The organism is Roseibium sp. MMSF_3544, from assembly GCF_030732845.1.
In the GTDB taxonomy this organism is placed as follows: domain Bacteria; phylum Pseudomonadota; class Alphaproteobacteria; order Rhizobiales; family Stappiaceae; genus Roseibium.
In genome coordinates, this window is record NZ_JASHKA010000006.1 from 57,672 (window position 1) to 113,894 (window position 56,223).

General features: G+C 57.9%; 54 protein-coding genes (2 of these 54 running past the window's edge). 37 read left to right on the top strand and 17 right to left on the bottom strand.

The window, feature by feature from the left end; translation table 11 throughout:
- Positions 1-468, top strand: the 3' end of a protein-coding gene (locus tag RBB47_RS10430; protein WP_305985728.1) for an FAD-dependent oxidoreductase. The gene continues 1,947 nt to the left of window position 1, outside the view; 468 of the gene's 2,415 nt are visible here — the last part of the coding sequence; the start codon falls outside the window, past its left edge; its stop codon occupies positions 466-468.
- A 12-nt stretch (positions 469-480) separates the two neighbouring features.
- Here RBB47_RS10430 and RBB47_RS10435 read toward each other — a convergent pair whose 3' ends face one another.
- Positions 481-1,407 (bottom strand): LysR family transcriptional regulator, encoded by a 927-nt coding sequence (locus RBB47_RS10435; RefSeq protein ID WP_305985729.1) that lies wholly within the window; start codon positions 1,405-1,407, stop codon positions 481-483.
- A 102-nt stretch (positions 1,408-1,509) separates the two neighbouring features.
- Between RBB47_RS10435 and RBB47_RS10440 the strand changes: the two genes are divergently transcribed.
- The 15 genes from RBB47_RS10440 (at position 1,510) to RBB47_RS10510 (ending at position 16,418) form a co-directional block, all read left to right on the top strand.
- Positions 1,510-2,886, top strand: a complete 1,377-nt coding sequence (locus RBB47_RS10440; RefSeq protein ID WP_305985730.1) for an aminotransferase — start codon at positions 1,510-1,512, stop codon at positions 2,884-2,886.
- Between the two features lie 21 nt (positions 2,887-2,907).
- Positions 2,908-3,702 carry a putative hydro-lyase gene (locus RBB47_RS10445; RefSeq protein WP_305985731.1) on the top strand — a complete coding sequence of 265 codons (795 nt, stop codon included), beginning with the start codon at positions 2,908-2,910 and terminating at the stop codon, positions 3,700-3,702.
- On the top strand, positions 3,699-4,643 hold the full coding sequence (locus RBB47_RS10450; protein WP_305985732.1) for a LysR family transcriptional regulator: 945 nt from the start codon (positions 3,699-3,701) through the stop codon (positions 4,641-4,643). Before RBB47_RS10445 ends, RBB47_RS10450 begins: the two co-directional genes overlap by 4 nt.
- 45 nt (positions 4,644-4,688) lie before the next feature.
- The gene (locus RBB47_RS10455) at positions 4,689-5,729 is read left to right on the top strand and encodes a TRAP transporter substrate-binding protein (RefSeq protein ID WP_305985733.1); all 1,041 of its coding nucleotides are present in this window, start codon (positions 4,689-4,691) and stop codon (positions 5,727-5,729) included.
- 82 nt (positions 5,730-5,811) lie between these two features.
- A complete protein-coding gene (locus RBB47_RS10460; RefSeq protein ID WP_305985734.1) occupies positions 5,812-6,381 on the top strand; it encodes a TRAP transporter small permease subunit in 570 nt (189 codons plus the stop codon).
- Positions 6,382-6,384: 3 nt separating this feature from the next.
- A complete protein-coding gene (locus RBB47_RS10465; RefSeq protein WP_305985735.1) occupies positions 6,385-7,671 on the top strand; it encodes a TRAP transporter large permease in 1,287 nt (428 codons plus the stop codon).
- Positions 7,672-7,693: 22 nt separating this feature from the next.
- A complete protein-coding gene (locus RBB47_RS10470) occupies positions 7,694-8,581 on the top strand; it encodes an NAD(P)-dependent oxidoreductase (protein ID WP_305985736.1) in 888 nt (295 codons plus the stop codon).
- 2 nt (positions 8,582-8,583) lie between these two features.
- On the top strand, positions 8,584-10,071 hold the full coding sequence (locus RBB47_RS10475; protein WP_305985737.1) for an aldehyde dehydrogenase family protein: 1,488 nt from the start codon (positions 8,584-8,586) through the stop codon (positions 10,069-10,071).
- Positions 10,068-11,330: an aminotransferase class I/II-fold pyridoxal phosphate-dependent enzyme gene (locus RBB47_RS10480; RefSeq protein WP_305985738.1), complete on the top strand. Its 1,263-nt coding sequence runs from the start codon at positions 10,068-10,070 to the stop codon at positions 11,328-11,330. The genes RBB47_RS10475 and RBB47_RS10480 overlap by 4 nt, the downstream gene beginning before the upstream one ends.
- On the top strand, positions 11,331-12,344 hold the full coding sequence (locus RBB47_RS10485; protein WP_305985739.1) for a glutamate cyclase domain-containing protein: 1,014 nt from the start codon (positions 11,331-11,333) through the stop codon (positions 12,342-12,344).
- Positions 12,345-12,362: 18 nt separating this feature from the next.
- Positions 12,363-13,628, top strand: coding sequence for an aminotransferase class V-fold PLP-dependent enzyme (locus RBB47_RS10490; protein ID WP_305985740.1), 1,266 nt, complete (start codon positions 12,363-12,365; stop codon positions 13,626-13,628).
- A 200-nt stretch (positions 13,629-13,828) separates the two neighbouring features.
- Entirely contained in the window at positions 13,829-14,386 is a 558-nt protein-coding gene (locus tag RBB47_RS10495; protein ID WP_305985741.1) for a GNAT family N-acetyltransferase, read from the top strand.
- A gap of 30 nt (positions 14,387-14,416) precedes the next feature.
- Positions 14,417-14,905 carry a GNAT family N-acetyltransferase gene (locus tag RBB47_RS10500; RefSeq protein WP_305985742.1) on the top strand — a complete coding sequence of 163 codons (489 nt, stop codon included), beginning with the start codon at positions 14,417-14,419 and terminating at the stop codon, positions 14,903-14,905.
- A 6-nt stretch (positions 14,906-14,911) separates the two neighbouring features.
- A complete protein-coding gene (locus RBB47_RS10505) occupies positions 14,912-15,706 on the top strand; it encodes a class I SAM-dependent methyltransferase (protein WP_305985743.1) in 795 nt (264 codons plus the stop codon).
- A 13-nt stretch (positions 15,707-15,719) separates the two neighbouring features.
- Positions 15,720-16,418 carry a DUF4336 domain-containing protein gene (locus RBB47_RS10510; RefSeq protein WP_305985744.1) on the top strand — a complete coding sequence of 233 codons (699 nt, stop codon included), beginning with the start codon at positions 15,720-15,722 and terminating at the stop codon, positions 16,416-16,418.
- A gap of 17 nt (positions 16,419-16,435) precedes the next feature.
- On the opposite strand, the gene RBB47_RS10515 is transcribed toward RBB47_RS10510, so the two are convergent.
- Positions 16,436-17,647: a winged helix-turn-helix domain-containing protein gene (locus RBB47_RS10515; RefSeq protein WP_305985745.1), complete on the bottom strand. Its 1,212-nt coding sequence runs from the start codon at positions 17,645-17,647 to the stop codon at positions 16,436-16,438.
- 275 nt (positions 17,648-17,922) lie between these two features.
- Between RBB47_RS10515 and RBB47_RS10520 the strand changes: the two genes are divergently transcribed.
- The 4 genes from RBB47_RS10520 (at position 17,923) to RBB47_RS10535 (ending at position 22,799) form a co-directional block, all read left to right on the top strand.
- Positions 17,923-18,582: a peroxiredoxin gene (locus RBB47_RS10520; RefSeq protein ID WP_305985746.1), complete on the top strand. Its 660-nt coding sequence runs from the start codon at positions 17,923-17,925 to the stop codon at positions 18,580-18,582.
- A 24-nt stretch (positions 18,583-18,606) separates the two neighbouring features.
- Positions 18,607-19,518: a sulfurtransferase gene (locus tag RBB47_RS10525; protein WP_305985747.1), complete on the top strand. Its 912-nt coding sequence runs from the start codon at positions 18,607-18,609 to the stop codon at positions 19,516-19,518.
- A gap of 125 nt (positions 19,519-19,643) precedes the next feature.
- A complete protein-coding gene (locus RBB47_RS10530) occupies positions 19,644-20,474 on the top strand; it encodes a nitroreductase family protein (protein ID WP_305985748.1) in 831 nt (276 codons plus the stop codon).
- A 444-nt stretch (positions 20,475-20,918) separates the two neighbouring features.
- The gene (locus RBB47_RS10535) at positions 20,919-22,799 is read left to right on the top strand and encodes an EAL domain-containing protein (protein ID WP_305985749.1); all 1,881 of its coding nucleotides are present in this window, start codon (positions 20,919-20,921) and stop codon (positions 22,797-22,799) included.
- A gap of 222 nt (positions 22,800-23,021) precedes the next feature.
- Here the strand turns inward: RBB47_RS10535 and RBB47_RS10540 are convergent, their stop codons facing one another.
- The gene (locus RBB47_RS10540; RefSeq protein ID WP_305985750.1) at positions 23,022-24,479 is read right to left on the bottom strand and encodes an NAD-dependent succinate-semialdehyde dehydrogenase; all 1,458 of its coding nucleotides are present in this window, start codon (positions 24,477-24,479) and stop codon (positions 23,022-23,024) included.
- 4 nt (positions 24,480-24,483) lie between these two features.
- Complete coding sequence (gene gabT, locus RBB47_RS10545; protein WP_305985751.1) at positions 24,484-25,773, bottom strand: 4-aminobutyrate--2-oxoglutarate transaminase; 1,290 nt, start codon at positions 25,771-25,773, stop codon at positions 24,484-24,486.
- Between the two features lie 117 nt (positions 25,774-25,890).
- Between gabT and RBB47_RS10550 the strand changes: the two genes are divergently transcribed.
- Entirely contained in the window at positions 25,891-26,838 is a 948-nt protein-coding gene (locus RBB47_RS10550; protein WP_305985752.1) for a LysR substrate-binding domain-containing protein, read from the top strand.
- A 147-nt stretch (positions 26,839-26,985) separates the two neighbouring features.
- On the opposite strand, the gene RBB47_RS10555 is transcribed toward RBB47_RS10550, so the two are convergent.
- The 9 genes from RBB47_RS10555 to torT are packed head-to-tail and all read right to left on the bottom strand — an operon-like array spanning position 26,986 to position 35,519.
- Complete coding sequence (locus tag RBB47_RS10555) at positions 26,986-27,579, bottom strand: biotin transporter BioY (protein ID WP_305985753.1); 594 nt, start codon at positions 27,577-27,579, stop codon at positions 26,986-26,988.
- 19 nt (positions 27,580-27,598) lie between these two features.
- Positions 27,599-28,573, bottom strand: coding sequence for a biotin-dependent carboxyltransferase family protein (locus RBB47_RS10560; protein WP_305985754.1), 975 nt, complete (start codon positions 28,571-28,573; stop codon positions 27,599-27,601).
- On the bottom strand, positions 28,563-29,438 hold the full coding sequence (locus tag RBB47_RS10565; protein WP_305985755.1) for an allophanate hydrolase subunit 1: 876 nt from the start codon (positions 29,436-29,438) through the stop codon (positions 28,563-28,565). Before RBB47_RS10565 ends, RBB47_RS10560 begins: the two co-directional genes overlap by 11 nt.
- Before the next feature lie 10 nt (positions 29,439-29,448).
- Positions 29,449-30,819 (bottom strand): acetyl-CoA carboxylase biotin carboxylase subunit, encoded by a 1,371-nt coding sequence (locus RBB47_RS10570; RefSeq protein WP_305985756.1) that lies wholly within the window; start codon positions 30,817-30,819, stop codon positions 29,449-29,451.
- An 11-nt stretch (positions 30,820-30,830) separates the two neighbouring features.
- Positions 30,831-31,073, bottom strand: a complete 243-nt coding sequence (locus RBB47_RS10575; RefSeq protein ID WP_305985757.1) for an acetyl-CoA carboxylase — start codon at positions 31,071-31,073, stop codon at positions 30,831-30,833.
- 39 nt (positions 31,074-31,112) lie between these two features.
- Entirely contained in the window at positions 31,113-31,844 is a 732-nt protein-coding gene (locus tag RBB47_RS10580) for a LamB/YcsF family protein (RefSeq protein WP_305985758.1), read from the bottom strand.
- A 10-nt stretch (positions 31,845-31,854) separates the two neighbouring features.
- Positions 31,855-32,883 carry an ABC transporter permease gene (locus RBB47_RS10585; protein ID WP_305985759.1) on the bottom strand — a complete coding sequence of 343 codons (1,029 nt, stop codon included), beginning with the start codon at positions 32,881-32,883 and terminating at the stop codon, positions 31,855-31,857.
- Positions 32,884-34,443 carry a sugar ABC transporter ATP-binding protein gene (locus RBB47_RS10590; protein ID WP_305985760.1) on the bottom strand — a complete coding sequence of 520 codons (1,560 nt, stop codon included), beginning with the start codon at positions 34,441-34,443 and terminating at the stop codon, positions 32,884-32,886.
- 2 nt (positions 34,444-34,445) lie between these two features.
- Entirely contained in the window at positions 34,446-35,519 is a 1,074-nt protein-coding gene (gene torT, locus RBB47_RS10595) for a TMAO reductase system periplasmic protein TorT (RefSeq protein WP_305985761.1), read from the bottom strand.
- A 342-nt stretch (positions 35,520-35,861) separates the two neighbouring features.
- On the opposite strand from torT, the gene RBB47_RS10600 reads away from it, so the two are divergent.
- Positions 35,862-36,809: a LysR family transcriptional regulator gene (locus RBB47_RS10600; protein WP_305985762.1), complete on the top strand. Its 948-nt coding sequence runs from the start codon at positions 35,862-35,864 to the stop codon at positions 36,807-36,809.
- Between the two features lie 15 nt (positions 36,810-36,824).
- Positions 36,825-37,553 carry a hypothetical protein gene (locus tag RBB47_RS10605; RefSeq protein WP_305985763.1) on the top strand — a complete coding sequence of 243 codons (729 nt, stop codon included), beginning with the start codon at positions 36,825-36,827 and terminating at the stop codon, positions 37,551-37,553.
- A gap of 61 nt (positions 37,554-37,614) precedes the next feature.
- Here RBB47_RS10605 and RBB47_RS10610 read toward each other — a convergent pair whose 3' ends face one another.
- Positions 37,615-38,781 carry a Xaa-Pro peptidase family protein gene (locus RBB47_RS10610; protein WP_305985764.1) on the bottom strand — a complete coding sequence of 389 codons (1,167 nt, stop codon included), beginning with the start codon at positions 38,779-38,781 and terminating at the stop codon, positions 37,615-37,617.
- Positions 38,778-39,929, bottom strand: coding sequence for an amidohydrolase (locus tag RBB47_RS10615; protein ID WP_305985765.1), 1,152 nt, complete (start codon positions 39,927-39,929; stop codon positions 38,778-38,780). The genes RBB47_RS10610 and RBB47_RS10615 overlap by 4 nt, the downstream gene beginning before the upstream one ends.
- A gap of 121 nt (positions 39,930-40,050) precedes the next feature.
- Between RBB47_RS10615 and RBB47_RS10620 the strand changes: the two genes are divergently transcribed.
- The 14 genes from RBB47_RS10620 (at position 40,051) to RBB47_RS10685 (ending at position 55,158) form a co-directional block, all read left to right on the top strand.
- Positions 40,051-40,500 (top strand): Lrp/AsnC family transcriptional regulator, encoded by a 450-nt coding sequence (locus tag RBB47_RS10620; RefSeq protein WP_305985766.1) that lies wholly within the window; start codon positions 40,051-40,053, stop codon positions 40,498-40,500.
- A 279-nt stretch (positions 40,501-40,779) separates the two neighbouring features.
- Positions 40,780-41,829: a pyridoxal-phosphate dependent enzyme gene (locus tag RBB47_RS10625; RefSeq protein WP_305985767.1), complete on the top strand. Its 1,050-nt coding sequence runs from the start codon at positions 40,780-40,782 to the stop codon at positions 41,827-41,829.
- Positions 41,830-42,114: 285 nt separating this feature from the next.
- On the top strand, positions 42,115-43,881 hold the full coding sequence (locus RBB47_RS10630) for a substrate-binding domain-containing protein (RefSeq protein WP_305985768.1): 1,767 nt from the start codon (positions 42,115-42,117) through the stop codon (positions 43,879-43,881).
- Between the two features lie 27 nt (positions 43,882-43,908).
- Positions 43,909-45,123: an ABC transporter substrate-binding protein gene (locus RBB47_RS10635; protein WP_305985769.1), complete on the top strand. Its 1,215-nt coding sequence runs from the start codon at positions 43,909-43,911 to the stop codon at positions 45,121-45,123.
- A 74-nt stretch (positions 45,124-45,197) separates the two neighbouring features.
- On the top strand, positions 45,198-46,085 hold the full coding sequence (locus tag RBB47_RS10640; protein WP_305985770.1) for a carbohydrate ABC transporter permease: 888 nt from the start codon (positions 45,198-45,200) through the stop codon (positions 46,083-46,085).
- Positions 46,082-46,909 carry a carbohydrate ABC transporter permease gene (locus RBB47_RS10645; protein ID WP_305985771.1) on the top strand — a complete coding sequence of 276 codons (828 nt, stop codon included), beginning with the start codon at positions 46,082-46,084 and terminating at the stop codon, positions 46,907-46,909. The genes RBB47_RS10640 and RBB47_RS10645 overlap by 4 nt, the downstream gene beginning before the upstream one ends.
- Positions 46,910-46,973: 64 nt before the next feature.
- The gene (locus RBB47_RS10650) at positions 46,974-47,753 is read left to right on the top strand and encodes an enoyl-CoA hydratase/isomerase family protein (protein WP_305985772.1); all 780 of its coding nucleotides are present in this window, start codon (positions 46,974-46,976) and stop codon (positions 47,751-47,753) included.
- A gap of 3 nt (positions 47,754-47,756) precedes the next feature.
- Entirely contained in the window at positions 47,757-48,515 is a 759-nt protein-coding gene (locus RBB47_RS10655; protein ID WP_305985773.1) for an SDR family NAD(P)-dependent oxidoreductase, read from the top strand.
- Positions 48,515-49,618 (top strand): hypothetical protein, encoded by a 1,104-nt coding sequence (locus tag RBB47_RS10660; protein WP_305985774.1) that lies wholly within the window; start codon positions 48,515-48,517, stop codon positions 49,616-49,618. Before RBB47_RS10655 ends, RBB47_RS10660 begins: the two co-directional genes overlap by 1 nt.
- A complete protein-coding gene (locus RBB47_RS10665) occupies positions 49,605-50,651 on the top strand; it encodes an ABC transporter ATP-binding protein (RefSeq protein WP_305985775.1) in 1,047 nt (348 codons plus the stop codon). Before RBB47_RS10660 ends, RBB47_RS10665 begins: the two co-directional genes overlap by 14 nt.
- Before the next feature lie 2 nt (positions 50,652-50,653).
- Positions 50,654-51,535 carry an SMP-30/gluconolactonase/LRE family protein gene (locus tag RBB47_RS10670; protein WP_305985776.1) on the top strand — a complete coding sequence of 294 codons (882 nt, stop codon included), beginning with the start codon at positions 50,654-50,656 and terminating at the stop codon, positions 51,533-51,535.
- On the top strand, positions 51,532-52,686 hold the full coding sequence (locus RBB47_RS10675; protein ID WP_305985777.1) for an extracellular solute-binding protein: 1,155 nt from the start codon (positions 51,532-51,534) through the stop codon (positions 52,684-52,686). Before RBB47_RS10670 ends, RBB47_RS10675 begins: the two co-directional genes overlap by 4 nt.
- Complete coding sequence (locus RBB47_RS10680) at positions 52,683-53,885, top strand: CaiB/BaiF CoA-transferase family protein (protein WP_305985778.1); 1,203 nt, start codon at positions 52,683-52,685, stop codon at positions 53,883-53,885. Before RBB47_RS10675 ends, RBB47_RS10680 begins: the two co-directional genes overlap by 4 nt.
- Before the next feature lie 394 nt (positions 53,886-54,279).
- Positions 54,280-55,158 carry a LysR family transcriptional regulator gene (locus RBB47_RS10685; RefSeq protein ID WP_305985779.1) on the top strand — a complete coding sequence of 293 codons (879 nt, stop codon included), beginning with the start codon at positions 54,280-54,282 and terminating at the stop codon, positions 55,156-55,158.
- Between the two features lie 82 nt (positions 55,159-55,240).
- Here the strand turns inward: RBB47_RS10685 and RBB47_RS10690 are convergent, their stop codons facing one another.
- Entirely contained in the window at positions 55,241-55,873 is a 633-nt protein-coding gene (locus tag RBB47_RS10690) for a LysE family translocator (RefSeq protein WP_305985780.1), read from the bottom strand.
- Positions 55,874-55,906: 33 nt separating this feature from the next.
- On the bottom strand, positions 55,907-56,223 hold the 3' portion of the coding sequence (locus RBB47_RS10695) for a RidA family protein (RefSeq protein ID WP_305985781.1). The gene runs 118 nt beyond the window's last position; 317 of the gene's 435 nt are visible here — the last part of the coding sequence; its start codon lies off the right edge, out of view; its stop codon occupies positions 55,907-55,909.

The following is a 56,223-nucleotide window of genomic DNA, read 5'->3' on the forward strand; positions in this document are numbered from 1 at the left end:
GCCCCGAGGCTGTGTGGCGGCATGGCGGTCGACTCCTGCAGGATCGAAAAAGGCTTTCGGCATTGGGGACACGATGTTGGTCCCTCTGACAGTCCGGTAGATGCCGGGCTGACCTTTGCCTGCAATTTTCAAACGGATTTTGTTGGCAAGGAAGCGATCCTGGAGAGGCGAGAAGCTGGCCCGGACACCCGGCTGTTGTTGTTCCGGCTTGCTGACCCGAACGCGCTGGTCTTCGGCAAGGAACCGATCCTGAGAGATGGTGAAATCGTTGGCCGCCTGACGTCCGCAAGCTACGGCTGGTCAACAGGCACCGCGATAGGCATGGGCTACGTGACCTGGCCCGAGGGTGTTTCGCTGAAGCAACTGGCAGACGCTGAATATCAAGTCACGGTGGCGGGACGCCCGGTCGAAGCATTCGCAAGTGTGCGCGGACTTTATGATCCGTCCAACTCCAGAATGCGCGACTGAGACCCAGTACCGTTATCTTACGTGGAACCCTGCATCCGGCTCCCGGCACCAGTCGGCCAGAAGTTTGGCAACGGAGTGGATGGGATCGTCTTCGTCCATGTCTTCCGTGCGCAAGACCGCGCACCAGGGTAGGGTCACACCTTCCTCGGTGACGCGTGCACCGACAATGCGCCCTTCATCGAGTGCGGTCTGAAGCGCCCAGCTCGAAAGCACGCTTGTTCCAAGGTCAGAGGCGACCAATTCGACAATGGCTTCGGGCAGTTCGACTGTCGCTGCCCATTGAGGATAGCTGTCGGTGGGACGGAACAGACGCGCAAACTCCCGGTCGGGTTCGGGCACCTTCGTGTAGGTGATGAAGGGTTCCCCAACAATATCGTATCCCTCGACGAAGGCCCGGTCTGCGAGCCTGTGGGTCGGTGACATAATATAGAGAAGCGGGTCTTCAAAGAGCGGTATCGTGGACAGTCCGGCCTGGGCAACGTTGCCGGAGACAACCGCAATGTCGATATGCCGGTTCTGCACCCCGGCAAGCGGATTGCTCCTTGCGCCGGCCATGATCTGAAGATCGATCCCATCGGTTCGTGCCTTGAGATACCGGATGAAGGAGGGCAGCCAGCGATAGTTGCTGTAGGCTTCAACCGACAGGCGCACGACGTGCTGGATGCCGGCATTCATGCGCCTGACGTCCTGTTCGGCACGGCTGAGATCGCTCAGGATCCGTTCGGCAACGACGGCCATGTGTTCGGCCGCTGGCGTCTTGCGCAGGCGTTTGTGCATCCGCGTGAACAGCGGCACGTCCAGCCGGCGTTCCGCCTCGCGCAAGCGGTGCGACAGCGCCGACGGGGTCACTCCGAGTTTTTCTGCTGCATCGGTTATACGCCCGGTTTCGATGATGGCTTGGATCAGTTGGAGATGTCGCAGATCGAGCAGTGGTTTCATTGTGTAGCCTGAAATTGATTCACAAAAGTGAGAAAACTTCGAGATTGGATTTCAGTCAAGGTGGGTGCGAAATCGAAGCGGTGAATTCGATTGGAGCCCGACATGAACGCCGACGCCAAGCACTCGATCAAAGCGGACATCGCCCACCACGTGCACCCTCAGTCGAATCTGCGCCAGCATGCAGAACACGGTCCGACCATGATCACGCATGGCAAAGGCGTTTTCATCTACGACAGCGAGGGACGGGAGATCATCGACGGGTTTTCCGGTCTCGGTTGCGTCAGCCTCGGCTATCACAACGAGCGGCTGGCCGATGCAGCAATGCGCCAAATGAACACGCTGCCTTTCGCACCGACCTTCTACAACAGGTCTCATCCACGGGTGGCGGAGCTGGGCGAGCGTCTCATCGGATTGGCTCCGGGCGGCATGAACCGCGTCATGTTCCAGTGCTCGGGCTCTGAGGCGAACGACACGGCAATCAAGCTGCTCTGGTACACCAACACTGCCAACGGCATGCCGAACCGGCGGAAGATCATTGGACGGGTGCGCGGGTACCACGGCAATACCGTTGCGACGGTGTCGCTGTCCGGACAGCCGCATATGCATGCCAAGTTCGGGCTTCCGCTGCCGGAGTTCAAACACACCGAGCTGCCGAATTACTACCGCTTCCACATCGACGGCGAAAGTGAAGAGGAGTTCTCGGCGCGCATGGCGGCACGGTTCGAGGATCTGATCTTGTCCGAAGGCCCGGAAACCGTTGCGGCCTTCTTTGCAGAGCCTGCCATCTCGGGCGGCGGCGCGCTGATGCCGCCGGAAGGATACTGGAACGCCATGCAGGCGGTTTTGCGCAAATACGACATCAAGTTCGTTGCCGATGAAGTGGTTTGCGGATTTGGCCGCACCGGCAACCTGTGGGGTTCGCAGACCTGGGGGCTTGAGCCTGACATGGTGTCTTGTGCAAAGGCGCTTTCAGCGGCGTTTTTTCCAATCTCGGCCCTGATGTTCAAGGACGGGATGTACAGCGACATGATGAAGAATTCCGACGAGGTCGGCGTTTTCGGACATGGTTATACCTATGCCGGTCATCCAGTAGGCGCCGCCGTCGCCCTGGAAGCGCTCGACATCTATGATGAAATCGACCTGGTCGGCCACGTGCGCAAGGTGAGCGAAACCTTCCTGGCCCGGTGTCACGCGCTTTCTGATCACCCGCTGGTTGGCGAGGTGCGCGGCGTCGGCCTGTTCTGCGGCTTCGAGCTGATTAGGGATGCCAGAACGCGCGAACCGTTTGACCCGTCCTGGAAAGTCGGTGAGCTGGTTCAGAATTTCGCGCACGATCGGGGGCTTTACCTCAGAGCCATCGGTGACCGAATGAGTTTCATGCCGCCGCTGATCATCAAGGAAGACGAAATCGAGATCGCCGCAGACCGTTTCCAGGCCGCACTTGATGATGCCTGGGCCGTTGTACGGGGCAGGGTCTGATCCAAGGGCAGGGGGTCGGCAATGGACAGTTTGCAGCTGGATCTCAAAGCACTGAGAGCCGAAATCAGGGCTGGTCGGTTTCAACAATCGACGGCCGGGTGCGCGCCCGGTCGCATGCAGGCAAACATCGTCATCTTGCCACGAGAGCATTCCGCCGATTTTCGAACCTTCTGCGAGCTAAATCCCAAACCATGTCCGTTGCTCGCTGTTTCAGAGCCAGGCAGCTCGCGACTTCCGGTGCTTGGCAGCGAAATCGATGTAAGGAGCGACTTACCGGGTTACCGTATCTGGCGCGACGGAACACCGTTGGAGGAAGCACAAGACATTTTTTCTTTCTGGAGAGATGACCTTGTGACCTTTGCAATCGGATGTTCGTACGGTTTCGAGGCTTCCCTGATTGCCGCTGGCATATCGCTGCCCCATGTGGACGCAGGTCGCAAGGTTGCGATGTACGATACCAATTTGCCATTGCTTCAATCGGGTCCTTTTGGCGGCAACATGGTTGTCTCAATGCGGCGCATACCCGAGCATCGTCTTGAAGATGTGGTCGAGATTTCGGGCAATTTCCCACAGTGTCACGGGACACCTGTTCATATCGGCGACCCTGGCGAGATCGGCATCGAAGCGCTCCACCAACCCGACTACGGCGATCCTCCAGGCGACGCTGGCGTGCCGGTGTTCTGGGCTTGTGGTGTGACGCCGCAAGCCGTGCTGCGACGCGCTTGTTTAGCCTTTGCGATAACTCACAGCCCAGGAAAAATGCTTGTCTGTGACGTGCCTGACACCTGGAACCAACTCTTGAATTCAGTGTCATGAAGCGGGTTACGCTGGAAACGTTTATCGCTCTTGCGCATTTGCGCCACTTTGGAAAAGTTGCCCGTCAACTCAACACCACGCAGTCTACGGTTTCCGCGCGTATCGCAGGATTAGAACGGGACTTGGGGGCATCCCTTTTCATTCGGGCGCCGAATTCTGTTTCCCTGACACCAAAGGGGCGCGCGTTGCTCGATCATGCCGCCGAAATCGTTGCGGGCATGGATCGCATGGCCCGTGCTGTCGGGAAGGAACCCAAACGAGAGGGCAGGCTGCGCTTGGGGGTCTCAGAAACACTCACCTTGACGATTTTGCCTCCGTTTTTCGAGGCATTTTCGCGAACGTTTCCTGATTCCACGATTGAGATCAACGTTGAAAACACTGACTACCAAAGAGATCACCTGATTGACCGTGGCCTGGACCTGGCTTTCCTGATGGGGCCTGTGTCAAACGCACGGGTTGCCAACATACCCTTAATCGAATTCCCGATGATTTGGGTTTCAGCGCCCGATCATCCTTTGGCTCGGCTGTGTGAGATATCGCTCTCGGACCTCGCAGATTATCCAATCCTGAGCTATGCAACCAACTCGCGCCCCTATATCGAACTCACCGAAAAACTACGGAGTGCGGGTCTGGCGGCGCCGCGATTGTTTTCTTCGAACGCCCTGGGCGCGAGTGTTGCCATTGCGCAGGCCGGCTTGGCGATCTGCACCACGCCGAAGGTCTATGCGCAGCAGTTCATTTCGGCGGGCAACATGGTAGAGCTGGATACTCCAGTGATGCTGAATCCTCTTTCATTCACAGCATCTTATCGCACGGAGCCCGGCAATGATCTGGCGCGTGAGGCTGCGGAGATTGCAGCGGGCGTTGCAAAAGAATGGGTCAAAGCGCAATCGGAAAATTCGATGGCCATAAACAAAAAACGACAATTGGATTCGATCTAATTCGCTCGCTTAACCTGAAGGCGTATCTTTCAGGGAGTGTATAAGATGAAGCTGCCAATCTTGTCCGCATGTGCTCTTGCAATCTCGTCTGTGTCTGTTGTTGCGCAAGATCTTCCCAAAACCAAGCTGAACGTTGTCGGGTCGTGGGGAATGGTGTCGATGTACACCGATTTCACCCAACCATTTTTTACTTCCAAGCTGCCCGAAGCTTCGGGAGGAGCGATTACCTCGGAGATCCGGCCCTTTAACGAACTCGGAATGAATGGGTCGGAGATCATGCGCCTAATCCAGGATGGTGCGCTTCAATTTGCCGAAACCCCCATGGGCTATCTGATCGGTGACAACGCGCTGAACGGAGGAAATGATCTGCCAGGTTTGGCACCCGACATCGAGACCGCACGGGCGATCTCCGATGCTTGGCAACCAGTCATGGCGGAAGAGTATCGCAAGGCTTACGGAGCGGAACTGCTCGGCGTTTATCCTTATTCTGCGCAGGTGGTTTATTGCCGCGATGCCATGACGGGACTGTCCGATCTAGAAGGGCGCAAAATTCGCGCCTCCGGGTCAGCAATTGGTGACTTCGTCGAAGCCCTTGGTGCAACGGCCGTGTCCATGAGTTTCGGTGAAGTTGTGCAGGGACTTCAGACCGGCGTGATCGATTGTGCGATAACCGGCTCCATGTCGGGGTTTAACGCCCGTTGGAGCGAGGTTGCCACCCATATCTACGAACTTCCGATTGCCTGGTCGCCGGTCGTGCTGGTCGCCAACGGGGACGTTTGGGATGGTTTGGACGCACAGGTGCAAGAGTTCCTGATTGACCAGATCGCCGCATTTCAGGACGAAGTCTGGAACGGTGCGGGCAGCGAAACGGTTGAGGGTTTTGCATGTAACGCGGGCGAGCCAGCCTGCACGCGGGATAACCCCGGGTCGATGACGCGCGTGCCGGTGTCCGACGAAGACATCGCGCTGCGCGACAAGATACTTCGGGACGTCGTGCTGGCGAATTGGGGAGAACAATGCGGCACGGAATGCGTCTCCACCTGGAACTCAACCGTGGGCAAGGTCGTCGGCGTCGAAATCAAGTGATTGCGTAAACGATAAACTGTCCTGCGCGCGTTTTCCGGATGCGCGCAGTGCGCCCAGTGCTCACTCTGAAAATGGCAATCCGATGTATCTTTTTGCAGATCGTATTGCGACGTGGATGGCTCGTTTGTGCGGCTTTGCGCTCTTGGCCGCCGTTGCAGTGATCACGACAGAGGTTTTGGCACGCAAATTTGTCGGCATTAGCGTCGTCGGCGTGGATGAGCTTGGCGGCTATGTCTTGGCCGTCACCGTAACCTGGGGCTGTTCGCTCGCTATCATCCGGCGCGCCCACGTTCGCATCGACATTCTGCAGTCTCGCTTACCCAACAAATTGCAAGCAGTGCTGGATTCGCTCGCGCTTGTTTCGATGTTCTTGTTCGCTGTGTTTTTGGCGTGGTTCGCGACCGGACTTCTGCAGGACTCCTGGCAGACAGGAGCTGTTTCGAACAGCCAAATGCGGATTCCACGATGGATCCCTCATGGATTGTGGGCCATCGGCTTTTGGGTCTTCGGCGCAGTCACCTTGTTGCTGATTGTCGAGCATGCCCGGGCGGTTTTGCGTCAAAACTGGGTGCTTGCTCACGAAATCGCGGGTGTGCGGGGCGCCGAAGAAGAAGCTGGAGACGAAACACGAGACGCGCAGGAAAGGGCATAAGTCATGTTGCTGACGGCGCTTGTCCTGCTGATTGTTTTGATCGGACTAAGCTTACCGATTGCAGCAGCACTTGGGGTCATGGCGATAACACTCGATCGGGTGTACGGCTTCCTGCCGCTCTATCTGGCGTCGGGTGAAGTCGCCTGGACCGCGTCTTCCGGGTTTCTGCTCATGGCGATCCCGTTGTTTGTGTTGCTTGGCGAGATCATGCTGCGGTCAGGCGTTGCAGATGCCATGTATGACGCGCTTGCAAAATGGCTCGGTTGGCTGCCGGGCGGGGTTATGCATGCCAATGTTGGTGCTTGCGCGCTCTTTTCAGCGACTTCCGGTTCTTCCGTTGCAACGGCAGCGACCATTGGCACGGTGGCGGTGCCACAAATCGATCGCCACGGATATGGGCCGCAACTCTTTCTGGGGACCCTGGCGGCCGGCGGCACGCTGGGGATCCTTATTCCGCCATCTGTAAATCTGATCATTTATGGCATCCTGACCAACACTTCCGTTCCTCAGCTTTATCTCGCCGGGATTATCCCGGGATTGATGTTGGCGGGCTTGTTCATGCTGATGATCATCACGATTGTCCTCCTGAGGCCGAAAACGGCCGGTCATAGAGTGCATTACACCTTGGCGGAGCGGTTCTCCGGGACGCTGGGGGTGCTGCCTCCGATTTTTGTTTTCACCGTCGTGATCGGTTCGATTTATGCAGGGTTTGCGACCCCGACCGAGGCTGCGGCCCTTGGTGTTGTTGCCGCATTGATCATTGCGGCGAGCCGTGGACGGCTAAACTGGAAGATGCTGAATGAAGCGCTTGAAGGTACCGTCGTTACAACGGCCATGATCGTTCTCATCATCATCGCGGCCTATATTTTGAATATGATCCTTTCGGGGATCGGCCTTACCAGACAACTCAATGAATTCGTCACGGCGCTCGGTCTCACACCGATGCAAATGCTGCTGGTGGTCGTAATATTCTACATTGTCCTTGGCTGCTTCATGGAAACGTTGTCGATGATGATAACGACGATCCCGATCATAGCTCCACTGATGTTTAGCCTCGGTTTTGATCCTGTCTGGTACGGAATCGTCATGATGATCCTCATAGAGACGGCTTTGATCACGCCACCAATCGGGCTGAATTTGTATGTGGTTCAAGGCGTCCGCGGTCGAGGCGCTATGACCGACGTCATGGTGGGTGCTCTTCCATTCGTCGGCGCCATGGCGATTATGGTGGTTCTCCTCTCGGTGTTTCCAGGGCTCGCCACATGGTTACCGGCGTTGTTACTTCGATAAGAGTTTGTCTAGAGGAAAAGCGATGAAAATAGCCTTCGTCGGACTGGGTACTATGGGTCGACCGATGGCACGGACGTTACGTGCAGCCGACCACGACGTGCTTGGCATGGATATCAGTTCGGAAATGCGTCAGCGCTTCGAAGGCGCGATTGCTCCAGATGCTTCTGCTCTGCATGATGTGCAGGTGATCATGACAATGCTGCCCGAGGCGGAGCATGTCTCTGACGTTTATCGGCAAACGGTGTTGCACGGCGCATCTGCCGGTGCCTTGTTGATCGATTGCTCGACAATTGATGTCGAGGTCGCCAGGACGCTGAACAATCTCGCATTGGAAAAGGGATTTGCGCAGATCGATGCGCCGGTCTCCGGCGGACCGGAAGCAGCCGGGTCGGGTGGGTTGAGTTTCATGGTCGGCGGCGATGCGGACCACGTCGCAAGGGCCCGTCCCCTGCTGGAAAACCTCGGCAAGAAGATTACGCATTTTGGAGCCGCCGGGTCCGGTCAGGCGGCAAAGGCCTGCCACAACATGATTTGCGGCATCACCGCGATGGCCGTTTTCGAAGGTTTCGCACTGGCAGACGCCCTCAAGCTTGATGCCACGCAGTTTTACGAGTTGTGCGCGGGCGCAGCCGCGCAAAGCTGGACCCTTGAAAACCGGTGCCCAATCCCCGGCGTGGTTCCCGCTGCACCTTCCTCGAACGGGTACGCACCGGGTTTTGCCGCGCGCCTCATGGCCAAGGATCTCCGGCTTGCCCAGGCTGCCGCGGAGATGAGCGGGCAAGTCACGCCGTTCGGCGCGGAAGCAGCGCGTGCCTTCACGCGTTTTTCCGAAGCGACCGGAGGGGATCTCGACTTCTCTTCCTATTTCACCGCGCTGAAACAGCAGACAAAAACGACAGGGACCGACTGACCATGGCGCTGCTTGACTACAAACTGCCCGATGCGGGCCTTGCCGGTAGCTATATCGACGGCGCCTGGCACTGGCCGGCAGACGGGCGCAAGCTCACCATCGAGAACCCCTCACGGCGGGAGCCGATCTGCGATGTTGGACGCGGGACTTCGGTTGAGATCGATCTTGCCGTTCAGGCCGCCCGCAAGGCTCTGCCGGGCTGGCGGGCGCTTGCTGCGAGCGAGCGCGGCAAGTTGCTTGCAGAACTCGGGCGCCGGCTTGAAGAAAATGCGGAAGAAGTCGCCCGGGTCCTTGCTGCGGAAAGCGGCAACGCTATCAAGACCCAATCGCGCGGAGAAGCGATGGGTGCCGCCGGCGTCCTGAAATACTACGGCGGGGTTGCAGTCGAGCAAAAAGGCGAGACGCTGCCGCTCGGACCGGGGATTTTCAGCTATTCCACCCGCGAACCGCATGGTGTCGTCGGCTCGATCATTCCCTGGAACTCGCCACTGCAGCTCGGATCCGTCAAAATTTCCATGGCACTTGCGACGGGCAACTGCCTTGTGCTGAAACCCGCCGAAGATGCACCGCTGGCCATATTGAAACTCGCCGAGCTTGCCGACGGTCTGTTCCCGCCGGGCGTCTTCAATGTTGTTACAGGTCTTGGCGAGGAAGCGGGCGCTGCCCTGGCGTCGCATCCGGATATCGATAAGGTGTCGTTCACCGGATCGTCTGAAGTCGGCAGGCTGATCGGCCATGCGACGGCCGACCGTATCGCCAAACTTACGCTCGAGCTTGGCGGCAAGTCACCGACAATTGTCTTTCCCGATGCGGTCGAGGAGGGACGTCTCGATGCGACTGCCCAGCAGGTTGCCAATGCCATGCGGTTTGCGCGCCAGGGCCAGAGCTGTACCGCCGGATCCCGATTGTTCGTGCACAAGGACATCTGGAACCTTCTGATCCCGAGGGTCGCGGAAAAGTCGGCAGCGTTGAAGGTTGGCGACGCGCTCGACCCGGATGTCGACATGGGGGCTGTTGTCAATTCGGAGCGCTACGGCGAGATCAGGGCCTATGTCGCCGAGGCGGCAGAGCAGGGGGCAGAATTTCTGATCGGCAAGATCCCCGAAGAAGACCCGGCCGGTTTCAATCCGGTTCCGACAATCATTGCCGGTGTCGACAACACCTGGCGGATTGCCCGTGAAGAAGTGTTCGGGCCGGTTATGGTCGCCATTCCTTTTGAAAGCGAAGCCGAAGTGATCGAGATGGCGAACGACACGCATTACGGGCTGGCTGCCTTCCTTTTTACTCATGATTTCAGTCGAATTACCCGTCTGACACGGGCGATTGATGCAGGCTGGATCCAGGTCAATCAGGGGGGTGGCCAGATCCCGGGCATGTCCTATGGCGGTACCAAGCAGTCCGGCACTGGCAGCGAATACTCCATCGAAGGCGCGTTGGAGGCCTATACCTATCGCAAGTGCGTCACGGTCAATGTGGAGCCTGGTGCATGATGTCCGACCGGTTTGGCAACGCACTCGACCCCGGGGTCGGCTACGCAAGAGGCGAGCTGCTGAGGTCATCTGCCGATGAGGTGCGGCGCCTGAGGCATGCCGGCACGCTTGCTGCGGACTTCGTTGCCCGCAACGGCATGGAGCGTATTGGTATTTTCACGGGCAATCTGCGGCACTATCCGGTCAGCCAGGAGGACATGCAGGAGCTGTGCGAGGAATGGATCGGGCCAGGGCTCTTTGGCGAAGACCTCAGACAAGCTGCGATCAAGCATCTCGGTGGTCTCGGACATGAACAGGCGACTGTGGTGAACCGGACCAGCGCGGGCATTGTCGCTGCTGTTCTGGCGTTGTCTGACGGACGGCCAGTCGTCTCGCTCGTCCCTTCCGGAGACCGGTCTCACGCGTCGGTTGGCCGGGGCGCCCGGCTTGCCGGTGTTCCGGTCATCGAAGTTTACGAGATCCCGGAACTCAAGACGGCGCTGGAAGCCCACAAACCGTCCCTGACGATTGTCACAACGGTTACGTCTGAACTCTCGATGCTGCCGGACAGCGTAACGCAACAGGCCGTGCAGCTGGCGAAGGCCGCCAATTCTCGCGTGCTGATGGACGAGGCCTATGGCGCGCGCTTCAGACCGGTCCTCCATGACGGGGCACCATCTCTCTCCTTCGGTGCTGATCTCGTCATCACCAACACCGACAAGGCAGGCTTGCCGGGTCCCAGGGCCGGTGTCCTTTGCGGAGAGGCCGATGCACTTGTCTCTGTTGCCGCAAAGGCCTCGGAGCTTGGCATGGAAGCCCGGGCACCCGTGGCCGTTGGAGCGATGCGTTCCCTGATGGCCTTCACACCGGACCTTCTGATCGAAGAAGTGAAAGACGGGCAAGTCCTCGCGGACGCACTTGAGGCTGTTTTCGGTGCCGACGCGGTCGCACGCTCGCCGCTCGGGCCGAAAATCAGCGAAGAAGACGCCCATGCCCATGTCCTGAAGATTGCCGGCACCGAACATTCGACCCGCGTTCCCGCCGAGACCACCGCAGCGATTGGCATGCTCATGTTGCAGTCACTTGGCATCGTCACGGTCAACACGCATGGTCAACCTGGAGGGCGCGTGTCCCTCCGGCTCAAACCGACTGCCGGCGCGCTGAAACGTGTCGGTGGTGCCTCGGCGCTGGCAGATTGCCTTAAGGCTGCCATGACCGAAACAGCCGGTCACCTGGAGGACGCTGACTGGTTTTCAGAGTTGTTGTTTGGAGACGTATGAATGCCGGAAGACGGACACACTGCGCGGCTGGATGCCCGGCTCGACCAGCTCGTCAACATTGATATGGGCGAGCGTGGCGTCGAACATCTGTTCGCTGCCGCCCGTGAGCTTCAGGGCGGTTCGCTGATCGGGGCGGCGGCAGACCAATTGATGGCTGTGCCTGAGGGTGGAACGGTTGTGATGACGACGGGCTCGGTGTCCCGGGCCTGGATAACGCCTCATCTTGGCGAAAATGATGGCCCCTCCGGCGCCGCTGCTGTTGCCCGTGCGCTTGTGCTTGGGCGCAATGCCACTGTTGTCATGCTCTGCGAAGAAACACTTCTGGCAGCGATCCGCAATGTCATGCAGGCAGCGGGATTGTTTCCGGTAACACTCGAGCAGGCGGCCATCGCACGAGCGGACAAGAGCCTTGCAACCATCGTGATGCAATCCTATCCGACCGACGACGAAGCCGGGAAGGCGCAGGCCGCACCACTTCTCGACGAACTGAAGCCAGACCTTATGTTTTCAACCGAGCGCGTTGGGCGAAACGCGTTCGGCATCTACCATTCCATGCGCGGTATCGATTACGGCATGGGTCGAGCGCGTGTGGACTTTCTGTTTGACGAAGCACTGGAACGCAGCATTCCGGTGGTGGCCGTTGGAGACGGCGGCAATGAAATCGGCATGGGGAAGGTTGCCGAACATGTCCGCCAGCACGTGCCTTACGGTGATCGCTGCCAATGCGGCTGCGGCGGCGGTATCGGGGCGGTCACGGGCTGCGATGTCCTCGTCACCGGAGCATGTTCGAACTGGGCGTGCACAGCGATCTGCGCCGCCATGGCGGTGCGCGCGGGCAGTTCCGCCCTGCTGCACACCCCGGAACGTGAAGCGCTGCTGCTCGACACCATGGTTGCCAACGGTCTGATCAACTCCACCCACGGAATCGTCGACGACAGTGTTGACGGTTTCCCCAGACAAAGTCATATCGGCATCGCGGAGCTGTGCCGCGCCATCGTCAGCAAGGCTCTTTAGGATCTTCAGGACTTTAAAATGATACAAAACGATACCGCCCTGATCGCGGCGATCAGAGACCGCTTTGCCCACGTGGACAGTTGTCCGTTCCAGGGACCGCGCATCTTCTTCGAAAATGCCGGCGGTGCGCTGACCCTCAAGTCCGTTGTCGAGACTTCATCCTTCTACGCCTCGCTGCCGGACAATCCTGGCCGGATCAATCCTGCTGGTCAGGCGACCCAAACCACTATCGACAAGGCGAAAGCCGATCTGGCGATCTTCATGAACGCCTCTTCCGGTCAGTTCTTTGCCGGCGAAAGCGGCACGGAGCTGCTGTTCCGGCTCGTCCGGACAGCATGTGTGAACGCACCTGAGGGGGCAAAGGTCATAGGCTCGTCCATCGAGCATCCGGCAACCCGCAGTGCCGCACGCCGTTGGGCGGAAATCGCCGGCCTCACCTATGTGAACGTTCCGCATGACGACGCAACCGGCCTCGTCACGGCGGACGATTATGCCGCGTTGGTCACTCCAGATGTTGCGGTTGCCACAATACTGCATGCATCTCCGGTATCGGGCATGGCCATGGATGTTGCGGCGATTTCCAAAGCGATCCGGGCGGTCGCTCCCGACTGCCTCATCATTGTTGACGGCATTCAGCACGCTGCCCACGGCCAGCTCGATCTCGACAGCTACAATATCGACGGCTACGCGATCTCACCCTACAAGGTCTTCTCGCGCCACGGCTACGGCATCGCCTGGATCTCCGACAAGCTGAGCGCGATGCCGCATGACATGCTCATCGATGCTCCTGCTACGGGATGGGAATTCGGCACCCGCGACGCCGGTGCATACGCCGCTATCTCAGATGTTGTCGGCTACTTCGAATGGCTCGGCGGTGAGGTTTCGGTAGAAACCGGACGGCGCGAAAAGATCGAGGCTGCGGGGCGTGCGATCCATCAATACGAAGCCTTTTTGATCGACGCCATGATCAACGGGACGGGCAATCTGCCAGGTCTGAAGGACCTTCAGCATGTAACGATCATCGCCGGAGCCGACAACTCGGCGCGCGAAGGACTGGTTTCCATTTCGGTGGACGGCATGTCATCGCCGGACGTGGTCGAGGCGCTTAACCAGCAGGGCATCCGCACCCACACACGCAAGGCAGATCATTACAGCGGCAATGTACTTTCTCCGCTGGGTCTCGAAGATTGCGTGCGCGTGTCGCTGTGCCATTACAATTCGGTCCAGGAAGTTGCCGAATTCCTCGCCGCGATCAAGGACATAGAAGCACGCCTTGCGGCCTGATCGTGTTGTCGTCCGGCAATTGCCGTGCGACGCACAAACAGATATTGACGATTGGGTTTTCAGGCAAATTTCGAACTCTTTCATAACTCCTTCAGGTTTTCCGTACCGGCTTCCGCTAGATCGGAAAGCTGAAACACCGGAGGCGAGCCAGTTCCGGCGTGTCGGCCGTTTGGCGGGTGTGCCGGTATCGGAGCAGAAAGATGACACCAGTCCTTCCCATCGCAGGTGGCCGGCTCCGTCCGGCCACAATGCACGATCTTGACCGGGTCCTAGGCCTTCTTCACGACGAAACCGTGCGCCGCTATCTTTGCGACGAAATCTGTCTGCCGCGCGAGACCGTTCGCGACATGCTCACACGAAGCGAAACCCTGGCAGCGTCCGGTCTCGGCTTCTGGGTCATCGAGCAACGACCAAGTGGTTTTTCCGGTATTGTCGGCCTGCAGCCGGTGTCGACGCACGTCATGAAGTCTCCGCTTGTGAAAGACGGAATCGAGCCGTTGATTGCGCTTCAGCCGACCTACACAGGGCGTGGTCTCGCGAGTGCAGCGCTGCGATCTGTGATGAGGTACGCTGGAACTAGTCTTGCTCTCGACCGGTTGGTCGCGGCCGTGGATGAACCGAATGAACGATCCCGTCGTCTGATGCAGCGAACAGGGTTCAAAGAGGTCGGTCGCCTAGAGGGCCCGGCACATGAACTTGTGCTTTACGAATGTCAGCTTGTCGCTGACCCGGCGCCGTCCGGAAACAACTGCGTGTAGCAGGCGCAGTGATTTCACAAGAGACCGAACATGAGCCAACTTGATATCATTCCCTTTGCCGCCGAACACCGGGAAGATGTGCTTGCCCTGACGATTGACGCCTGGACGCCGGTCTTCGCCAAAACCGAAACCGGAGTTCCAAGGTTCGTCTTCGATGCTTTTTATCCCGACGGTTGGCAGGTTCGCCAAACCAAGGATGTCGCTGATCTGCTGGAAAATGAACCGGAAAACATCCGCGTTGCATTCCTGGACGGGGACCTGGCTGGCTTCATCGGACTTCGCGTTCACCTGGAAGACCAGATGGGCGAAATCTACATCCTGGCGGTTTCACCCCGATTTCAACGCAGGGGGATCGGGCACACGCTTATGAAATATGCGGAAGATCACATTCGTGCCCAGGGCTTGAAGATGGTCATGGTGGAGACCGGTGGCGATGACGGTCACGCGCCGGCCCGGGAGACTTATGAATCATTCGGCTTTGTCCGCTGGCCCGTCGCGCGGTACTTCAAGGAGCTCTAGGATACGATGACCTTTCAATTGGAAGGCAGGGCGGCCGAGATTTATGAAGACGTCCTCGTGCCCTTGTGGTTCGGCCGGTGGGCGGAAGCTCTGGTCGACCTTGTCGATCTTCACCCGTCAGACCGTGTTCTGGATGTTGCCTGCGGGACCGGTGTCACGACACGATTGGCGCGGCGCATGGTCGGACACGAAGGCCGGATTGACGGTCTCGACATCAACGCCTCGATGCTGGAAATCGCCAGGGAGCTGGCCGAAGGACAGGACATCGGCTGGATAGAGAGCGACGTCACCGATATCGGGCTTTCCCCGCTGTCCTGCGACGTGGTCATGGCTCAGCACGGTTATCACTACTTTCCCGACAAACCGGCAGCCCTGGCGGAGTTCCGCCGTCTGCTGGCCTCTCGCGGGCGCCTCGCGCTGTCGGTCTGGGACGGGCACAGTCCCTATACAGAGGCGCTTTGTAATGCCGTTGAGCACCACATCTCATCTGATGTGGCCCGAAAGCAGCGGGCACAGAGGGAAACGCCCTCCGCCGATGAATTGACCTCGCAGTTTCAAGCCGCAGGATTTGCGGATGTTTCTGTCCATCGGCAGGAGCTCCTGATCGAAGTTCCTCTGATGCAGGAATTCGTGCCATTGCACCTTTCTTCCATGCCGATTGCCGGCGCATTTCTGGCTCTTAATCAACCTGCCAGGCAAGGCCTGATCGACGACGTGGCCGCAGCGCTTGAACCCTATGTCCAAGAGGACAAGGTCGCTTACCCGGACGCCGTTCTCGTCGCGGTTGGTATCAGGACGTGAAAGCGGCCTTCTCATGAACATCTGCGACCCATTCGGAAAAGACATCTGGATCGTTGATGGTGACGTTGTGAGGATGTACGGCGTCCTGCCATTTACCACACGCATGACGGTGGTACGGCTCGGTTCGGGAAACCTGTGGCTTCACTCTCCCGTCAAGCCGGCGCCGGAGATTGTGTCAGCAGTCAATGCCTTGGGACCGGTGAAATTCCTTGTTGCTCCCAACAAAATTCACAGCCTTGGAATATTGCCCTGGAAAGCAAAATATCCGGTTGCCGACGTCTGGGGATCACCGCAGTTCAACCAGCGTCATCCGGATATCAGCCTTGATGGCGTTCTTGCCGATGATGGGGTCAATCCGTGGGAAGGCGAAATTGCACAGCAAACCATCGACGGCCATTCGTTTCTTGATGAAGTCGTCTTTCTTCACAAAGCATCGGCAACGCTGATCGTTACTGATCTGATCCAGAAGCACGAGCAGTCAAAACAGACCTGGTTCTGGAAAATCGTCAAAGGTCTTGTTGGCGTTCTCGGCAGAAAGGGAGGCGTTCCCCGGGACGTTCAATGGAGCTTTCATGACCGCAAGGCAGCGCGGCAAAGCCTGGAAAAAATCCTCGACTGGGAGTTTGATAACCTGATCGTTTCGCACGGGATCTGTCTCAAGGGCGGGGCGAAGAAAGACGTGGAACGCTGCTTTTCCCATTTGCTTGGCTGATCTTTGCGCCAAGCGTTTCAGGCAGCTGCGAGCAGTTCGTTCAACCGCATGAAACGGGGGTTGCTGTGAAGGTGCTTCAATGTGTCTTCCTGAAGCAGCCAGCGCGGGTCGCGGTAGCCCTCGTCAACTGCCCTTTCGATCGCCTCCATGGAAAGGCGTGTTTCCCCAAGAGCGCCATAGCCGAAAGCGAGGTGGATCGCGCAGTAGGTATCGACCTGCGGGATGTCGTTCAGGTTTTTCCAGGCCGTTTCAGGCTGCCCGGCGAGAGCCAGGGCCGGGCCGAGTGTGTAAAGGGAACGGACGTCATAAGGGTCTTTGGCAAGTTTTTGGCGGAGCGCGGCAACGCACCGCTCTGCCACCCGCCCGGACTTTGCCGCATCGAAGTGCCTTGCGCTGCGCGCTGCCAGGAAGAGCGGACGTGAGGGATCGGAGACGAGTTCCGCGGTGCGCAGGCAAAGACCAAACGCGATGCGGTGCTCACCTGCGGCAAAGGCGTGTCGTGCGGCCAGATAGTGCCCTTCACCGGATGTATCGCCTTGAGTGATGCTCGCCGTGAACCTGTCTTTCGCGTCGCCATAAGATTCCAAAGCACTCAAAACATATCCAAGTGCCGCATGGCTCTCAGAAGAAGTTTTCAAGACCCCGGTGGCGCGTTCCGCATAGACCAGTGCATTGGCAAAGTCCTGCCGGTCTCCCGCGCCGTAAAGCCCGCGGACGGCAAGCGCGTAAGCATAGAAACTGTTGGCCTGTGCGCAGTCCGGCGCGATGTCGACAACCTCTCTGCCGCATTCGACCGCATTGGCGACTGCGCCGCTTTCGGCCCGGACCAAGGCGGATTCAGCCTCGACGATCAATGCGTAGGCTGCCAGATCCATAGGCGCGGTCTTGTCTGGATCGGCGCCGGATACACCACCTGTGGTCATCGGCTTTGTGAGCAGCCTGTAGCCGGTGCGTGAGACGGTCGCGATCATCCTGGTGTCCAGACCGTCCGACCTGAACGCCCGCCGCAGTTCGGAGACTGCCTGGGTAAGGCTTTCGTCCGTGACCGTCACGTTCGGCCAGACAACATCAAGAAGCGCATGGCGCGAGACGGTCGCCGTGCCGGCTTTCACCAGTTCTTTCAGCACGTCGATCGCACGCGGAGAGACATTCACCTCTGTGCCGCCGCTTGAAAGACGGCGGGAGGTAAAATCGATTGTCCAGCTGCCAAGACGAACAGAGTCAAGCATTGTGGCACCAGTAGCTTCAGAAAACGCGGGTTCTTGGCAATTTTCGATCAGGATTGCCGGGAACGCTGCCCGGTGAATGACAGAAATCCGCGGTTCGGTCAAGAAATGCTGCCCTCAGTGAGGGCGGTTTGCCAATGCCTGATCAGGGTGTCGAGGGAGGCATTCGACACTTTCAGAAATTCTTCAGATCAGTTTCAGGAGTTTCGTTTCAAAGCGCATTACCACGTTGCCACCCAACCATGTGCCTTGGAGGCACAAGACCGGAAGGAACGAAAATGACGCTTTCTATCAACAGTACCGCGCCTGACTTTGTTGCTGACAGCACCGAGGGTCAAATCCGTTTTCATGATTGGATCGGCGATGCCTGGTGTGTCCTGTTTTCCCACCCCAAGGACTTCACACCTGTCTGTACCACCGAACTTGGTGTGGTGGCCCGGATGAAGCCGGAATTCGACCGTCGAGGTGTCAAACTGATCGGTGTCTCCATCGATCCGGTGGCGGACCACATGCGCTGGTCGGAAGATATCCGCACGGCTGTCGGTCAGGCACCGAACTATCCGCTGATCGGTGACACGAACCTGAAAGTGGCCAAGCTTTATCACCTGCTGCCGGAGGACGCCGGTGATAGCGCGCAAGGCCGCACCGCCGCCGACAACGCTACGGCCCGTACGCTGTTCGTGATCGGCCCGGACAAGAAAATCAAGCTCACCATCTCCTATCCCATGACGACCGGCCGGGACTTCAACGAAGTTCTTCGCGCCATCGACAGTCTGCAACTGACGGCCCGCCATCAGCTGGCAACACCTGCAAACTGGTCCGCCGGCGAGGATGTGGTGATTGTCCCGTCGGTTTCCGACGACGCCGCGCGCGAACGGTTTCCAAATGGCTGGAAAAGTCCGGTTCCTTATCTGCGCCTTGTTTCGGCGCCGTCCTGACATTCAAATTCAAGGATCAACTCAATGTCTTACAAACTTTCCCGGCGCCAATTCGCCGCGATCACTCTTGCTGCAGCGTGCGTCACCTTGCCTGGTGCTACGTGGGCAAAGGTTTCCGACTACGCCAATCCGCATCTGCTGATGGAACCGGAGCAACTCATCGATATGGTGCCGGCGACCAAGGGCGCGTCATCTGCGAGCGAAACGGTCGGTCTTGTCGTTGTCGACGTTCGACCGCGTGAGCAATTCGATGAAGGCCACATTCCAGGGGCGCGCCATCTTGATCCGAACGCGGTTGTTGCACGCCACAGCCCGGTTGACGGTACCTTGCTGTCCGTTCCTGAACTTGAAAAGCGCCTCTCGGATCTCGGGATTGCCGCAGACCGCCGGATTGTCTTTTACGATGACCGGGGCGGGTTTCATGCGGCCCGCATGTTCTGGCTGATGGAGTATCTCGGACACAGGAACGTTGCCATTCTGAATGGCGGCTGGTCGGGCTGGCGCGCTGCGGATGGGCCGGTCTCCAAGGATGAGGCCTCTTTTCAGCCGGCAAAATTCCAGGCCGCGCTGAGCCCCCGGCGACACGCGAGCGCTGAAGACGTTTTGGGACACCGCCATGAGCCCTACAGCGTCCTGATCGATGTACGCCCGCCCAAGATGTATGACGAAGGCCATATCCCCTGGGCCATAAACGTTCCATGGGCCAAGAACCTTGGTGAGGATGGCCGGTTCCTGGACGCTGAGTCCTTGCTGGTGCATTTTGCGGCTTTCGGCATCAAGCCGAAAAGCAATGTGGTCATGCATTGCCAGAACGGGCTTGCATCTGCGCACAGCTATGTCGCGCTTCGGCTGCTGGGGTTCCCCAGGGTTCGCGTCTATCATCGGTCCTGGGCCGAATGGGGCAAGGATCCGTCGCTGCCCAAAGCGGCATCGTGACGGGTGACGCGTGATAGGGTTGGCTGGCGCGAGGAATTTCGGGCCAGCCAACTTTCAGTCCAGACACGCGGTAGCAGTCAGTGCCCGTCATCCGCATGTCTTTCAAACCATTATTGAGCCGGCAAATGAAAACGACGTCTGAGCACGTAAAGTTCAGATTTGGCGAGGCACTTGACTTGAGCAGCCTTGCCAAAGCCTCTGAAGAATTGACCACAATGATTTCCCGTGGCTCCTGTCGCTCGTTCCAGGACCGGGAGGTCAACCCGGAGCTTTCCAGGCTGTTGTGCGCTGCTGCGTTGGCATCGCCCACCAAGAGCGACCTGCAACAGCGGGATATCATTCTCGTTCGCGACCCGGCTGTGAAGGACAGGCTGCTTGAGCTGGCAGGACCCGAGGGCTGGACCCGGAAGACCCCGAATGTTGCTGTTTTCTGCGGCAACAATCTGCGTCAAAGGCAGTTGCATGCGTTTCGCGGGCTGCCATTTGCAAACGACCATTTCGATGCGTTTTTCAATGCAGCCGTTGATGCCGCGGTCGCTCTTTCTGCCTTCGTGACAGCCGCCGAGAGTGTCGGGCTCGGTTGTTGCCCGATCAGTGCTGTGCGCAACGAAGCCGCAAGGGTCAGTGATCTCTTGAAATTGCCGGGCTATGTCTTCCCCGTGGCGGGACTGGCATTCGGGTATCCGCTTTCCAACACCCCAACCGTCAGCATGCGTTTGCCTCTGTCTGCGACTGTTCATGAAGACAGGTACGGTGAGGACAATCCAGTGAGTGTGTTTTCCGACTATGACGCGCGCAGACAGGCAGAACAGCCCTACCCAAGACAACGAGCAACGGACACCTATGGCATCTCGGACTCCTATGGCTGGTCGGAAGATAAATGCCGCCAGTATTCGTTGCCCGAACGCAAGCACTTCGGTGCCTTCATCCGGGCCAAGGGTTTCGACCTGACTTGAGCGGAAGATGCAAGTTAGGGTAGAGAAGAGCCGCGACGAAATAGTGTGCTGTTAAGATTTGATCAACTTTCTTTCTGGAGTAAGTCTATCGATCTAATCGTCATTGACTTTAAGTATATTAGATAAATCGTCCTATTTTCGTTATATGCATAACAGTCTCCGAGATTAGTAGTTACTCTTGATCAAGAACAACATAAATTTGAGCCGTATTCGGTCAGCAGTTCCGTTCGAGTGAGGGTCTGTTGTCGGTTATCCGGAGAAGCAGACTTTTTGTCAGCAACCAGTAAGCGCTTTCCTTGTTTCAGCGCCATTCGGCGCTTCAAAGGACACCGACCGCCAAAGACGGTTTTTCTGGCGCTTCTTCTAGCGCTTGGTGCTTCAGTTGTTTACTTCGCGATCGCGACGGCAAAACTTGTTCAGTCGGAACATGCAAGACAGGGGCAGTTGATCGACCTCACCAACGCGTTCACGAAGGTCTATTCTGACGAGCGTACTCAAGACGCGATTGTTCCGGCAGTTTTCAGACGGATCGGGATGCATGAGTTCAGTGCTAATTCTGATCTTATGTCCAATTCCAAGGTGGCCAGTGTTTCCATGCGGATGCCCGGAGTGCCGGGTCTGGAGCTGAAAACGATAGAAACCAGTGCGACTATCCTCCAGTACATTCGGGGCATGGCGCGAGACAAATCTAGCCGCGGCCTGAAAGAGTTCACTTTGGAGGATGGCAAGGCGATTGCCCGAAGAATAGTGCCTTCCATCGCTTCTGCGGAAAGCTGTGTTTCGTGCCACAACAAGCTTCTAGACGGCGATGTGTATGCTCTGGGCGACGTTATGGGAGCCTTTGTTGTCGAAACCGATCTGACCAGGCCGATCAGGCTGAATGCCCTTTTCGCCGTTGGTGCCTTTTTTTCGGTTCTATTCGCTTCCCTTTTGGTCATCAAGCGCGAGAACCTGCGCATGCAGAATGTTGTGAACGCTCTCACTGGCCGCGTGAAGGCGGAGAGCTACGCAAATTTCCTGGCCTCTCACGATTCGCTCACGGATCTACCCAACCGAAAACTCTTTCTCGAGCGGTTGGATTTAGACTTTGCAAAATTTCGCGAAAAGACCTGCAAGAACGTGATTGTCGCCATCGTCGATGTCGATGACTTCAAGTTGGTCAATGACACCATGGGACATGATGTCGGTGATGCACTCCTAAAGGAGATCGGCGCGAAAATGTCCGGCTTGCTGACAAGATATGGCGGGTTTACCGCTCGTCTTGGAGGCGACGAATTCGCCGGCGTCGTAACCGTCTGCGACGGTGGCCTATGGCCTGAAGACCTGGGCTCCGATCTGCTCGACGTACTGTGCGTTCTTTATGAATGCAATGGTGTCTCGGTCTATCCGAAAGTTTCAATAGGCGTCTCTGGCCTGAACGACCTCGATGAGCGCGGGCCGACGCAATTGCTGAAAGCCGCAGATGTTGCGCTTTACGCTTCAAAACGCAAAGGCAAGTTTTGTGCAAGCATTTTCGACGACGACCTGCGGAACGAATTCGGCCGGCAGACCTATCTCACCAGTGTGCTGCCAAGAGCCATCAACTCCGGTGAAATAAAAGCAATTCTGCAGCCTCAAGTCGACGCGAAAACCCATGAACTCGTCGGGTTTGAAGCGCTTGCACGCTGGACCCATAACGGACAATCAATTTCCCCCGCCGAATTTATTCCCCTTGCAGAAGATACTGGTCTGATTGGATACCTTGATGTTGCGGTCCTGAAACACGCGATCGCTCTTCTGCGGCAGCTTGTGACGCGTTCCGAACGTGGGTTCAGACTCTCTTTCAACGTGAGCACCAAAGACCTTCAGACGGACGATATTGTCAAGAATATCAGGGACGTGTTGTGTTCCAGCGGGTTTGATCCACAGCTGCTAACACTCGAAATCACCGAGTCCGTTTTTCTCGAAGACTGGTCCTCGGCGCGTCGGCGTTTGGACCAGCTGAAAAACCTGGGTCTGAAAATTGCCCTCGACGATTTCGGAACCGGATATTCAGCGCTTTCCTACCTGACGCAGTTTTCCTTTGATGTCATCAAAATCGATCGCAGCTTCCTGCAGCAACTCGATGAAGACGAAACAAGATCAATCCTCCTCAGTCATGTAATCAAACTTGCGACCAACCTTGGGAAGACTGTTGTTGCGGAAGGTGTTGAAAGAAGCGATCAAGCGGTCATGGTCGCCGAGCTCGGAGCACATGTTCTCCAGGGAGCTCATTTCGGCCTGAACATCGACACTGCGCCGGAGTTGTTGCTGCGGTCGTCAGTAACGCATCGCATGAGCGCCTAGCGAAGTGAATCTGAACTACGGCTCAGCGTCGTAGAGCGTCCTTCAGCAAAACATATCCGCACCTCCGGGTTTTGCACCCTTGGACACAGACTTCCGTTCAAGGCAAAAAGTGGCCGATGAACGCACCCGACTGTGCGCACGCCCATCGGCCAGGTGCCAGGAGAGGGAAGGTTCGAGGTAACGCTCCTGGTTGGGAAACTTGTGAGAGTGGCCTTTACGCGATCAGGAATAGCCCTCGATGCCGGCGATGCAGCCGTATTTCAGTTCGGTGAACTCCTCGATGCCGTGACGAGATCCTTCCCGTGAATTCCCGCTCTCCTTGACGCCGCCAAAGGGCGCAAGTTCTGTAGAGATCAAGCCGGTGTTCACACCCACCATGCCGTATTCCAACTGCTCCATGACCCTGAAGATCCGCGCCGCATCCCGCGTGTAAAAATAAGCGGCAAGACCGGTTTCTGTGTCATTGGCAGCCGCAATCACTTCGTCCTCGGATCGGAACTTGAAGACGGCGGCCAGCGGACCGAATGTTTCTTCCTGCGAGAGCTTCATGTCCGCGGTCGCGCCAACAAGGACCGTCGGCTGGAAAAATGTCTGGCCAAGCTCGTGTCGTTTGCCGCCCGCGACGATCTTGGCACCTTTCGAGACAGCGTCGGCAATGTGGTGCTCGACCTTGGCAACTGCTCGCTGGTTGATCAAAGGACCCTGAACGACACCATCGCTGAAGCCGTTTCCGACGTTGAGCGATGCGACTTTCTCTGCGACCTTCTCGACAAACCGGTCATGAATTCCGGCTTGCGCATAAAAGCGGTTGGTGCAGACGCAAGTCTGTCCCATGTTGCGGAACTTTGACACCATCGCACCTTCCACAGCCGCATCCAGATCGGCGTCGTCGAAAACGATGAAGGGGGCGTTGCCGCCGAGTTCGAGAGCGACTTTCTTAACGGTGGATGCGGCCTGAGACATCAGGAGTTTGCCGACCGGCGTTGAGCCGGTGAATCCAACCAGACGCACCTTGGGGTGTGTTGTCAGAACCTGCCCGATTGCGACCGCGTCTCCGGTAATGATGTTGACGGTGCCTGCCGGGAACCCGGCGCGCTGAGCCAATTCCGCCAGCGCGAGCGCAGTGAGCGGTGTCTCCGGCGCCGGTTTGACGACGACTGTACACCCGGCAGCAAGAGCTGGCGCGATCTTTCGCGTGATCATCGCAGCTGGAAAGTTCCAGGGTGTTATCGCTGCAACCACGCCGATCGGCTGGCGCAATACCGTGATCCGGGCGTCGGTGCGGTGTGAGGGAAGGATCTCACCGGCAACCCGTTTTGCCTCTTCCGCGTAGTACTCAACATAGGACGCGGCGTAGTCGATCTCTCCCAAAGCCTCGGCCAGCGGCTTGCCTTGTTCGGAGGTCAGGAGTGTCGCCAGGTCCTCACGATTAGCGAGGAGCAACTCAAACCATCGGCGCAGGATAGCGCTGCGCTCTTTTGCTGTTTTCGCCGCCCAGGGTCGAAAGGAGCGAGATGCTGCTTCAACGGCCTTTTCCGCACTCTCAGTTCCGAAATTCGGGACACGCGCAATCTCCTCGCCGGTTGCCGGATCAGTAACCGGCAAGACCGCATCTCCGGTAAATTTGCCGTCGACGAAGGCCTGCTGCCGTAGCAGGCTTGGGTCTTTCAGATGCAGCATGAGTTCAGTTTCCTGCGTTTCGGGCAGCCTTGAGAGCGCCTTCGAGCAGGACAAGTCCCTCTTCAAAAACGTCATCGGAAATCGTGAGGGGATTGAGAAGGCGGATCGTATTGGCGTGGACACCGCAAGAGAGCAGCACCAGGCCGGCGTCAAGCGCCGCCTGAGTGACGCGCTTGGTTGCGGCAGCGTCCGGGGTGTCGCCGCCAGCGTCGGAAACGATGTCGAATGCGACCATTGCACCGGGCCCACGGATTGCAGAAATGGGCACAACATCGTTTCTTTTCGAGATTGCTTCGAGCCGCGTCTTGGTCCGCTCTCCCAGTTCATTGGCACGATCGACGAGCTTTTCTTCCGCTATCACGTCCAGAACGGCAAGGGCAGCGGCACAGGCCATCGGACTGCCGGCATATGTGCCGCCAAGTCCGCCGGGCTCTGCTGCCTCCATGACATCCGCCCGGCCAATGACGCCCGAAAGCGGAAATCCGCCGGCCATCGACTTGGCAACAGTCATGAGGTCGGGGGAGACGCCGGAATGCTCGATACCGAACATCTTGCCGGTGCGGGCGAACCCCGTCTGAACCTCGTCGGCAATCAGCAAGATGCCGTGCCGGTCGCAGATCTCGCGCAAGTTTTCAAGAAGCTCCGTGGGGGCCGGGTGAAAACCGCCTTCGCCCTGGACCGGCTCAATGATGATTGCAGCGACGTCGTTCGGACCGACATCTGCACGGAACAGATAATCGAGTGCGTTGAGTGCGTCCGCCACACTTGTGCCGTGCTGAGGAACGGGGAAGGGGACGTGATAGATACCCGGCGGCGAGATGCCGAACTTGACCTTGTACGGGGCGACTTTCCCGGTGAGTGCCATGGTCATTGCCGTCCGGCCGTGAAAGCCGCCCGAAAAAGCGATGACACCCGGTCTGCCGGTGGCGGCGCGCGCTATCTTCACGGCGTTCTCCACCGCTTCAGCGCCGGTTGAAAACAGGATTGCCTTTGCGCTTTTGATCGGCGCCAATGCCGCCAGACGCTCGCAGACCTTCACGTAAGGTTCGTAAGGCAAAATCTGAAACGCGGTGTGCGTATAGGCATCGAGCTGCCTCTTGACGGCTTCGATAACCTTGGGGTGGCGATGACCTGTGTTCAGAACCGCAATTCCACCGGCAAAATCAACGTAGCGGTTTCCCTCAACGTCCCAGATCTCGGAATTGGAAGCGTGGTCGACGAATTTGGGATATGCGGTTGCTATGCCGCGCGGAACCGCGGCGAGGCGGCGATGCTGGAGGCTATCGTTGTTCATATTCCTGTCCTCAACGGCAACTGTGATTGCCGAAGAGTAGTACCGGATGAAACCCTTCTGGTAGCAGATTGATTATGATACTGTGGTGCATCCAATGCACCACAGGTCAAATCCTCAATGCCAGCGCCAGTCAGATCAAGACCGCCAAAAAGCGTCCGTTTTGACGCGGAGCGGCCGCTTGCCGGACGGTTGCCGCCACTCAACATGCTCAGGGCGTTCGAGGCAGCCGGGCGAACCGGCAGCATGCGGAAAGCGGCCCACGACATCGGCATCAGTCACACGGTTGTCAGCCGGCATATTCGGAATCTGGAAGCCTGGATGGGCTGGAAGCTGCTCAACGCCGGGCCGCGTGGGATCACACTGACGCAGGAGGGTGCGACTCTGTTTTCGGTCGTAACGAACGCGTTTCAGTCGATTGCAGGCACGTCTGCCCAATTGAGGTCGAAGGCGGGGACGGATGCCTTGCATATCTGGTGCATTCCAGGTCTTGCAACGCGCTTCCTTACGCCGCGCCTGGATGATATCCGCCAGTCCGTTTCGTGTGGCGAAGTCCTGCTGCGGGCAATCGACCGAATGCCGGATTTCAGCCGCGCGGAAGCCGACCTCATGATCGGCTTTACTGATTTTGATCGCCTGCCGGATGGTGCGATACCGTTGCTGCAGCCGCGCATGTTTCCGGTTGTCAGTCCGGCGTGGCTGGACGTGAATGGCAACCCTTCATCGCTGGAGGACCTCACACGCCAACCGCTCATTCATGAAGAGTCTTACGAACAATGGGCGACCTGGTTCAAGAAGGCCGGACTTGCAATCAATCACAGTTTGACCGGCCCTCGGCTTTGGGATGCAAATCTTGGATTTGATGCGGCTCTCGCCGGGCAGGGGATTGCCCTGACCAGCAATTTATTGGCCGCACGCGAGCTGGAAGACGGACGGCTTGTCGAACTGTTTGAGACCGACATTCGTGTCGGCGGGTATTTTCTCCTGAAGCGGCCATCGAGCGTTGCGGACGAGCAATTGCAAAGATTCCAGTCGTGGATCGAACGCCTGATCCGTGAGGCAGAATGACCGGTGCCTTTGGAGGCTTGGACAACCGCCTGCGGGAAGACCTTTCTGACTTTCTGGCAACAAAAGCGTCCTTGGCAAATGCCTTCCGGAAACAAAAAAGCGCGGCTCGGCGACCGCGCTTTCCAGGTTTGATGGCAGGCTTCAGGCTCAGTGCCGGTTGGGCCGCAGTAATTTCCAGATCATGGGCATGAGCGCTGCGGCAAGGAGCAATTTTGCGGCATCGCCAAAAAGGAAAGGCGTCATGCCCCATGCAAGGACCGGCTTGTCCCACCCGACAATTGTTCCGAGCCAGAGCAGACCTGGAATGTAGATAAGGACGTTTCCAAGAAACATTGCCACGGCAGCGGTGAAGAAGTTGCGGTCGAACCCTCGCTCTGCAAGGTAGCCGACAGCTCCTGCCGCGAGAAGATATCCCAGCAAATAGCCACCTGTCGGGCCCATCATGTAGGCAAGTCCGATCCCTTTTTCCGGTGTGCCCGCAAAGACGGGTAATCCGGTCATACCCTCCGCAAGATAGAGCGCAATGGTTGCAACGCCGAGCCGCATTCCGAACGCCATTCCGATCGCAAGAATCACGAATGTCTGCATCGTGATCGGGACAGGATAAAAGGGCACCTGGATCTTTGCTGACATCCAGAGAGCCGCGCTGCCGAGGATTGCGAGCACCACATTGCGCAGGAGGGTGTTGTCTGTTTGCCAGAGGCGGTCGGCAAGCGTTGTGTGCGTTTGTGTGTTGATCATAACGTCTGTTCCTTTCCCGTCAGGCAAACGTTTGCCGGATACTGTCGAGTGTCGCTGCGCGTACCCGGCGTGCTGAAAGTGCCGTATGCATGTTGACCCTGACGAAGCGGGTCTCGGTGTGAGGCTGGAGTTGTCCTATCAGGTCCATATCGGCTGAAATCACGGTTCCGACCATGAAGTAACCGCCCCCGGAGACCGCATCCCTGTGCAGGATGATCGGTTCCGTTCCGCTGGGGATCTGGATCGAACCATAGGGATAGCAGGCATCGGTGATGTTGGACGGATCCGACCCTGCCCCGAAGGGCGGCTCCCGGTCCACAAACTCAATCGGAGAACCGCCCTGAAAGCGATATCCCATCCGGTCGGCTTCGGACGCCACTTTCCAGCTGTCACTGAAGAACCGGTCAAGGGACTCTTCTGTCACCCGATGGACATAAAGCCCGGGCAGGACACGAAGCTCGGCAGGGTTGCCGGGCATCCGTCTGAGGTTCCGGGGGACACTCGTTCCCTCCGCCACATTGCGAAAATCGCGACCGACCGGGATCGCGTCGCCGGGCTGAATGGCGCGGCCGTCGATCCCGCCGAGAGCGCCAATGGCGTATGTCGAGCGGCTGCCGAGATTTGCCGCGGTGTCAATCCCGCCGGCAACGGCAATATAGGCGCGAGCGCCGGCGCGAAGGTAGTCGAAGCTGAGCACCTGGCCTTTCCTGACCGACAGGGTCGTCCAGGTTTCCCTGGCCTCACCGTCGATTTTGGGTGGCAGCTCGGCCCCAGTCACGGCGATTTGCGTGTCCTCGGTAAATTCAAGCTCTGGGCCCATGAACACGGCTTCAAGACAGGCAGCCCCTTCGTCATTGCCGACGAGCATGTTTGCGGCACGCAGTGCCAGCCGGTCCATAGCGCCGCCGACCGGAATCCCCAGATGGTAATAGCCCGGGCGACCGAGATCCTGAATGGTGGTCGCAAGGCCTGCTGATTTGACATTAATCGGCATTGAGAACCTCCAGCAGTTTGGCATTGGTGCCGTCGATGTCCCGGTTGAATTCATCGAGCGAGAAAACGACTTCGCGAATGCGGGGTGCGAATGTGTTTGCTTCGACTTCGCTGAGGTTTTTGTCGTATTCCTCACGCGTAATCGGCTTCCATTTCACAATGTCTCCCGGCTTGAAGAACACCAGGAAGTCTTTCAGATAATTGACCTTTTGCTCCGGGTCGTAGATCGGCATCGGCGTGATGCCGAACATCTGGTACCCGCCGGCACCCCTGACCGAATAGATGCAGGAAAAACAGCCGCCATACCCAACCGTCAGTTTCGGCGTATCCGTGCGTGGGCGAAGGTATTTCGGAACCTGGATCTGCCGGTCCCGGTCGACCATCTGGTACAGGAACGGCAGTCCCGAAACGAAACCGACCATGGACACGAACCATGGTGAGGCCGAATGCGCAGTGACGAAGTCGTCGACACTGTCGTAGCCGTTGATCCGGGCCGCGTATTCGATGTCTGTTGCGTTCGGGTCCTGATGCCTTTCCCGGAACCGCATCAGCGTTTCGTGTGTCCAGGGGTCCTGGTAGTAGACCGGGATTTCGATGATGCGGGTGTTGAGTACAGCTTCCGCCTTGTCGGCAATCTCTTCCATCCGTTTCAATTCGTTCATCAGATCGTCGGGATGAATGACATCCGGATCGAACTTGATCTGAAACGAGGCATTGGCCGGACAGATTTCCGTGACGCCCTTGATGTCGGCATCCCGGACGGCATTGGTCATTGAGAGCGCTTTGAAAAACGCCTCGAGAGACATTTCCTCGCTCACCTCCACGAAGATATGCTCATCACCTCCGAACGTATATCTTGAGCTCATGTGGACCTCCCTAGTGCCCTGAGAGTTTGTCGGAATTGGCTTCGAGCCAGGGTTCGAGCCATTTCGTGTGCACGGACCCGGACAGGACATCCGGTGTCTCGGCGAGGGCCGTGAACAACGGCGCCGTGGTCTTGAGATCGCCAAGTCCAAGCTCGCCGATCGCGCGTTTCAAACGAATGATGGCTTTCTCCCGCGTGTCCGCGTTGACGATCAGTTTGCCAAGCAGGGAGTCGTAAAATGGCGGGATCTGGTAGCCTTGGTAGAGCATATGATCGAAGCGCACACCGGGACCTCCCGGCACGCGCAGATCGCCGACCACACCCGGGAATGGCATGAAGTTGGCCGCCGGGTCTTCGGCGTTGATCCGAACTTCAATCGCGTGTCCGCGGAAGGAGACGTCCTCCTGGCGGATTGACAAGGGCTGCCCGTCCGCGACCTTGATCATCTCCGCGAGCAGGTCAATGCCGGTGATGCTCTCCGTGACAGGATGTTCGACCTGAATGCGGGTGTTCATTTCGATGAAGTAGAAGTCACCGCTGATATCGTCGTACAGATATTCGATCGTGCCGGCGCCGCAGTATTTCACCGCTGCGGCGAGGGCGACCGCTGACGCGCACAAACGCTCGCGCACATCAGGTGTCAGGGCTGCCGACGGCGCTTCTTCCCAGACCTTTTGCCGGCGGCGCTGCAAGGAGCACTCCCGCTCAAAACAATGAATGAAATTCTCGCCGTCACCGAGGATCTGTACCTCGATATGCCGGGCACGTTCGATCACCTTTTCGAGGTAAAGTCCGCCATCGCCAAACGCGGCCGATGCTTCGGACGACGCCTGGGGCGCCAGCGTCATGAATTCCTCGGCGCTGTTCGCGATCCGGATACCGCGTCCACCGCCCCCCGCCGTTGCCTTGATCATGACAGGGAAGCCGATCTGCTGTGCAAGGGCGCAGGCTTCTGTGAGATCACCGATTACACCATCGCTTCCGGGCACGGTCGGTACGCCGGCTTCCTTCGCCGCCTTGCGTGCCGAGGCCTTGTCACCCATCCGGCGGATCACGTCGCCACTCGGTCCGACAAAGCTTATGCCTGCGGCGGCAACGGCATCGGCAAACTCTGCGTTTTCAGCCAAAAATCCATACCCTGGATGAATGGCATCAGCACCTGTTTTATCTGCTGCGGCAAGTACGGCCGCCACATCGAGATAAGATTTCTTTGCAACCGGCGGGCCAATTTCGACGGCTTCATCCGCCAGTTGAACGGCAAGCGAGGTTTCGTCTGCGGCGCTGTAGACCTGGACTGTCTTGAGACCCAGCTCCTGCGCTGCGCGAATGATGCGCACCGCGATCTCGCCTCTGTTTGCTATCAGGATTTTGGTCAGGGACATGACGGCTCCGATCAGACTTCGATCTCTGCCAGAACCTGTCCCGGCATGATGGCTTCCTCGTTGTCCGCCTGGAAGGACGTAATGGTTCCGTCCGCGTCGGCGACAACTTCATGAAAGGACTTCATGACCTCGATCAGGCCGATTACGTCACCCTTGGCGACGCTGTCTCCGGCTTCCTTGTAACTTGGGTCATCTGGCGACGGCTTGCGGTAGAAGATGCCGGGCATCATCGCCCTGACTTCGTGAATTGCCATGTCTGGAACTCCCCTCTTGTTGGAATGACACCAGCCGGATCAGGCTGCTTTGATGTGGTCAGCAAGGGCGGCCCTGGTCGCCTTTGCGATCTCGACAACATTCGGCGTGTCAGAGTGAATGCAGATCGTCTGTGCTTTCACCGGAACATCGTTTCCGGTGTTGGACGTCACCTTGCCCTCCGTCACCGCACGCAGGGCTTTCTCGCCGACCGCCATCGGATCAAGTTCGGGATGTTCCCGCGTGATGATGAGGTTGCCCTCGGCGTCGTAGTCGAGATCAGCGAAGAACTCGGCCACAAACTCGAGCCCGCGCGCCGTATAGATTTCCTCGTGAAGCGTTCCGCTCAGTCCGAAGACCGGGACACCATAGATTTCGCAGGCATCGCAGATAGCGTGTGCGATGTGTTCGTCGCGCGCGGCCATCCCGTAAAGAGCTCCGTGCGGTTTCATATGGTTGAGCTTCAGCCCGGCAGCATCGAGAAAGCCCTTGAGCGCACCAATCTGGTAAAGAACGATATTGGCCATCTCAGGCCGGTCGATCTTCATTTCCCGCCTGCCGAAACCGGGCAGGTCGGGGAGTGAGAAATGGGCTCCAACCTTGACCCCGTACCGTGCGCATAATTCGACGGTTTTGCGGATGTGGTTCGGGTCCGAGCCATGAAAGCCGCAGGCAATGTTTGCTTCGGTGATGTAGGGCATGACGGCCTCGTCATTGCCCATCTTGTAGATGCCGAAGCTCTCTCCCAAGTCGCAATTTATTGTGGTTTTCATGTCCGAGCTCTTAGTCTTTGAGTGAGGCGACGTAGCGCAAACGGATCTGGTCGGCGATGACGGCAAGGATCAAAAGCCCGCCGAGAACCACCGTTTGCAAATAAGATTCAATGCGCGCCAGGTTCATGCCGTTCTGGACGAGACCGATGAAGAGGGCTCCGAGGATGACGTTCTCCAGTCTGCCGACACCGCCGCGCAGGCTCACGCCGGCGATCACGCAGGCGGCGATCGATTCCAGCGGCATGGAGGCACCGATATTGGCTTCACCCGTATCGAGACGCGCCGTCAGCAGCATTCCGGCAACCGAGGCCATGCCGGCACACATGATGTAGGTCCACAGTAGGGTTGCCCTGGTGTTGATCCCGGAAAGCGCCGCCGCTTTGGTGTTGCCGCCAACGGCATAGATGAACCGGCCGAACGGTGTCCGGTAGAGATAGATGAAAAGCAGGATTGCCAGGATCACGGCGACATAGATTGGCGTATGGATGCCGAGAAAGGACCCGAAGCCGAAGATGTCGCCGAAGGTCTGAGGCATTCCGTAGACCGGTGTTCCACCCGTCAGAAACAGGGCAATACCGAAACCCACGGAGGTCATGCCGAGTGACATCATGAAGGGTGATACGCCGAAAAAGGCGACGCCGACACCGTTGCAGACCCCGATCAGCGTTCCGGCCGCGATGCCTGCAAAGCAGCCAATGAGAATGGCAAGCCAGACGGCGTCAGGCATTGCCGCATAAGCGGCGGCCATCGTCATGGCGCCGACAACCGAGGTCACGGCAAGCGTGGTCCCGACGGACAGATCGAAGCCACCGGTCAAGAGCGCCAGCATCTGGCCCATGGAAACAATCGTCAGAAAGACCGATTGTCTCAGAACATTCAGAAGATTGCGTCCTGTCAGGAAGTTGTCCGACATGAACGTGAAAACGACAACCGCGATGACCAGCAGAAACGGAAGGATCCCGAGCCTGACAAAAAGCCGTTTCGGCAGATCCGCCCAGTTCATCGGGCTTGCTGCAGAGTTATCAGATGAGACGGTCACTTAAACCTCCTCCCGTTCAAAGAAGTGGGCCAGAACATTTGCTTCGGTGATGTCGTCTCCGGCGAACTCTGCCTGGACCTCGCCCTTGTATAAGACGTATGCTCTGTTGGTCAGATGAAGGATCTCCGGGAGATCAGACGAAATCAGAAGAATGGCTGCGCCGTTTTCGCAAAGCTCGGCAATGAACTCGTAGATCGCCGCGCGCGTGCCGACATCGACGCCGACGGTCGGCTCGTCAAAGACAATCAGGTCGAATTCACGCGTGAGGCTGCGGGCAAGCATGAGTTTTTGCTGGTTGCCACCCGAAAACTGTCCGGCCAGCCGCTCAATTCGCCGTGGCGAAAGATTGAGGCGATCCGCGAGGTCGGATGTAACCCTGTTTTCAGCCTTTATGTTCAGGAAGAGCCCGTTGCTCAACGGGCTGTTCATCAGGGATGCGAGACTGATGTTTTCGCGGGCCGGCCGCATCATCATCAGTCCGTCCGAACGCCGGTCTGACGGGAGATACATGAAGCCGCGTTTGAGCATCTCCCGCGTCTTGGGTGACAGGACGGTCTGACCCTTGAACCGGATGTGACCGCTTTCTATTGGGAAGGACCCAAAGCAGGCCTGGGCAAATTTAGATTTTCCCGATCCGACGAGCCCTGCGAAACCCACGATCTCGCCGCGCCGGACAACAGCCGAGGCTCCGTTAAGGCCGCCTGCTCCCGGGGTGTGCAGGTCTTCCACTTCGAGGATGGTCTCACCCGGACTATAGGCAACGGCCGGAAAAATCTGACCAACCACCCGGCCCGTCATCAACTCGACGAGACGGTCTTCGCTGGTTGTCTTTGCGTCGACAGTATCGATGTACCGGCCGTCCCGCAGGATCGTGATGCGATCACCGATCTCTCTGATTTCGGCCATGCGGTGCGTGATGTAGATGATGCCGACGCCGCGCTGTTTCAGCTTGTTGACGAGTTTGAAAAGCTGTTCGGTCTCGTGATTTGTCAGCGAAGCGGTCGGTTCGTCGAGAATGAGGACCGACGGATCAGTCCGGAACGCCTTGGCGATTTCCACCATCTGTTGCTCGGCGCGTGTGAGATGGTCCACGCGTCGTCCGGGCTTAAGGTGGAAATCAAGGCTTTTGAGGATCTCTTCGGCCTTTCGCTTCTGCTCCTTTGAGCGAAGGAAACCGGCCTGCGTTGGTTCGGCCCCGAGGAACATGTTCTCGGCAACCGTCATTTGCGGTATCAGCGAGAACTCCTGAAAGACGGCGCTGATGCCAAGATCCCGTGCTTCGTGCACGCTGCCCAAATGAACTTCCTCACCATCAAACAGGATCTTGCCACTTGTCGGGTGGTTGGCGCCCGCGAGCATGGAAATCAGCGTGGACTTTCCGGCTCCGTTTTCTCCGAACAGAATGTGGACTTCACCACTGCGCAACTCGAAGTTCATTTCGCTTAGCGCGCGAATGCCCGGATAGTCCTTTGTCAGACCCTCGGTCCTGAGGAGCGGATGCGCGCTTGAACGCGCATCCTCCCCGGTCGCCCGAGTGGGTTCTGAGGCGAGGTGGGTCATTTTCAGTCGACCCGGAACACTGGCTTGAAGCTGTCAGGCGCGAGGGTCGACGTCGCGTCGAACTCCGCCAGATTGCCCTGGTGAACGACATAGAGTTCCGGTCCGACATGTTTTTCGAACGGTTCGCCCTCGAGCGCCCGCACCGCGATGTCGACCGCGATCCGTCCTTGCAGAACGGTCGAGTCTGTCGGGGCGGCAAGTATCTGGCCCCGCTTCAGGCCCTGGGCGACGCCCGGCGTGAAGTAGTAGGAGGCGACCTTGATCTGATCCGTCAGGCCGCGGGATCTCAGGATCGGAATGGCAACTTCGGCAGTAACGGCAGTGCCGACAATATAGGAAAGGTCAGGATGCGCTTCGAGCGTGTCCTCGACCAGCTTTGCCTGGACTTCCTTTCCGGTGTCTCCGTACTTGGTTTCGACCAGCTCGATATCGCTGCCTTCGATTGCCTTGGCGAAACCGGCGTTTCCAGCTTCGACCCAGCCGGCACCCGACGGACCGGGGAACCAGGCAGCTTTGACCTTACCTGAACCGGAGGGATGAATCTTGGCGAGGTATTCACCGGTTTTAGCCCCCATTTCACCGAACGAAACCAGAGACTTCGCCGTGATTTCGTTGGACGAAATGCCGTTGATGACATCAATGACAGGGATGTCCTTTGCTCTGACTTCCTGGATGACGTTGTTCAGGCCGTCTGCGGAAATGGCGCCGATGATGACCGCCTCCGCGCCGGCTGATACGCAATCCTCGATTTGTGAGATCTGCTTGTTGAGTTCGGTGTAGCCACCCGCCTCAACCACTTGCATCTTGACGCCCAGACGCTTGGCTTCTTCGGTAACGCCATAATCCACACCCAGCCAATACGCGTCCTTCATGTGCGGGAAGGAGACGCAGATTTCCCAGGGTTTGGAGGCTTTTTCGAGGGGGACGTAAGACATTTCCCGCCTCGGGCTGTCCATGTCGAATGCAGGCTCCCAGACTTGAACCGGAACAGGATACCAGTCTGCGGCGGCGGGAATTGTAAAAGATGCAAACGTAATTGCCGTTGAGGCCAGCAGGCCCGCTAATGTGCGTTTCATGGGTTCATGTTCCCCTTGCTTGAATGCCTGGAAGATGTCGAATTCCTCGGCCCGGCGGACCTCATTCAGGGTCTTCTGCTGCGGACATCCAAGCTTATGAAGGGAGTTAAGATATTGTAAAATATAAAAATAGATAAACTAATATCTGAAAAACAGATAATACGGTCTGATTGATCCCGCGCCTGTCAGTTTGCTCAGGTCACTTCGAATTTTTTGTAAGTATCTGAAAAAAATAGCTTAAATAACGAATGCTTTCATCAATTGGTCTTTTCCATGGTTTTTGAGGCATCACTTGTGGGATGGTGAATTGAGATTTTGCTATAAGTCGAATCGGAAAATCAGATGGATCTTTCTCTCAGACAAATCCGCTACTTTCTCGCCGCTGCGAATGCCGGTCAGATTTCAAGAGCTGCAATGGAGATCAACGTCTCCCAATCGGCGATCACAACGGCGATCAAGTCTTTGGAAGACGTCATTGGGACAAGTCTGTTCGAGCGTCATGCGGGAGGCGTTTCGCTGACCTATGAAGGCAATTTGTTTCTGGAACATGCCCGGCATATCACCGAGTCGGTGGAGGAGGCTATCCGGATACCGCGCCGGATCCGGGACGATGTTAAAGGCTCGATCAATCTGGCAGTGACCTACACGATGTCGGGATACTTCCTGCCGCCGTTTCTAGCACGCTTCTCGCGTGCGTTTCCGAATGTCCAGATCAATTTGTCAGAGGCCGATCGCCCTTCCATCGAAGAAGGGTTGATGACAGGCGGTTTCGACCTCGCTGTCATGCTCACGTCGAACATCGTCAATCACGAGGGCTTGTCACACGACACTTTATGGAAGTCCCGGCGCAGGCTCTGGGTCGATGCGCACCACAAGTTTTTGCAAAAAACATCCGTCACGTTGCAGGAAGTTTCTGAAGAGCCGTACATCATGCTGACTGTCGATGAGGCCAGCAACACGGCTCAGCGCTATTGGAACAGAACGCCCTACAGGCCGAATGTCGTCTTCCGGACTTCGTCAACAGAGGCGGTGCGCAGCATGGTCGCCAATGGAATGGGGGTCTCCATTCTGTCCGATTTGGTGCACCGTCCCTGGTCGCTGGAGGGACGACGGGTCGAAGTGATCGAGATTACCGATGCGGTTCCCACCATGGATGCAGGTGTCGCCTGGTGCAATGCGCGTGAACCGGGTGAGGCTGCAAAGGCATTTCTGGACTTCATGCATCTTGGCATGGGCGCGAACCAGCCGCACAACTTCCCTGGCAGCGAAGTGCGGTCCCGAATGCCTTGATGGAGGCCGGTAACGGTGCCCGGGTCTGACCCAGATCTGGAGATCTGCCGCGACGGTAGTCAAAAACTCATTGAGCTTTCTGATGGAGAGGGCCTTCGGAACCCTACCGGAATTGTGGGAACCAAAGATCAGATCGTAATCGTGGACGGGAATCAGGTGATTTCCACTTCGACCGACGGTACCGTCGCTTGGCGCAAAAGCCTCGATGAGGACGGTGTTTTCTTCTACGATATCGAAGCACTGGACGACGCAACGCTCGTTGTCAGCGATTTCGGGCGCGGGGTCTTTGTGCGTGTAGCGTCGGACACCGGCACTATTCAGCCCTATCTTCCGGAAATCCAAATCAGTGGCCTCGCCCGTTTCGAACTGGACGGCGACAAGATCTTTGCAGCGTCGTGGGGTGCTGACGATGCCTGGGACAGCGCTATCTATCGTGTCTCGGATCTAGATGAGATTGCGGTGTCCGAAAAGCTTTCGGATGGTTTTGGCAATCTGGAATCTGTCGAAGTGATTGACGGGCAAGTGATCCTCGGCGCCTATCGCGGGCATGAAGACCATCAAACAACCAAGCTCTTGAAACTGGACGCCAGAGAGATAGTAAAGCCATTGCAACTTGGCTCGGACACGCAAGGCGTTTCGGACATCTATTTCGATGGCAAGAGAGTGTGGCTGACCCATTTCTATGACGCATCGTTTTCAGCGCACCCAGCCGAACGTGTGTCGGTCGTGCGACGAGATAACTGACGCCCCGCCAGGTGGAACAGCGTTCCTGCACCAGTCTAAATTCAAGTGTCGTTGCGCTTCACTAAATAACTGGAAGTTCGCGTGGCGCCCGCTCTGTCAGGAGCTCGGCGCCATGCGCACGCACGACAATGTTTTCTTCATGGACCATGACGCGGCCGCCGCCGTAACTCAGCGAAGGCTCCAGTGTCAGGACCATGTTTTCTTCAATGACCGTTTCGTCAAAGGCGGCGTGCGAAGGCCATTCGGTGAGCTGCATCCCCAGTCCGTGCCCGAGACGGCCAACGTCACCCCCCTGATTGTCCAGTTCTTCAATGACGGCCTGCATCGTCGCGAAAAGTTGCCGGCAAGTGGTTCCAGCTCGAGCTGCGTTAATGCCCGCCTCGGTCGCCCGCCACAAGACGTCGTAGGCGCGGCGAGATGCGTCATCCGCGCTCCCGATGGCAAAGTTGCGGTCGAAGTCGCAAAAATATCCGTCCCAGGTGGCGCCCGTGTCCAGCATCAGGATATCGCCACGGGTCAAGGGCCGGCTTGAGGGTGGTGAGATCACATCATGGTAGCCGCCCTGATCCGCTCCCCCGACGAGGTAAGGAACATCATCTGCACCTTGTGCAAGACATTCGCGCCGGAAGGCGCGGAACAGGTCTTCAATGGCCAGTCCTTCTTCTGCCAACTCGGGAACTCTCGCGAATGTCCGCGATCCGATGCCGCAAATATGGGAAATTTTCTCGATTTCCCTTTCAGACTTGACCATGCGCAGGCCCCTGACAAGTCCGGTCGCATCCGCAATCGTCAGGCCCGGAAGGCCATCTACCAACCGTTCGTAGTCGCCCAAAGGCATGCGCAGCGAAGTTTCATGACCCTTCATCACACCGATGGTCTTGCGCGCATCGGCGAGAGGCGCGAGCAACTCCGTCAAAAGACTCAGGCCGTCATCGTCAGGCCTGGGAGCGCTCCAGGTTCGGATATCGTCCAGCCACGTGGTGCGCATGAGTTCTGCGCCAATTTCAGGGATAACGGCGACCGGTTTGCCGGTCAGCGGGACAAAGACAAACCAGGGCCGGGTCGGACTTTGCCAAAACAAGGTGTGAAAGCCACTGAAGTAGCGAACTTCTGCTTCGCTCATGAGCAACAGACCGTCCAGGCCCGACGCGCGCATTCGTGCCTGTGCCTGGTCCGTCCGTGCTGCAAATTCCGCTTCAGAAAATCCGCGTGAAGGTACTCGGGTCACTTGTTGTCCTTTCGCGCAGGCAGCCTGTCACGAACAAGCTGCACCCAGAATTCCGCGCCGATGGGCAGCAGTGCATCGTTGAAATCGTAGTCCGAAGCGTGGAGCGGGCGGCCGTTCGCGCCGGTCTCGCCATTGCCCATCAACAGGAAACAGCCCGGCACCGCGGCAGAGAAATACGCGAAGTCTTCGGAAAAGCTCATCGGCAGGCGATCCCTTACAATTTCACAGCCTGCGGCTTCGGCGGCCCGATAGACAGCGGTCGTTGGCTCCTGTGCGTTGATCGTTTCGATGAATTCGGTAGCACATTTCACCTTCACGGAGACATCATGGGCCGCGGCGACGCCGTCGGCGATCTGTCGCATGAACGTTTCCACGGCAACCCGGTCTTCGGGCGATCGGGCGCGGTAGTCTCCCTTCAGAGTAGCCCGCCCGGGCAGAACATTGCGCTGCCCATCCGTCAAAAACTCAGTCACGGACACGACCGCACCGGCGCCCGGCGGCAGCTTTCGGGCAACAATTGTCTGCAGCGCGAGGACAAGTTCTGCGCCGACGGTGATCGCGTCGACACCCATCTGTGGCATCGACGCATGTCCGCCACGACCCTCTATTTCGATTTCAAACAGGGTTTCGCTGTTGCAGATGATGCCGGTCCGGGTTGAGACCTGACCGGTCGGAGCGCCCGGGAGATTGTGGATCGCATAAATTTCGTCTACCGGGAAACGTTCCAACACGCCTTCGTCGATCATCGCCTGGGCTCCGAGCCCATGCTCCTCGTTCGGCTGGAACAGGAACACGACCGTGCCGTCAAAGTCCGGACACTCCGAAAGGCGTACAGCCGCACCCAACAGCATCGTCATATGACCATCGTGGCCGCACGCATGCATGACGCCGGGCGTATCTGACGGATAATCGTGAGTGGACATTTCGGGAATTGGCAGCGCGTCCATATCTGCGCGCAGTGCAATGGCACGGTTTCCCTGGCCGCTGCGCAGGACACCGACAACACCGGCGCCTTCGTGGACCTCAAGACCGAGCGCGCGCAATTCGCGCGCGATTTCGCGCTTGGTTCTCGTCTCCTGAAATCCGAGCTCAGGATTACGATGAAAGTCTCGCCGGCGCTCCGTCAGACGTTGCTCAAACGCGTTCATGGTATGGCTCCCGTCCCATTCGTCTTTAATTACAACGTCCCACCAGGTGGGCGGCGTCGATTTTGATCTGCTTTTGACGAAAAACATTGAGCTTAGGGCAAAATACGATCAATTTCGGAACATGGATGAGAAAGATCTGGAAATCTTGCGCCTTGTTCAGCGCAATGCCCGCATGACGGCGGAGGCGATCAGTCAGGACGTGGGCCTGTCCCCGCCGGCGGTGCAGAAACGTCTGAAAAGGCTTCGTGAGACCGGGGTGATCGAAAAGGACATTGCCGTTCTTTCACCCTCGCGCATCGGTCGCGACATGACAATTATTGTTGACGTTATTCTGGAGCGTGAAAGCCGCCGGCATCTTGATGAGTTCAAACGCAAAATGCGCAACGCCCGGTGCGTGCAGCAGTGTTATTACACGACCGGCGAGGCGGACTTTATGCTGATCCTTACCGTTCAGGACATCAAGGAATATGAAGAGTTCACCCAGGAACATTTCTTCGATGAATCAAACATAAGCCGGTTCAAAACGTCAGTGGTGATGGACAGGGTCAAGGTGTCGCTCGACGTTTTGTAAGCTCAACGCAGTCTCTCCGGAATCGTGGCAATTTTGACTGCTGGAGCTGGAATTGTTTGTTCTCAGATTTCCAAGAGCGCAGTCAACCGGATTAGTTCAGTCACAACGGCAGATCTGAACGTTGGCCGGTCTTCTTTGCTAAAGCCTATTCGGTCAGCATCAGCAATTTCGTTGGTTTCGACGATTTCTTTCGTCTTGAAGCATCCTGGCGATGAAAATAGTCAAGAAAGCCTAGGTATTTGAGAATTGGAATAATGTGGACGTGCTAAATTGCGACGCATGAAACATCCAGACACTCTCGATTTTGAACCGGATTTCATGCGAGCTGCCGCATTCTTTCGGTCGCAGAAAAACTATGCGGTTTCACCGCTGCGACGATTGCAGGGACCGGGCGCGTATTCTGTTTGGGCCAAAGACGAAACCGATCGGATGGGCCTGGGAGCCTTCAAGGCACTTGGCGCCCCTTATGCCGTCGCGCGGTTGGTGGGGGATGCCTGGTTTGAGAAGACAGGTGAGATCCTCACACCTGCGCGGCTCACGGATGCGGATGTGCGTGAGGTCGCAAAAACGCAAACCTTTGTTTGCGCGAGCGCCGGCAATCATGGTCTTGGAGTGGCCGCTGGTGCGCGGCTTGTGGGTGCCAAATCACGGATCCATCTGGCGAGAACCGTTCCTGTAGGCTTTGCCGACCGGCTGCGTGCACAGGGCGCGGAGGTGGTCCGGTCGGGCGATGTCTACGACGACAGCGTGGCCGCCGCGATCGTTGACGCCGACCAAAGCGGTGCAACGTTGCTCGCCGACGGGACATGGCCCGGATACACCGAGATACCGAAATGGGTGATGGAAGGCTATTGCGTCATCGCCGAGGAATTACGCGTCGCATTCGAGGCCAACGGCCAATGGCCGACGCATGTCTACTTGCAGGCCGGTGTCGGTGGTCTTGCCGCCGCGATGGCGCATATGATCCGGCTCAACTGGAGCGTTCAGCCGAAGTTGATTGTTGTTGAACCGGAGGCCGCGGCCTGCCTGAAGGCTAGCCATGAAGCCGGTGTTGCGACCCGGTCCGACGGTCCGGACTCGAACATGGGCCGCCTGGACTGCAAGGAGCCCTCTATCGTCGCCTGGCAGGCGCTTGAGCGCTGCAACGTCACCTATGAGACGCTCACCGAAGAAGACGGGATGGCCGCGGCAGAGGCCGTCACGAAACTGGGCATTGCCACCACGCCGTCGGGCGCCGCAGGGTTTGGCGCCCTATGCAAACAGCTTCCGCAGGTGGCGGCCGGCAGCGGTTTCTTGCCGCTTGTCATTATCTCCGAAGGCCCGGCCTGACTTGCCTGTTGATTGAATCACACTTCGGACGCCGGCCTGGTCTTCGCAACTAGGTGTCTTGGAGAGTTGGGGCTGCGTTTTGCTCCGCACGCTGGTTGCTTCGAACGCGTGAAGACCCTCGCCTGCGCACGGTCGAAATCGCTGCGCCCGATAAACCGGGTCTCATCACGTATTTTCTGTCTTTGATCGAAAATGATCATTTAAGGTCGTTTTTGATCATATCATGCATTATGCCTCTATCAATCTGATCAATTCAGATGATATCGGAAGATCCCGGGAGGCAAAATGATCAAGAAGCAACGCCAAAAACGCATACTCGATATTCTTCGCAAGGAAGGTGTTCTGGATCTGAACGATCTGTCACGGACCTTGCCGGAAGTGTCGAAGGTGACGCTTCGCCGGGATATTGCCGAACTGGCGGACGCTGGCGCCCTGAAGAAGACCCACGGCGGCGCGGTCTTGCCGGATGCCGATCTGGTCGGTGCCAACAAAGCTCAGGTCGAAACACCGGAGAGTGACTTCGCATCCCTGGTTGACCGCCTCGACGCGATCATCCTGCCGCCCATTACCGGTCGCGGTGCCGATGCTTTGCGCCGCCAGGTCATTCGGCGTCACATTCCCTTCGTTGCTGAAAGCGCCCTTCAGCTGGGCGGGGCTTATCTGGGGCCGGACAACCGCAAGGCCGCCATGGAACTTGGTGTCGAAGCTGCCAGGAACGCGGGGGAGCAAGATATTTCGCTGCTCATCGTCGGCCAGCCCGAACTCACAAACACCAGAGACCGCGCGCAAGGGTTCGAAGACGGGCTGAAAGACCGGTTTGAGGGTTCTGTTGCCACAACGCATGTGAACGGGCAGGGTCGGTACAAGACGGCATACCGGGTCGCGCTCGATGCGCTGAAGGCACACGAGGACATTTCCGTTGTCTTTGCCGTGAATGATCATTCCGCAGTTGCAGCGATTGAAGCCGCCGACGCACTGGACCGCCAGATAGCGGTCTATTCGACAGGAGGTGAGTCTGCTGACTTTTTGAAGCGGCTTGGTCAAAATGGGCCACTGAAAGCGGTCGCGGCTTTCTTTCCGGAAGTTGTCGGCGCAGTTGCTATTCGGAACATCATCGCGGACGCCACCGGTCTGCAGTCGCTTCAACCGACACAGACACCGCACGCAATTCTGACCGCTGCCAACCTCTCGTCCTTCTACGATGCGGAAACCTCTTCGCTCTTGCCCGCTTGCCGCGATGATCTTCTTTCGCGCATGCAAGGTCCGCAGGCGCTGCCGAGAGCCAATCTCAAAATCGGTTTTCTGCCCCATTATCCGGCTCACGACTGGTACAGGATCATGATCCAGTCCATGCGCGAGACCGCCGCGCTTCACGGTTGTGAACTGGTGATTGCTCCGCCGCATCATGGCATTGCGGCAGAGCTGTCCCGTCTGCGGCGCGAGATCGCAACGCTTGCAGCGGACCGGATCGATCAAGGATCGACCATAATTTTGGGAGAAGGCGAAGCAACGCTGCTCCTTGCGGAGGAAATCCGCTCCCGCTGCCATCACCACAGCGAAACCCTTTCAGGCCTTACCGTCATCACCAACTCCCTCGATGTCATGCATTGCCTTCAGGGAGTGGCGTCCCTGAAAATCATCATGACGTCCGGTGAATATCAGGCCGCGGACCGCTGCCTGGTTGGGCCGAGCCTTGGCGCGCTCTTTGAACTGATGCGTGCAGACGCGGCGTTTTTGTCCGTTTCAGGGGTATCGCCTGAGTTTGGCATTACCCAGGTCGATGAGCGTCTGGCGCTCGCCGGCTCCCGCTTTGTCAAAGCCGCACGCCGGACAATCGTCCTGGCCGATCACACGCTGGTTGGCAGCGATGCGAACTACCGGATCGTTGGCACGGCACAAATCCATGAAGTCATCACCGACGACGGCGCCCTTTTGGATGACCGTCAACGGCTCAGAGCTGTTGGTGTCGAGGTTCTCATCGCCGGAGAGGAAGCCGAGGACCCGACGCTGCCAGCATCTCAACCGGACCTTCGGGCGGTTCAGCACGGCTAGGTCTTTCAATCACTCGGGAGGAATGAAATGAAACAAACACTCTTTGCTGCCGTTGCAAGTCTTGCGCTTCTTGCCGGAACTGCGGCTCAGGCGGAAGAAGTCACACTCAAGTTCTGGGACAACCAGCAGACCGAAAGCGGTCTTTCGGATGTTCAGCAGGAGGCTGTCGACCGGTTCATGGCTGAAAACCCGGATATCAAAGTGGAAGTGACGACCATTCCTTATCCGGAGTACCAGCAGCGTCTGTTGACGGCAGTCCAGGGCGGCAATGCCCCCGATATTGCGACACTTGACCAGATCTGGGTCGCGGCCTTTGCCGAGGCTGGTGCTGTAAGCGACCTGACGGACAAGGCGAAGGAGAGCGGCCTTGAGCGCAGTCAGTTCTTTGGCGGCGCCTGGGACTCCGCAGTTTACAAGGATGCTCTTTACGGCGTTCCCTTCAACGTCGATGTCTGGCAGTTCAGCTTCTACAACAAGGATCTACTGGACGGTGCCGGTATTGATCCGCAAAGCCTGGCCAGCTGGGAAGGGCTTAAGGCCGCTTCCGAGAAACTTACAGGTGACGGCAAATTCGGTGTCGGTCTCTTTGGGCACCGCGGTGAAGACACCGTCGTGGTTGTCAATTCCTTCATCTTCTCCAACGGCGGCGAGGTCCTTGATGCGGCCGGAAAATGTGCGCTGAACCAGCCGCCTGCTGTCGAGGCCATGACCTACCTGCAGGACCTTGCACAATACGCTCCGGAAGGCATCTTGAATGCGAATTCCGGCAACATGCGCGAACTGTTTCTCAACGGCTCGCTGGCTGTCGAATTCTGGCCCGCGCTTGAGCAGCCGACGCTTCAGAAATCCGACATCAACTGGGGGTTCGTGAATGGCACGGCTCCGGAAGGCAAGCAGGCGATCGGGACCTATGGCGGCTGGAACCTGGCGGTGTTTGAATCGTCCGAGCACAAGGATGCTGCCTGGAAGTTCATCGAATTCATGGTGCGTGAAGACGTCAACGGTGACGTTGTCGACCTGATCCCGGCGAACAAGGCTGCCGCGGAGAAATTCCTGGCCGAAAACCGCGAAGGTCCGCAGCAGATCATCGAGCATCTGTCGCTTGCGAAACCGCGCCCGCTGTCGGCTCGTTATCTTGAAGTGGCGGAAATCCAGATGACCCTTTTCCAGGATGTGTTTGCCGGCAAAGAAGTCCAGGAAGCGGCCAATGCCGCCTGCTCTGAAATCGATGCTCTGAACTGACGCGCCGCAACAACTGTCGTCCGGCGGCTCAGGCCGCCGGCGTCTTTTCAAAACGCATTGTTTGAAAGTTCGTCATGACCAGTTCGGACCAGCGGCTCGTTTGGGCCTTTCTTGCTCCGACCCTGCTGCTTTTGGGCGTATTTCTTTATTACCCCATGATCGGCACGGTGATTGAAAGTTTCTACGACACGTCCTTCATTTCGCCGGAGCCGCGGTTTGTCGGGTGGTCCGTCTACGAGAAGGTCCTGTCTTCGCGCGCCTTTCCTGAAGTGGTCTGGAACTCCATCATGTGGACGCTCGGTGTCGTGCTGCTGCAAAACCTGCTCGGCTTCTTCACCGCGATGCTTTTGAACCAGGGGCTGCCCGCCCAGGGAATGACGCGCGCACTGGTGCTTCTGCCGTTTGTTCTGCCGGGCGTCGTCACCGCGATCTTGTGGCGGTTCATGTACGATCCGCAGCTTGGCCTCATCAATTCGATTCTGATCCGCCTTGGTGTTCTCCAGGAAAATGCCGCCTGGCTGGCATCATCGGACACCGCCATGGCTGCCGTCATTTTCGTCGCGGTGTGGAAGGGGTTCCCGTTCTCGATGCTGATCTACCTGGCAGCACTTCAAAATGTCGACAAGAGCCAGCTGGAAGCTGCCACCCTGGACGGCGCCGGTCCGGTGCGGCGCCTGATAGATGTGACGTTGCCGGCCATCAAGGATGTCATCCTTGTCAACATCGTGCTGACGCTGATCCTGACCTTCAACTATTTCGACATCGTCTGGGTCATGACACGCGGGGGACCGCAAAACGCGACGCACATCTTCCCGACCAAGATATTCGAAACCGGCTTCGGCCAGTTCCGGTTCGGAGAGGCGGCCACCTATGGCGTGTTCTCGATCCTGGTTCTCGCTGTTCTTGTCGCAATCTACATCATCGTGCAGCGTTCGGCTGCGGCACGGAGGCCGGTCGGATGAAGCAAAGCGCTGCCACACGCTGGATGCTGATCGGTTTCCAGATCCTGCTTGCACTCTTTGTGCTGCTGCCGTTTTTCTGGATGCTGTCGGTCAGCCTGAAGCCGGCCACGGAACCGTTCGCCATTCCGGCAAGGCTGTGGCCGCAGGCACCGACACTGGAGAACTATGTCACTGCGTTTCGCCCGGAATTCAGAACCTATTTCATGAATTCCATGATTGTCTCCGGCGCGTCGGTGCTGATCACGGTGTCCCTTGGCCTGCTGGCTGCCTATTCCTTCACCCGGGGACGTTTGCTTGTCATCACGGCATTGATGGGCCTGGTCGTGCTGGCGCAGATGTTTCCGCACTCCGCCATCATCATTCCATTCTACAAGCTGATGCGCAGCGCGGACCTCCTCAACACCTATGCGAGCCTCATTCTGGCTTACGTGTCGGTGACGCTGCCTGTCGCGGTCTGGATGCTGCGCGGCTTTCTGCAGAAGTTGCCCGTTTCCCTTGAAGAGGCTGCGGCAATCGACGGTGCGGCGCCTTTGCGGATCTTTTGGGAGATTGTCGTTCCCCTTGCCCGTCCGGGCATTATCGCAACCGCAGTCTATGTGCTGATCGTGACCTGGCAGGAGTTTCTGTTCGCGCTCTCCTTCACGTCGACCAAGGAAATGCGGACGTTGCCGGTCGGACTGAACGATTTCATCGGTCAATATGGCATCCGCTACGGTGAACTGATGGCCTCTTCAGTCATGGTTTCCGTTCCGGTGATCGCGGTTTTCTTCTTCCTTCAACGCTATTTCGTTGCCGGACTGACGGCCGGTGCAGTGAAGGGATAGGTGCGATGATCTTATTCGGAAAAGGGTCGCAAAGGCCCGGTGTCAAAGAGGTTCGGGAGGAAAGATGTCCCTGATCGAAAAAGAAGAACTGGCCACAGGCGTTGTCCAGCTGCTGTTCAACCGGCCCGACAAGCTGAATGCTCTGTCGACCCCCTTGATGGCGGAGTTCGATGCGGCACTGGACGAAGCTACGCGGGATCCAGACGTCCGCGTGCTGGTCCTGCGGGGTGCAGGCGGCAAAGCCTTCGTCGCTGGTGCGGACATTGCCGAATACCAGGGGGACAAGCGGCCGGAGTTCATTGCCTATCAGATGAATTCGCGCCGCGTGTTCGACAAGCTCGAGCGGCTGCCCAAGCCGGTCATATGTGCAATCGACGGGTTCGCCCTTGGGGGCGGCTTCGAGATTGCGCTGTGTTGCGACATTCTGGTCGTCTCTGACAAGGCGCAGCTTGGTTTGCCGGAGGGGCGCCTGGGGTTGTCCCCCGGCGGAGGCGGGACACAAAGACTTGTGCGTGCGGTCGGCAAGTATGCCGCCTCCGACCTGATGCTAGCAGGCTGGCGAATGAGCGGCCGGCGCGCTTTCGAACTTGGCCTCGCCGCAGAGGTGGTTGTAGCGGAGGAACTTGGCGATGCCGTTTTGAAGCGTGCCCGGGCTTGTCTCAAGATGGCACCTCTTGCTCAGGCCGAGATGAAACGGCTGATGCGGGAAGGTTTCGACGCTCCCGTCGAAAGCGCCAAAAGCTACGAGCAGGAAGTCCTCTTCCGTCTCTATTCGACGGCCGACGGTCAGGAAGGCATCAACGCCTTCCTTGAAAAACGTGATCCCCGGTTCAAGGGAGCCTGAGCCATGGAATTTGAAGGAAAGGTTGCAGTCATCACCGGTGCGGCCAACGGGATCGGACGATCCTGTGCAGAGCTCATCATTGAACGTGGCGGGTCGCTGGTCCTGGGAGACATTGATCTTGACGAGGGTCTGAAACTCCAGAACGAGCTGGGCGAAAGAGCGCTCTTTGTCGAGGCCAACGTGCGTAACCTCGCGGCCATTCAGGCCTTGGCTGATAAAGCTGTGAACCACTTTGGCGGACTGGACATTCTCGTCAACAACGCTGCCGTCGCCCTGAACGGTGTGGTCGACGAAATAGACGAGGACCGTTGGCAGACCGTCATCGACACCAATCTGACCGGCTTCTGGCGTGCAATGAAGGCCTGTGTTCCGCATATGCGCGAACGAGGGGGCGGATCGATCGTGAACATGTCGTCCGTGCAGGGGTTGCGCGCCTTCAAGGGCTGGCCTGCCTATGCCGCAGCGAAGGGCGCCATCAACGCACTGACGGTTCAAACGGCCGCCGATCTTGCTCCAGCCGGCATTCGCGTCAACGCGGTTGCCCCAGGCACGATCATGACGCCGATGAACGAAAAGATCTTTGCGGCGATGGATGATCCGAGCGAGTTGATCGACCGGTGGAACAAGGCGCATCCCATCGGCCGTTTCGGCTATCCGAACGAAGTCGCCGAAACAGTCGCGTTTCTTGCTTCTGACCGGTCCAGCTTCATTACCGGCGAAATCCTTCGCGTTGATGGCGGTCTTGCTATCAAGGGGGACTGATGCACGCTGAAACGTTCATAAAGCTGGAGTCTGATTGCGGTTCGCTGATGTTCGATCCGTCGATCGGGAATCTTCCGTCTCTGCGTTTCCGGACAGAGGGAAGCGAACTGAAGCCGTTGCACACCGCCCACTGGGTGGGATCTGCGGAAGCAGAAGCAGACCCCGGCATGTCGCCGTCGTTGAAGCGCTTGTCCGGAGATTTTTTCTGCGCGCCATTTGGCGCCAATGATCTGGAAGACGGTCCGGCGCACGGCTTGAGCGCAAATTCCCGCTGGATGCTTGAGCGGCAAAGTACAAAGGACGCCACGTTTCGGCTTGAGCGGCCGGTCATGGGAGCGACCTTGAGAAAGAGCATCCGTCTTTGTGAGCGGGCTCCGGTTCTTTATCAGACCCATTGGCTTGAAGGCGGTGAGGGAGGCGTCACCTGCGCTCACCACCCGATGATCCGGCTGACGGGGAAAGGCCGTTTCTTTGCGTCGCCGAAGCGAAAGGCGATCACACCAGAGCAGGCCCTGGATGCAGGCCGCAACAAGCTCGCCTGCCCGGGCGAAAGCGCTTCGATCTTCGCGTTTCCGGCGCGTTCCGGGCCAGACGTTGATTTGTCACAGCTTCCGATTGGCGAAACGCATGAAGACTTCGTCACCCTGATCGAGGCGGAACCATCTTCGATTGGCTGGTCAGCCATCCTGCGCGAAGAGGAAGGAGATATCGTCTTTTTCCTCAAGGACAGTTCTGTCCTTCCGATCACCATGTTGTGGCATTCCAACGGGGGGCGCGACTACTGGCCCTGGAACGGGTCCCATAAGGGTGTTCTCGGCGTGGAGGACGGCAGAGCGGCCGGCGCGGAGGGGCACCGTGCGTCGTTGTGTGACAATGCGGTCGCGCGCTGCGGCGTCCCGACATTCTTTCCGCTTGCGAGCGGAAAAACCCATCGCATCGCCCATGTTTGCGGGGCAATCAAAACACCACCGGGCTGGGCTGAGATTTCAGACATACAGCTGGGCAGTGGCGAGTTGCACATTCTGGAACGCAGCGGCGCTCGCGTGGCGCTTCCGTTCGACACCGATTTCTTCCAGCGAGACGAGACCCATGGCAACCGTTGAACTCAAGAACCTTCGAAAAAATTTCGGCAGCTTCGTTGCGCTCGAAGGTTTGAACCTGTCGATCGAAGATGGTGAATTTCTTGTTCTTCTTGGGCCGTCGGGCTGTGGCAAGTCGACGACGATGCGGCTTGTGGCCGGCCTTGAAGAACCGTCTGACGGTGACATTCTGATCGCTGGCAGCAGGGTCAACGATATCCCGGCGCGCGACCGCGACCTTGCGATGGTGTTCCAGAATTACGCGCTCTATCCGCACATGACGGTGGGAGAGAACATCAGTTATCCGCTCAAGATTGCCCGCATTCCGAAAGCCGAACGGCTGCGCCGGGCAAAGGAGGCCGCGGCTAAGGTCGAGATGGACCATCTGCTGACACGCCGCCCGGCTGAGCTCTCCGGTGGGCAGCGTCAGCGGGTTGCCCTTGCCCGCGCGATTGTCCGCACGCCGCGGCTTTTCCTGATGGACGAACCGCTATCAAACCTTGATGCCAAACTGCGCACCGTGATGCGCGCGGAGCTGAAGCATCTGCAAAAGGAACTGGCCACGACGACGATCTACGTCACTCATGACCAGGTTGAAGCGATGACGCTGGCGGACCGGATCGTGATCCTCAACAATGCCGTGATCCAGCAAATGGGCACGCCGGCTGAAATCTACGCCAGACCCGCCAATACATTCGTCGCCGGTTTTATCGGATCGCCTCCGATGAACCTCATCGCTGGTGCGGTCAATGGCGGTACCTTCGCCTATAAGGGCGGGACGATGCAGGTTGCCACCGCCGACGGGTCGGTCACACTCGGCATTCGTCCCGAAGATATCTCCCTCTCAGAGGGCGATGCCGACATCGAGGGCAAAGTCTATTCCTCTGAGCTTCTCGGCGATTGCACGCTTTTGAATGTGCTTGTCGGCGACAGTCTTGTCGCGGCCAAGGTCGGCGCCGACGAGGGGATGGCAATGGACACGCCAGTCGGGTTGAAGCTGCGCCCGGACCGCCTGCACTTTTTCGACACCGACAGCGGCAACCGACGGGAGGCGTGAGCATGCCGTTCCAGTTCTCCACGTCCGACAATCCGGTCCTGCCGATGGAAAGCGCTTCGGTGCTCTTTGACGGGATTTTTTCAACGCCGAAACTCAGCCACCCGGAAGGGGTGGCAGTCGGTCCGGACGGCTGGATCTGGGCAGGCAACCAGGATGGTGACATCTGCCGTATCTCGCCGGACGGCACACGGTTCGAAAGGGTTGCGTCCACCGGCGGCTTTGCACTCGGACTGGCATTTCAGGGAACGCAGGCACTTTTCGTGTGCGACCTGAAACATGCTGCTGTTTTCCGTCTGGATCTTGCCACAGGAGATCTCGACCGGTTTACGGCACCCGGCATCAAGATCCCGAACTATCCCTTGGTTGATGTGGCCCGGAACCGGCTCTTGGTGTCGGACAGCCACGCCTCCGGTACGCCGGGGCCGGGGATCTGGAGCTATGATCTTGTGTCTGGCGAGGGCGGGCTCTGGTACGACAGGAACCTCAATTTCGCCAACGGACTGGCGAAGCGTGCCGGTGAGGACGCACTCTATGTCTGCGAAACCTTCGCGACCGCGATCACCCGCATAACCATTGAACCCGACGGATCGGCCGGGCCGGAGGAAACCTTCGCCGACGACCTGCCGGGTCTTCCGGACGGCATTGCGTTCGACCGAGAGGGCAATCTGATCGTCGGGTGTTACGAACCGTCCCGCCTTTTGCGCGTCTCCCGAGACGGCACTCAAATCGACGTTCTGATCGAAGATCCGACGGCTCATGTTCTGTGTCACCCGACCAATGTCGCCTTTGCCGGAGAGAGGCTCTACACCGCAAATCTCGGCCGCTGGCACGTGAGCGAGGTGCTGATGGACATCGGTGCCGATCCGCTGTGGAGCGCCGCATGACCTTTATCGGCCTGACATGGGATCATCCACGCGGGTACGACGCGCTCGCGGAAGCCGCGCGCCAGGTCAATTCCGGCCGGGCATCCTCGCTGATCCACTGGGACAAGCAACCCCTGGAAGGATTTGAAAGCGCTCCGATCGCGGAGCTGGCGGCTGCCTATGATCTGCTTGTTCTGGATCACCCCCATATTGGTGAGGCGGTTGCCGAAAACTGCCTGATCCCGCTTGAAGATCTGTTCACTCAGGAGACGATCGAAGCGTGGAACAGGCAATCGGTTGGTCCGTCGCTTGCCTCTTACCGGTGGCAAGGCAAAACCTGGGCGTTGCCGCTCGATGTTGCAACGCAGGTGATGGTCCGTCGGCCTGACCGCGTATCGGCTCCGCCGCAGGAGTGGGGCGCCATTCTGGATCTGGCTAGCACGCATCCGGTCGCTCAATCGCTTGCAGGCCCGCACGCATTTCTCACCCTGATATCCATGGCAGCCGGCGAGGGTGCGTGGGCAAAAGGGGACATCCTGCTGGCAGATGAAGTCGCCGAAGCGCAACTCGAACGCATGCAAGCGCTCTTTGAGCTGAGGCCTCAGGGATCAGAAAAGCTGAACCCGATCGCGCTTTCTGAAGCACTGTCTTCAACGGACGATATTGTCCTGGTACCACTGGTCTTCGGATATGTGACCTATGCGCAGGTCCGTCCGGGCGGAAACCGTCTGGCGTTTTCCGACACCGTGCGAAAACCCAACGGTGCAGGCGGCGTTCTGGGCGGAACCGGTATCGGCTTCACGAAGCGCTGCCAACCGGATCCAGCTCTGCTTGAGCATATCGCCTGGCTGATGAAGCCGGAGACGCAGAGCGGTATGATCCCGAATTTCGGCGGCCAGCCCTCTGCACGCGCCGCCTGGCAAGACCCGGCTGTCGATGCGGCCTGGGGCGCTTTTTACTCCGGGACGCTGGAAACCGCCGAACACGCACTGCTGCGACCGAGATTTGACGGTTACATCGCCTTTCAAACCAAAGCTGCCGAAATCATCCGCGAATCGCTTGCGGATCGGCAGGAACCATCAAAAACACTCACCGCCCTGAGGCAGGTCTGGCGCGCGGCACGCGCCGGCGCGAGGGGCGATCTCGATGATAAGAGAGGACCTCACCGATGAGCGAGAACGCGCTTTCAGGCGTCACCATCCTGGATTTCTCCCACTTGCTGCAGGGTCCGTTTGCCACACAATTGCTGGCTGATCTGGGCGCTGACGTGATCAAGATCGAACGGCCAGGCTCGGGGGATCTGTTCCGCTCGCTCACGTTCCGCAACAAGTGGGTTGGCGGCAGCGAGAGCCCGAACTTCCTTGCCTGGAATCGGAACAAACGCAGCCTTGCCCTCAATCTGAAAGCGCCGGAGGCGCGGGATATCATCATGAAACTGGCCGAAACCGCCGATGTCGTGGTGCAGAATTTCCGCCCCGGCGTCATGGATCGGCTCGGCTATGGCTATGCCGACTTCAAGGCCGTGAACCCGCGCATCGTCTACTGCTCCGGCTCCGGGTATGGTGAAGACGGGCCTTATGTATCCCGCCCGGGACAGGACATGCTGGTGCAGGGTCTGACCGGGATCATGGCCGCGACCGGCCAGGCCAGCAACCCGCCGACCCCGGTCGGCGCCGGCTTTTCCGATCAGGTCGGTGCCATGAACATGGTCTACGGAATTCTTTCAGCGTTGCTGTGGCGGGAAAAGTCCGGCCAAGGTCAGGAAGTCAAGATCAACCTGCTTGCCGGAATGCTTGCGCACCAGAACCAGGAAATGGTGATGGCAATGAATTTCAACGAGGATTTCCAGCGCCCCGATTCCGGCATCGGCCACCCGGGAATGGATGCACCCTTTGGAACCTATCCAACGCAGGATGGCTGGGTCACGATTGCAATGAGCCCCTTTAAAACCCTGGTCGGGGTGCTCGGCAACGACGACCTGCTTGTCTATGACGATCCGAAGACCTTGTTCGACAAGCGCGACGAAGTCTGGCGCAGGCTGGCAGCCGAAACATCGAAATGGTCGACTGAGAACCTGATCGAGGCCCTGCTTGGCGCGGACGTCTGGTGCGGCGAAGTCAAGACGCACCTGGAAGCTGCTGCTGATCCCCAGGTCGCGCATCTTGGACTGATCCAGAGCTACAAGCACCCAAAGGCTGGAGACGTGAAAGTCGTAGGCCCGGCCATTGACATGAGCGAAACCCCACCCGCGATCAGCCGGCCTGCTCCGTCCGTCGGTGAACATACGCGCGAAATTCTTCAGGAGCGGGGGTGGGACACCGCTGAAATCGACAGGCTCATTTCTACTGGTGTTGCCGGCGAGGACGGCTAGGAATTCGCCCGCCACTGACAAACATCGACGGTCAAAAAACGTTGGCTGCCGGGTGCTGTCATTCTCGTTGAAGTGCAGTTCAAAAGAGAACACCGAAAACGGACAAAACCTGCGCGACTTTTCTCCCTACTCTTGTGCGCAGGTTTGTCGGCGTGTCGGAACAGTTTCCCTCTCGGTTACACGGTAGTGTTTGCTGTTCCGCACTTTTTGACCGAGGACCGGTCCGGCGATGTTCTGTCGATGTCGTGGTCGACATGCGTGTTGCAACCAACATGCTTTGAGCAAAAATTCCCAACATACCAATCACCTCCGCGAACAGGATAGGTGCTCAACTGGTTATCGGTGAAACGAATTAAATTGCTAATATTGATGAACGTTGCTTATGATATGAAGCATGAAGCGGGACCTCGAAATCGATCTTTTGCGATCCTTTGTTGCGGTGGCAGCGCATCGAAACTTTACAAAAGCTGCGAACTCCGTCGGCCGCACCCAGTCAGCGGTGAGTTTCCAGATAAAGCGGCTTGAAGACATCGTCGGAAAGCGTCTGTTCGAGAGAACCCGACAATCCGTTTCGATTACGCATGTGGGGGAAGCCCTGCTCGTATACGCAAATCGTATCCTCGCTGCGAATGACGAAGCCCTTGCACACATCCAGAGACCGGAAGCCGCAGGCTTGGTACGGATTGGCGCGCCCGACGACTACGCGACCTTCTTGTTGCCGCCCATACTGTCTGCGATCAGCCGGGACAATCCCCGGCTTCAGATCGAAGTCACCAGCGACAATGCCGATGAACTCTTGTTGCGCCTCGGCAATGGGGCCCTTGATATTGTATTGGCAACTCACCCGATCGAGGCCGTCGCTGGCGAAGTTGCGCGCGTCGAACCCCTCCACTGGGTGGCCGCTCCCACGTTTCTGGATGATCCGAGTGAGCCGCTCTCAATGGTGTTGTTTCCATCGGGTTGCGTCTGCCGGGATATTGCCCTTGATGCCCTGAAACGGATCGACCGTTCGTGGAACATCGCGTATTCGACCCGAAGCATCGGGCTGATGGAACAAGCGCTCCTCGCAAATCCAAGCGTTTCGGTCATGGAAGCGTCGATCATTCCGGACAGCCTGAAGGTGATCGATGGCCGGGAAGGTTTTCCGATGCTGCCCAATGTGGCGATTTCGGTTCATCGAACAACCAACTGCAAAGCGCACGCCGCTTTGGTTGCCGACAGCATTTTGACGTCGCTTGGCGGAACGCAAATGAGAGAAGCAACTTCAAAATAGATGCTTGTTTCCTATCCGGGTGGCTTCCTGATCAATGGAACTCAGGACAGATCTGACGTTTTCTGCGTTCACAAACAATGCCTTATCGTTCACTGTCAAAAACGAGCCTTGCGGCAAGACCGCCGAAGACAAGGCCGAGAAAATACCTCGACCATCGTGAAAACACTCTCCCGTTGGCAGAGAGTGATCTCACGCCGCCGGCCAACCAGATCACCACTGCATGCACGGCGAAATCGATTACCTGGAGAATGATCGCCAGCACCATGATCTGGAGGGCGACAGAACCTTTTTCCGGGTCCAGAAACTGTGGGAACAGGGCCAGGTAGAACAGCGCCACTTTCGGGTTCAGCAGATTGGAAAAGAAACCCTGTCTGAATATTGCATAGAGTGACAGTCGCTTTGACGGGGTCGATCGGGGCGCAAAGCTGTCATGTGCCCTGAAGACCTGCCACGCAAGATAAAGCAGGTAAGCGGCACCAAGATATCGAACAATATCATAGGCATAAGGAACCGCCAGAAAGAGTTGGGACAGACCAAGCGCAAGTATGATCGCGTGGAACAGGGATCCGGCGGTTACGCCAGCCTGTGTTATCAGACCGGCCATACGTCCCTGCGCAGCACTTCTTGCCGCAACCAGGATCATGTCAGGGCCCGGCGTTACACAGAGCGCGAAACTGGCGGCGCTGAACAGGAGGAGTGTTTGAATGTCCATCATCTGGGAGCCCCTAGGGTACGCTCTGTATTCGATCTACTGATGTTTTTCCTGTGCCGTTTCAGGCATCTTGAAACGCTTCAGAGGTATCTCGGCAATGGCGGTGATCTCCACCAGCAATCTGGGGTCATAAAGAGCTGAGACCTCCAGAGTGGTGGTCACAGGATAAGGCGCATCGAAAAAACGCGCTCTTACCTCGCCACAGCTCATGAATGCCTGAATATCTGTGGTGAATTGCTGGAGCGAGACGATATCGCTCATTCTTCCGCCCATCGCACCAAGAATATTGGAAATGTTTTCCAGCACTTGCGTAACCTGGGCAGCCATATCTCCTTCGCCAACGATCTTTTGAT

What these genes read in the sequence shown, in the direction of transcription:
- RBB47_RS10435 (WP_305985729.1), bottom strand. Translation starts at nt 1,407, where the DNA reads ATGAAACCACTGCTCGATCTGCGACATCTCCAACTGATCCAAGCCATC.
- RBB47_RS10440 (WP_305985730.1), top strand. Translation starts at nt 1,510, where the DNA reads ATGAACGCCGACGCCAAGCACTCGATCAAAGCGGACATCGCCCACCAC.
- RBB47_RS10445 (WP_305985731.1), top strand. Translation starts at nt 2,908, where the DNA reads ATGGACAGTTTGCAGCTGGATCTCAAAGCACTGAGAGCCGAAATCAGG.
- RBB47_RS10450 (WP_305985732.1), top strand. Translation starts at nt 3,699, where the DNA reads ATGAAGCGGGTTACGCTGGAAACGTTTATCGCTCTTGCGCATTTGCGC.
- RBB47_RS10455 (WP_305985733.1), top strand. Translation starts at nt 4,689, where the DNA reads ATGAAGCTGCCAATCTTGTCCGCATGTGCTCTTGCAATCTCGTCTGTG.
- RBB47_RS10460 (WP_305985734.1), top strand. Translation starts at nt 5,812, where the DNA reads ATGTATCTTTTTGCAGATCGTATTGCGACGTGGATGGCTCGTTTGTGC.
- RBB47_RS10465 (WP_305985735.1), top strand. Translation starts at nt 6,385, where the DNA reads ATGTTGCTGACGGCGCTTGTCCTGCTGATTGTTTTGATCGGACTAAGC.
- RBB47_RS10470 (WP_305985736.1), top strand. Translation starts at nt 7,694, where the DNA reads ATGAAAATAGCCTTCGTCGGACTGGGTACTATGGGTCGACCGATGGCA.
- RBB47_RS10475 (WP_305985737.1), top strand. Translation starts at nt 8,584, where the DNA reads ATGGCGCTGCTTGACTACAAACTGCCCGATGCGGGCCTTGCCGGTAGC.
- RBB47_RS10480 (WP_305985738.1), top strand. Translation starts at nt 10,068, where the DNA reads ATGATGTCCGACCGGTTTGGCAACGCACTCGACCCCGGGGTCGGCTAC.
- RBB47_RS10485 (WP_305985739.1), top strand. Translation starts at nt 11,331, where the DNA reads ATGCCGGAAGACGGACACACTGCGCGGCTGGATGCCCGGCTCGACCAG.
- RBB47_RS10490 (WP_305985740.1), top strand. Translation starts at nt 12,363, where the DNA reads ATGATACAAAACGATACCGCCCTGATCGCGGCGATCAGAGACCGCTTT.
- RBB47_RS10495 (WP_305985741.1), top strand. Translation starts at nt 13,829, where the DNA reads ATGACACCAGTCCTTCCCATCGCAGGTGGCCGGCTCCGTCCGGCCACA.
- RBB47_RS10500 (WP_305985742.1), top strand. Translation starts at nt 14,417, where the DNA reads ATGAGCCAACTTGATATCATTCCCTTTGCCGCCGAACACCGGGAAGAT.
- RBB47_RS10505 (WP_305985743.1), top strand. Translation starts at nt 14,912, where the DNA reads ATGACCTTTCAATTGGAAGGCAGGGCGGCCGAGATTTATGAAGACGTC.
- RBB47_RS10510 (WP_305985744.1), top strand. Translation starts at nt 15,720, where the DNA reads ATGAACATCTGCGACCCATTCGGAAAAGACATCTGGATCGTTGATGGT.
- RBB47_RS10515 (WP_305985745.1), bottom strand. Translation starts at nt 17,647, where the DNA reads ATGCTTGACTCTGTTCGTCTTGGCAGCTGGACAATCGATTTTACCTCC.
- RBB47_RS10520 (WP_305985746.1), top strand. Translation starts at nt 17,923, where the DNA reads ATGACGCTTTCTATCAACAGTACCGCGCCTGACTTTGTTGCTGACAGC.
- RBB47_RS10525 (WP_305985747.1), top strand. Translation starts at nt 18,607, where the DNA reads ATGTCTTACAAACTTTCCCGGCGCCAATTCGCCGCGATCACTCTTGCT.
- RBB47_RS10530 (WP_305985748.1), top strand. Translation starts at nt 19,644, where the DNA reads ATGAAAACGACGTCTGAGCACGTAAAGTTCAGATTTGGCGAGGCACTT.
- RBB47_RS10540 (WP_305985750.1), bottom strand. Translation starts at nt 24,479, where the DNA reads ATGCTGCATCTGAAAGACCCAAGCCTGCTACGGCAGCAGGCCTTCGTC.
- gabT (WP_305985751.1), bottom strand. Translation starts at nt 25,773, where the DNA reads ATGAACAACGATAGCCTCCAGCATCGCCGCCTCGCCGCGGTTCCGCGC.
- RBB47_RS10550 (WP_305985752.1), top strand. Translation starts at nt 25,891, where the DNA reads ATGCCAGCGCCAGTCAGATCAAGACCGCCAAAAAGCGTCCGTTTTGAC.
- RBB47_RS10555 (WP_305985753.1), bottom strand. Translation starts at nt 27,579, where the DNA reads ATGATCAACACACAAACGCACACAACGCTTGCCGACCGCCTCTGGCAA.
- RBB47_RS10560 (WP_305985754.1), bottom strand. Translation starts at nt 28,573, where the DNA reads ATGCCGATTAATGTCAAATCAGCAGGCCTTGCGACCACCATTCAGGAT.
- RBB47_RS10565 (WP_305985755.1), bottom strand. Translation starts at nt 29,438, where the DNA reads ATGAGCTCAAGATATACGTTCGGAGGTGATGAGCATATCTTCGTGGAG.
- RBB47_RS10570 (WP_305985756.1), bottom strand. Translation starts at nt 30,819, where the DNA reads ATGTCCCTGACCAAAATCCTGATAGCAAACAGAGGCGAGATCGCGGTG.
- RBB47_RS10575 (WP_305985757.1), bottom strand. Translation starts at nt 31,073, where the DNA reads ATGGCAATTCACGAAGTCAGGGCGATGATGCCCGGCATCTTCTACCGC.
- RBB47_RS10580 (WP_305985758.1), bottom strand. Translation starts at nt 31,844, where the DNA reads ATGAAAACCACAATAAATTGCGACTTGGGAGAGAGCTTCGGCATCTAC.
- RBB47_RS10590 (WP_305985760.1), bottom strand. Translation starts at nt 34,443, where the DNA reads ATGACCCACCTCGCCTCAGAACCCACTCGGGCGACCGGGGAGGATGCG.
- torT (WP_305985761.1), bottom strand. Translation starts at nt 35,519, where the DNA reads ATGAAACGCACATTAGCGGGCCTGCTGGCCTCAACGGCAATTACGTTT.
- RBB47_RS10600 (WP_305985762.1), top strand. Translation starts at nt 35,862, where the DNA reads ATGGATCTTTCTCTCAGACAAATCCGCTACTTTCTCGCCGCTGCGAAT.
- RBB47_RS10615 (WP_305985765.1), bottom strand. Translation starts at nt 39,929, where the DNA reads ATGAACGCGTTTGAGCAACGTCTGACGGAGCGCCGGCGAGACTTTCAT.
- RBB47_RS10620 (WP_305985766.1), top strand. Translation starts at nt 40,051, where the DNA reads ATGGATGAGAAAGATCTGGAAATCTTGCGCCTTGTTCAGCGCAATGCC.
- RBB47_RS10625 (WP_305985767.1), top strand. Translation starts at nt 40,780, where the DNA reads ATGAAACATCCAGACACTCTCGATTTTGAACCGGATTTCATGCGAGCT.
- RBB47_RS10630 (WP_305985768.1), top strand. Translation starts at nt 42,115, where the DNA reads ATGATCAAGAAGCAACGCCAAAAACGCATACTCGATATTCTTCGCAAG.
- RBB47_RS10635 (WP_305985769.1), top strand. Translation starts at nt 43,909, where the DNA reads ATGAAACAAACACTCTTTGCTGCCGTTGCAAGTCTTGCGCTTCTTGCC.
- RBB47_RS10640 (WP_305985770.1), top strand. Translation starts at nt 45,198, where the DNA reads ATGACCAGTTCGGACCAGCGGCTCGTTTGGGCCTTTCTTGCTCCGACC.
- RBB47_RS10645 (WP_305985771.1), top strand. Translation starts at nt 46,082, where the DNA reads ATGAAGCAAAGCGCTGCCACACGCTGGATGCTGATCGGTTTCCAGATC.
- RBB47_RS10650 (WP_305985772.1), top strand. Translation starts at nt 46,974, where the DNA reads ATGTCCCTGATCGAAAAAGAAGAACTGGCCACAGGCGTTGTCCAGCTG.
- RBB47_RS10655 (WP_305985773.1), top strand. Translation starts at nt 47,757, where the DNA reads ATGGAATTTGAAGGAAAGGTTGCAGTCATCACCGGTGCGGCCAACGGG.
- RBB47_RS10660 (WP_305985774.1), top strand. Translation starts at nt 48,515, where the DNA reads ATGCACGCTGAAACGTTCATAAAGCTGGAGTCTGATTGCGGTTCGCTG.
- RBB47_RS10665 (WP_305985775.1), top strand. Translation starts at nt 49,605, where the DNA reads ATGGCAACCGTTGAACTCAAGAACCTTCGAAAAAATTTCGGCAGCTTC.
- RBB47_RS10670 (WP_305985776.1), top strand. Translation starts at nt 50,654, where the DNA reads ATGCCGTTCCAGTTCTCCACGTCCGACAATCCGGTCCTGCCGATGGAA.
- RBB47_RS10675 (WP_305985777.1), top strand. Translation starts at nt 51,532, where the DNA reads ATGACCTTTATCGGCCTGACATGGGATCATCCACGCGGGTACGACGCG.
- RBB47_RS10680 (WP_305985778.1), top strand. Translation starts at nt 52,683, where the DNA reads ATGAGCGAGAACGCGCTTTCAGGCGTCACCATCCTGGATTTCTCCCAC.
- RBB47_RS10685 (WP_305985779.1), top strand. Translation starts at nt 54,280, where the DNA reads ATGAAGCGGGACCTCGAAATCGATCTTTTGCGATCCTTTGTTGCGGTG.
- RBB47_RS10690 (WP_305985780.1), bottom strand. Translation starts at nt 55,873, where the DNA reads ATGATGGACATTCAAACACTCCTCCTGTTCAGCGCCGCCAGTTTCGCG.